Annotated in this window: 56 protein-coding genes, 1 tRNA gene and 1 pseudogene (1 of these 58 only partly in view); 18 read left to right on the top strand and 40 right to left on the bottom strand. The window is 67.2% G+C overall.

From position 1 onward, the window contains the following. Positions 1–34: 34 nt before the first annotated feature. Complete coding sequence (locus Q3A80_RS23970; protein ID WP_446331345.1) at positions 35–205, top strand: hypothetical protein; 171 nt, start codon at positions 35–37, stop codon at positions 203–205. A gap of 213 nt (positions 206–418) precedes the next feature. Here the strand turns inward: Q3A80_RS23970 and Q3A80_RS23965 are convergent, their stop codons facing one another. Both Q3A80_RS23965 and sixA read right to left on the bottom strand, forming a co-directional pair. After that, the gene (locus Q3A80_RS23965) at positions 419–1,225 is read right to left on the bottom strand and encodes a GNAT family N-acetyltransferase (RefSeq protein WP_040143919.1); all 807 of its coding nucleotides are present in this window, start codon (positions 1,223–1,225) and stop codon (positions 419–421) included. A 159-nt stretch (positions 1,226–1,384) separates the two neighbouring features. Then, on the bottom strand, positions 1,385–1,846 hold the full coding sequence (sixA, locus tag Q3A80_RS23960) for a phosphohistidine phosphatase SixA (RefSeq protein WP_446331344.1): 462 nt from the start codon (positions 1,844–1,846) through the stop codon (positions 1,385–1,387). A 163-nt stretch (positions 1,847–2,009) separates the two neighbouring features. On the opposite strand from sixA, the gene Q3A80_RS23955 reads away from it, so the two are divergent. From Q3A80_RS23955 to Q3A80_RS23945, 3 genes are all read left to right on the top strand, one after another. Next, positions 2,010–2,086, top strand: a tRNA-Pro gene (locus Q3A80_RS23955). Positions 2,087–2,856: 770 nt separating this feature from the next. Further along, positions 2,857–3,432, top strand: a complete 576-nt coding sequence (locus Q3A80_RS23950; RefSeq protein WP_446331343.1) for a hypothetical protein — start codon at positions 2,857–2,859, stop codon at positions 3,430–3,432. Continuing rightward, positions 3,429–3,680, top strand: coding sequence for a PAAR domain-containing protein (locus Q3A80_RS23945; protein WP_151062958.1), 252 nt, complete (start codon positions 3,429–3,431; stop codon positions 3,678–3,680). Before Q3A80_RS23950 ends, Q3A80_RS23945 begins: the two co-directional genes overlap by 4 nt. 281 nt (positions 3,681–3,961) lie before the next feature. Here Q3A80_RS23945 and Q3A80_RS23940 read toward each other — a convergent pair. Continuing rightward, positions 3,962–4,198: pseudogene (locus Q3A80_RS23940) on the bottom strand (integrase core domain-containing protein); the annotation flags it as partial. Positions 4,199–4,644: 446 nt separating this feature from the next. Between Q3A80_RS23940 and Q3A80_RS23935 the strand changes: the two are divergent. Next, on the top strand, positions 4,645–5,085 hold the full coding sequence (locus tag Q3A80_RS23935) for a hypothetical protein (protein ID WP_446331342.1): 441 nt from the start codon (positions 4,645–4,647) through the stop codon (positions 5,083–5,085). A gap of 60 nt (positions 5,086–5,145) precedes the next feature. Here the strand turns inward: Q3A80_RS23935 and ppx are convergent, their stop codons facing one another. After that, positions 5,146–6,660, bottom strand: a complete 1,515-nt coding sequence (ppx, locus tag Q3A80_RS23930) for an exopolyphosphatase (RefSeq protein WP_446331341.1) — start codon at positions 6,658–6,660, stop codon at positions 5,146–5,148. A 279-nt stretch (positions 6,661–6,939) separates the two neighbouring features. Between ppx and ppk1 the strand changes: the two genes are divergently transcribed. Further along, positions 6,940–9,003 carry a polyphosphate kinase 1 gene (gene ppk1 / locus Q3A80_RS23925; protein WP_446331340.1) on the top strand — a complete coding sequence of 688 codons (2,064 nt, stop codon included), beginning with the start codon at positions 6,940–6,942 and terminating at the stop codon, positions 9,001–9,003. Between the two features lie 110 nt (positions 9,004–9,113). Here ppk1 and phoR read toward each other — a convergent pair whose 3' ends face one another. From phoR to Q3A80_RS23870, 11 genes are all read right to left on the bottom strand, one after another. Beyond that, entirely contained in the window at positions 9,114–10,433 is a 1,320-nt protein-coding gene (gene phoR / locus Q3A80_RS23920) for a phosphate regulon sensor histidine kinase PhoR (RefSeq protein WP_446331339.1), read from the bottom strand. A 57-nt stretch (positions 10,434–10,490) separates the two neighbouring features. Continuing rightward, positions 10,491–11,192: a phosphate regulon transcriptional regulator PhoB gene (gene phoB, locus Q3A80_RS23915; RefSeq protein ID WP_006750313.1), complete on the bottom strand. Its 702-nt coding sequence runs from the start codon at positions 11,190–11,192 to the stop codon at positions 10,491–10,493. A 31-nt stretch (positions 11,193–11,223) separates the two neighbouring features. Continuing rightward, a complete protein-coding gene (phoU, locus tag Q3A80_RS23910) occupies positions 11,224–11,928 on the bottom strand; it encodes a phosphate signaling complex protein PhoU (protein ID WP_446331338.1) in 705 nt (234 codons plus the stop codon). An 18-nt stretch (positions 11,929–11,946) separates the two neighbouring features. Continuing rightward, positions 11,947–12,795, bottom strand: coding sequence for a phosphate ABC transporter ATP-binding protein PstB (gene pstB, locus Q3A80_RS23905; RefSeq protein ID WP_446331337.1), 849 nt, complete (start codon positions 12,793–12,795; stop codon positions 11,947–11,949). A gap of 15 nt (positions 12,796–12,810) precedes the next feature. Beyond that, positions 12,811–13,704 (bottom strand): phosphate ABC transporter permease PstA, encoded by an 894-nt coding sequence (gene pstA, locus Q3A80_RS23900; RefSeq protein ID WP_446331336.1) that lies wholly within the window; start codon positions 13,702–13,704, stop codon positions 12,811–12,813. After that, positions 13,701–14,687, bottom strand: a complete 987-nt coding sequence (gene pstC, locus Q3A80_RS23895; protein WP_446331335.1) for a phosphate ABC transporter permease PstC — start codon at positions 14,685–14,687, stop codon at positions 13,701–13,703. Before pstC ends, pstA begins: the two co-directional genes overlap by 4 nt. A 94-nt stretch (positions 14,688–14,781) precedes the next feature. Beyond that, the gene (gene pstS, locus Q3A80_RS23890; RefSeq protein ID WP_446331334.1) at positions 14,782–15,816 is read right to left on the bottom strand and encodes a phosphate ABC transporter substrate-binding protein PstS; all 1,035 of its coding nucleotides are present in this window, start codon (positions 15,814–15,816) and stop codon (positions 14,782–14,784) included. Between the two features lie 453 nt (positions 15,817–16,269). After that, positions 16,270–17,625 (bottom strand): phosphoglucosamine mutase, encoded by a 1,356-nt coding sequence (gene glmM / locus Q3A80_RS23885; protein ID WP_446331333.1) that lies wholly within the window; start codon positions 17,623–17,625, stop codon positions 16,270–16,272. Positions 17,626–17,658: 33 nt separating this feature from the next. Next, the gene (folP, locus tag Q3A80_RS23880) at positions 17,659–18,468 is read right to left on the bottom strand and encodes a dihydropteroate synthase (protein WP_446331356.1); all 810 of its coding nucleotides are present in this window, start codon (positions 18,466–18,468) and stop codon (positions 17,659–17,661) included. A 160-nt stretch (positions 18,469–18,628) separates the two neighbouring features. Next, positions 18,629–20,524, bottom strand: a complete 1,896-nt coding sequence (ftsH, locus tag Q3A80_RS23875; RefSeq protein ID WP_446331332.1) for an ATP-dependent zinc metalloprotease FtsH — start codon at positions 20,522–20,524, stop codon at positions 18,629–18,631. Between the two features lie 166 nt (positions 20,525–20,690). Then, positions 20,691–21,353, bottom strand: coding sequence for an RlmE family RNA methyltransferase (locus Q3A80_RS23870; protein WP_446331331.1), 663 nt, complete (start codon positions 21,351–21,353; stop codon positions 20,691–20,693). Positions 21,354–21,547: 194 nt separating this feature from the next. Here Q3A80_RS23870 and Q3A80_RS23865 point away from each other — a divergent pair, with 194 nt between their 5' ends. After that, entirely contained in the window at positions 21,548–22,075 is a 528-nt protein-coding gene (locus Q3A80_RS23865; RefSeq protein ID WP_446331330.1) for a YhbY family RNA-binding protein, read from the top strand. 68 nt (positions 22,076–22,143) lie between these two features. Here the strand turns inward: Q3A80_RS23865 and Q3A80_RS23860 are convergent, their stop codons facing one another. From Q3A80_RS23860 to gloB, 8 genes are all read right to left on the bottom strand, one after another. After that, positions 22,144–22,602: a DUF4149 domain-containing protein gene (locus tag Q3A80_RS23860; protein WP_446331355.1), complete on the bottom strand. Its 459-nt coding sequence runs from the start codon at positions 22,600–22,602 to the stop codon at positions 22,144–22,146. Between the two features lie 14 nt (positions 22,603–22,616). Beyond that, the gene (gene greA, locus Q3A80_RS23855) at positions 22,617–23,093 is read right to left on the bottom strand and encodes a transcription elongation factor GreA (protein ID WP_006476345.1); all 477 of its coding nucleotides are present in this window, start codon (positions 23,091–23,093) and stop codon (positions 22,617–22,619) included. 118 nt (positions 23,094–23,211) lie between these two features. Beyond that, positions 23,212–26,466 (bottom strand): carbamoyl-phosphate synthase large subunit, encoded by a 3,255-nt coding sequence (gene carB / locus Q3A80_RS23850; RefSeq protein WP_446331329.1) that lies wholly within the window; start codon positions 26,464–26,466, stop codon positions 23,212–23,214. A gap of 60 nt (positions 26,467–26,526) precedes the next feature. Next, entirely contained in the window at positions 26,527–27,198 is a 672-nt protein-coding gene (leuE, locus tag Q3A80_RS23845; protein WP_446331328.1) for a leucine efflux protein LeuE, read from the bottom strand. Positions 27,199–27,235: 37 nt separating this feature from the next. Beyond that, on the bottom strand, positions 27,236–28,381 hold the full coding sequence (gene carA, locus Q3A80_RS23840) for a glutamine-hydrolyzing carbamoyl-phosphate synthase small subunit (RefSeq protein WP_446331327.1): 1,146 nt from the start codon (positions 28,379–28,381) through the stop codon (positions 27,236–27,238). Positions 28,382–28,743: 362 nt separating this feature from the next. Continuing rightward, on the bottom strand, positions 28,744–29,976 hold the full coding sequence (locus Q3A80_RS23835; protein ID WP_446331326.1) for an MFS transporter: 1,233 nt from the start codon (positions 29,974–29,976) through the stop codon (positions 28,744–28,746). A 166-nt stretch (positions 29,977–30,142) separates the two neighbouring features. Next, entirely contained in the window at positions 30,143–31,729 is a 1,587-nt protein-coding gene (locus Q3A80_RS23830; protein WP_446331325.1) for a transglycosylase SLT domain-containing protein, read from the bottom strand. Positions 31,730–31,880: 151 nt separating this feature from the next. Then, the gene (gene gloB, locus Q3A80_RS23825; protein WP_446331324.1) at positions 31,881–32,702 is read right to left on the bottom strand and encodes a hydroxyacylglutathione hydrolase; all 822 of its coding nucleotides are present in this window, start codon (positions 32,700–32,702) and stop codon (positions 31,881–31,883) included. An 18-nt stretch (positions 32,703–32,720) separates the two neighbouring features. On the opposite strand from gloB, the gene Q3A80_RS23820 reads away from it, so the two are divergent. From Q3A80_RS23820 to dnaQ, 3 genes are read left to right on the top strand one after another with little or no spacing between them, the layout of a single operon-like run. Beyond that, entirely contained in the window at positions 32,721–33,533 is an 813-nt protein-coding gene (locus tag Q3A80_RS23820) for a class I SAM-dependent methyltransferase (protein WP_446331323.1), read from the top strand. Beyond that, entirely contained in the window at positions 33,530–33,973 is a 444-nt protein-coding gene (gene rnhA / locus Q3A80_RS23815; RefSeq protein ID WP_446331322.1) for a ribonuclease HI, read from the top strand. Before Q3A80_RS23820 ends, rnhA begins: the two co-directional genes overlap by 4 nt. Before the next feature lie 50 nt (positions 33,974–34,023). Beyond that, a complete protein-coding gene (gene dnaQ / locus Q3A80_RS23810; protein WP_446331321.1) occupies positions 34,024–34,758 on the top strand; it encodes a DNA polymerase III subunit epsilon in 735 nt (244 codons plus the stop codon). Between the two features lie 34 nt (positions 34,759–34,792). Here dnaQ and Q3A80_RS23805 read toward each other — a convergent pair whose 3' ends face one another. Beyond that, a complete protein-coding gene (locus tag Q3A80_RS23805) occupies positions 34,793–35,125 on the bottom strand; it encodes a YnfA family protein (RefSeq protein ID WP_446331320.1) in 333 nt (110 codons plus the stop codon). A 540-nt stretch (positions 35,126–35,665) separates the two neighbouring features. Between Q3A80_RS23805 and proP the strand changes: the two genes are divergently transcribed. Continuing rightward, positions 35,666–37,150 (top strand): glycine betaine/L-proline transporter ProP, encoded by a 1,485-nt coding sequence (gene proP / locus Q3A80_RS23800; RefSeq protein ID WP_446331319.1) that lies wholly within the window; start codon positions 35,666–35,668, stop codon positions 37,148–37,150. A gap of 117 nt (positions 37,151–37,267) precedes the next feature. Here the strand turns inward: proP and Q3A80_RS23795 are convergent, their stop codons facing one another. After that, positions 37,268–37,465, bottom strand: a complete 198-nt coding sequence (locus Q3A80_RS23795) for a hypothetical protein (RefSeq protein WP_446331318.1) — start codon at positions 37,463–37,465, stop codon at positions 37,268–37,270. Between the two features lie 358 nt (positions 37,466–37,823). Continuing rightward, entirely contained in the window at positions 37,824–38,453 is a 630-nt protein-coding gene (locus tag Q3A80_RS23790; RefSeq protein ID WP_446331317.1) for a glutathione S-transferase family protein, read from the bottom strand. 181 nt (positions 38,454–38,634) lie between these two features. Between Q3A80_RS23790 and phaZ the strand changes: the two genes are divergently transcribed. Next, positions 38,635–39,858: a polyhydroxyalkanoate depolymerase gene (gene phaZ, locus Q3A80_RS23785; protein WP_446331316.1), complete on the top strand. Its 1,224-nt coding sequence runs from the start codon at positions 38,635–38,637 to the stop codon at positions 39,856–39,858. Here phaZ and Q3A80_RS23780 read toward each other — a convergent pair. From Q3A80_RS23780 to madL, 11 genes are all read right to left on the bottom strand, one after another. Then, entirely contained in the window at positions 39,845–40,513 is a 669-nt protein-coding gene (locus tag Q3A80_RS23780) for a phosphoribosyltransferase (protein ID WP_446331354.1), read from the bottom strand. The two genes, phaZ and Q3A80_RS23780, sit on opposite strands and share 14 nt — an antisense overlap. Positions 40,514–40,682: 169 nt before the next feature. Beyond that, positions 40,683–41,204, bottom strand: coding sequence for a phospholipase D-like domain-containing protein (locus Q3A80_RS23775; protein ID WP_446331315.1), 522 nt, complete (start codon positions 41,202–41,204; stop codon positions 40,683–40,685). A gap of 196 nt (positions 41,205–41,400) precedes the next feature. Continuing rightward, positions 41,401–42,330, bottom strand: a complete 930-nt coding sequence (gene mdcH / locus Q3A80_RS23770; protein WP_446331314.1) for a malonate decarboxylase subunit epsilon — start codon at positions 42,328–42,330, stop codon at positions 41,401–41,403. Next, positions 42,327–43,199, bottom strand: a complete 873-nt coding sequence (gene mdcB, locus Q3A80_RS23765; RefSeq protein WP_446331313.1) for a triphosphoribosyl-dephospho-CoA synthase MdcB — start codon at positions 43,197–43,199, stop codon at positions 42,327–42,329. The genes mdcH and mdcB overlap by 4 nt, the downstream gene beginning before the upstream one ends. Next, the gene (gene mdcG / locus Q3A80_RS23760) at positions 43,196–43,864 is read right to left on the bottom strand and encodes a malonate decarboxylase holo-[acyl-carrier-protein] synthase (RefSeq protein ID WP_446331312.1); all 669 of its coding nucleotides are present in this window, start codon (positions 43,862–43,864) and stop codon (positions 43,196–43,198) included. The genes mdcB and mdcG overlap by 4 nt, the downstream gene beginning before the upstream one ends. Continuing rightward, positions 43,851–44,558 carry a biotin-independent malonate decarboxylase subunit gamma gene (gene mdcE / locus Q3A80_RS23755; RefSeq protein WP_446331311.1) on the bottom strand — a complete coding sequence of 236 codons (708 nt, stop codon included), beginning with the start codon at positions 44,556–44,558 and terminating at the stop codon, positions 43,851–43,853. The genes mdcG and mdcE overlap by 14 nt, the downstream gene beginning before the upstream one ends. Beyond that, entirely contained in the window at positions 44,545–45,480 is a 936-nt protein-coding gene (locus Q3A80_RS23750) for a biotin-independent malonate decarboxylase subunit beta (RefSeq protein ID WP_446331310.1), read from the bottom strand. Before Q3A80_RS23750 ends, mdcE begins: the two co-directional genes overlap by 14 nt. After that, the gene (gene mdcC, locus Q3A80_RS23745; protein WP_446331309.1) at positions 45,477–45,791 is read right to left on the bottom strand and encodes a malonate decarboxylase acyl carrier protein; all 315 of its coding nucleotides are present in this window, start codon (positions 45,789–45,791) and stop codon (positions 45,477–45,479) included. The genes Q3A80_RS23750 and mdcC overlap by 4 nt, the downstream gene beginning before the upstream one ends. Before the next feature lie 10 nt (positions 45,792–45,801). Then, complete coding sequence (mdcA, locus tag Q3A80_RS23740) at positions 45,802–47,448, bottom strand: malonate decarboxylase subunit alpha (RefSeq protein ID WP_446331308.1); 1,647 nt, start codon at positions 47,446–47,448, stop codon at positions 45,802–45,804. Between the two features lie 164 nt (positions 47,449–47,612). Then, positions 47,613–48,380: a malonate transporter subunit MadM gene (gene madM, locus Q3A80_RS23735; RefSeq protein ID WP_446331307.1), complete on the bottom strand. Its 768-nt coding sequence runs from the start codon at positions 48,378–48,380 to the stop codon at positions 47,613–47,615. Positions 48,381–48,391: 11 nt separating this feature from the next. Then, positions 48,392–48,787 (bottom strand): malonate transporter subunit MadL, encoded by a 396-nt coding sequence (gene madL, locus Q3A80_RS23730; protein ID WP_175929511.1) that lies wholly within the window; start codon positions 48,785–48,787, stop codon positions 48,392–48,394. Between the two features lie 329 nt (positions 48,788–49,116). On the opposite strand from madL, the gene Q3A80_RS23725 reads away from it, so the two are divergent. After that, the gene (locus Q3A80_RS23725) at positions 49,117–49,965 is read left to right on the top strand and encodes a LysR substrate-binding domain-containing protein (protein WP_039322076.1); all 849 of its coding nucleotides are present in this window, start codon (positions 49,117–49,119) and stop codon (positions 49,963–49,965) included. Positions 49,966–50,145: 180 nt separating this feature from the next. After that, a complete protein-coding gene (locus Q3A80_RS23720; RefSeq protein WP_446331353.1) occupies positions 50,146–50,427 on the top strand; it encodes a DUF4148 domain-containing protein in 282 nt (93 codons plus the stop codon). A 64-nt stretch (positions 50,428–50,491) separates the two neighbouring features. On the opposite strand, the gene Q3A80_RS23715 is transcribed toward Q3A80_RS23720, so the two are convergent. Then, positions 50,492–51,409, bottom strand: coding sequence for a 3-hydroxyacyl-CoA dehydrogenase NAD-binding domain-containing protein (locus Q3A80_RS23715; RefSeq protein ID WP_446331306.1), 918 nt, complete (start codon positions 51,407–51,409; stop codon positions 50,492–50,494). A 244-nt stretch (positions 51,410–51,653) separates the two neighbouring features. On the opposite strand from Q3A80_RS23715, the gene Q3A80_RS23710 reads away from it, so the two are divergent. Together Q3A80_RS23710 and Q3A80_RS23705 are read left to right on the top strand one after the other, a co-directional pair. Continuing rightward, positions 51,654–52,094 (top strand): Hsp20/alpha crystallin family protein, encoded by a 441-nt coding sequence (locus tag Q3A80_RS23710; RefSeq protein WP_446331305.1) that lies wholly within the window; start codon positions 51,654–51,656, stop codon positions 52,092–52,094. Positions 52,095–52,110: 16 nt separating this feature from the next. After that, positions 52,111–52,524 carry an Hsp20/alpha crystallin family protein gene (locus tag Q3A80_RS23705; RefSeq protein ID WP_446331304.1) on the top strand — a complete coding sequence of 138 codons (414 nt, stop codon included), beginning with the start codon at positions 52,111–52,113 and terminating at the stop codon, positions 52,522–52,524. 132 nt (positions 52,525–52,656) lie between these two features. Here Q3A80_RS23705 and Q3A80_RS23700 read toward each other — a convergent pair whose 3' ends face one another. Both Q3A80_RS23700 and Q3A80_RS23695 read right to left on the bottom strand, forming a co-directional pair. Next, positions 52,657–52,959 carry a TFIIB-type zinc ribbon-containing protein gene (locus Q3A80_RS23700; protein WP_446331303.1) on the bottom strand — a complete coding sequence of 101 codons (303 nt, stop codon included), beginning with the start codon at positions 52,957–52,959 and terminating at the stop codon, positions 52,657–52,659. A gap of 58 nt (positions 52,960–53,017) precedes the next feature. After that, entirely contained in the window at positions 53,018–53,773 is a 756-nt protein-coding gene (locus Q3A80_RS23695; RefSeq protein WP_446331302.1) for a TerC family protein, read from the bottom strand. 109 nt (positions 53,774–53,882) lie between these two features. Here Q3A80_RS23695 and Q3A80_RS23690 point away from each other — a divergent pair, with 109 nt between their 5' ends. Next, the gene (locus tag Q3A80_RS23690) at positions 53,883–54,776 is read left to right on the top strand and encodes a LysR family transcriptional regulator (RefSeq protein WP_446331301.1); all 894 of its coding nucleotides are present in this window, start codon (positions 53,883–53,885) and stop codon (positions 54,774–54,776) included. A gap of 147 nt (positions 54,777–54,923) precedes the next feature. Continuing rightward, positions 54,924–55,697, top strand: partial view of a DUF2242 domain-containing protein gene (locus tag Q3A80_RS23685; RefSeq protein ID WP_446331300.1) — the 5' portion only. 384 nt of this gene lie beyond the right edge of the window; only the first 774 of its 1,158 coding nucleotides appear in the window; the start codon lies at positions 54,924–54,926; its stop codon lies off the right edge, out of view.

The raw sequence follows: 55,697 nt of genomic DNA, 5'->3' as shown, positions 1-55,697 counted from the left end.
AGCCATGGCGCTGTGCCGTTGAAAGGAGGCTGCCATGACGTCTGAAGAAATCGCTGGCCTGATCGGCCTGTTCGTGGGCCTGATGGTGCTGGTCGCCCTGTCGTACTTCGAGTCGCGCGAATACAAGCGCAGCCACGGCGGCGAAGGGATGATCCATCACTGGATGGCGGAACACCACCTGCTCGACTGGCGCCGCAAGCACTAGGCGAGCGCCCCGCTGTTGCGGGCCGCGCTGCCCGCGCGGCCGGTTCCCCAACGTGCGCGCACACGCACGGTGGCGGCTGCGCATCGTTCAAATTAACGGGGCCGGATAACCCGCGATTCATCCGAATGACCGAACGCCGTCGCGCGGCGTATTTCCGCGCGACGGCGTTCGTTCGCGTGCGCGCCGTGGCAGGCGCGCCACGCCGCGGTTCGTTCAGCCGAGGAAATGCCGCGCGTAGCGCGCGTTGATGTCCGACAGGCGGAACAAGGTCAGGAAATCCGCGCAGTTGAAGTCGGGATCCCACGCCGGCGCACCGCAGATCTTCGCCCCGAGGCGCAGATAGCCCTTGATCAGCGGCGGCGGCGCGACGACGGTGCCCGTCTGCAGTTCGTCGACCGGCAGTGCCGTGTGCGGGAACGCGCGGTATTCGGGCGCCGTCAGCGAGCTGGCGGGCAACGACTGGTACAGGTTCGCCGCGTAGTGGCCGCCATCGGCCATCGACACGCTCGCGCAGCCGAGCATCGTCTCGTAGCCGTTCTGCATCATGTACGCGCCGAGACCGCCCCACAGCGCCATGATCACGGCACCGCTGCGATAGTCGCTGTGCACGCACGAGCGGCCGACTTCGACCATCTTGCCGCGCAGGTGCGTCAGACGCGACAGGTCGAATTCGCCTTCCGCGTACAGGCGGCCGACCCGCGCGGCCTGGTGCGGCGGCAGCACGCGGTACGTGCCGACCACCTTCAGCGTGTCGAGATCGCGCACCAGCAGGTGGTCGCAATACGCATCGAACGGATCGACGTCGAGACCGGACGGACCGCTGACCTGCGCGCCCATCTCTTCGGCGAACACGGTGTAACGCAGGCGCTGGGCCTCGCGCAGTTCGTCTTCCGTGCGTGCCCAGGCGGCGCGCAGACGGTACTCGGATGTGACGGTTTCAGCAGCGCGCGGCAGGTGACGCCGCGTGGTGTCGAGGGGAAGCGAGGCAAAGGGGAGCGTAGGCGTCGGCAGTTCTCGCATTAGGCTTTCCTGGTCGTAAGGAATAGGACGACATGCCAGCCAATGTAGTAACCGGTCGTTACCGTTCTGTGGCACGACCGTGTCCTTTCAATGACGTGTCGCCAAATTGACTTTAGCAGAAAGCTTGCGAAACCGTATGACCAATGCCCTCGAGCCCCTTCAGACAAGGTCCGGCGTCAATACCGCGCGCAGCACGGCCTGCCGGCTGCCGTCGCGCATGCGGCTCGCGACCCATACGATGCCGCCCTTCTTGATGCTCCAGCTGTCGCCGTTGCCGACGATCAGGTGCGCGGCGACGCTGCCGAGCGTCGGCTGGTGCCCGACGATCACGACCGTCGGCGCGATCCCGTCGGGCCAACCGGCGGCCGTCAGCACGGCGTCGACGCTGGCATCGGGTGCGAGCGCGTCGACCGTCCGGTACTGGTCGGTCAGCGCTTCGACGGTCTGTACGGTGCGGGCCGCCGGGCTCGCGAGGATCACGCTGCTCGATTCGAGCCGGCCGCGCAGCCATTTGGCCATCGCCTGCGCCTCCTTGCGGCCGCGGGCCGTCAACTGGCGTGCGAGGTCGTTTGCCGCGTAGTCTTCGGCTTCGGCGTGGCGCCACAGGATCAGGTTCATCATGATGTCTCTCCATGCGTCGGGGCGAACGATCCGGCTGCGCACACTGCGTGCCGGACGTCATCCTCCGAATTGTCGCCAATCGTGAGCAATTCGTGATGACGCGCGGCCTATGAATAACGTGATTGACCCGGGCCCCGATTAGGCGATAGAATCTTTGGCTCGTCGGAGCGTAGCGCAGCCTGGTAGCGCATCTGATTTGGGATCAGAGGGTCGAAGGTTCGAATCCTTTCGCTCCGACCAAAGGAATCAAGGGGTTACGGTTAAACACCGTAACCCTTTTTTCTTTTTTCGCTCGCCGTTACCGTCGCGTTACTGACCTTACCCGCACATCACTTACTTGGGGCACAAGCGCAGCAACTGCATTGGCAACACGTGCGGGTCATCGTATCTACGAGGCGTTGCTCGACACCGATGAAGGATCAAGGCACTCCAACGTCCCGCGCGAATACTTTCCCCTCTTGATAAAGGCACTCTTGGTCCACGGGGCGTCGTGGGGCGATAAAAGCGGTTTGCTCACCGCACTTGGACCGCATGGGCAAGGCAAACATCATGAACGCACTGATATGGAAGTACATGGTCCAGCGCCATACTACGGATGGACTCCCGATTTTTACAGCGAACCTCCGATTGGGACATGGGCAGCCTTTGAAGGTGCCGGCCTCAGCGGCGTAGGTGGAAATGCGCAAGTTACGAATCGAAAGAAAGTGTTCGTCGTAGTTTCGTCGGTGCGCGTAGGCATGGAGCTCAAGGCCAAGTCTATAGTGCACTATAACGGAAATTACGCACGATGGTTTTCAACCGACGCAAATGCACAAGCGGTTTACAGAAAAACACTCGAATCCATAACGCCACGAATCGTGAATTCATTTCAGTGATCCGACATGAGAATCGTTGATAAAATCGTAACACTCACCCTCCTTCTGTTGATTTCATGCGGCGTCCACGCCTCAGCTGATATCTGCAAAAGCGAATTAAGAGAGTTGGTCGTACCTCCGCTTGAGCACGTTGCAATGAACAAGAAGGACATCCACGCTGATATTGAGGATGTGTCTGATGGGATCTATAGCGTCAGACTGTATGTTGCTGCGGATAGCCCCGACAATCTTGACAAGCAAGTTTCCATCGGCTGGGTGAATTTGGATACAAATTCGATGAAGGCGTTGGATGTGACACGAGACCCTGAACATCCAGACGTACTGAAGGTGAATGAGTCAAAATACCGAAAGTTCATTTCGGATTGTATTCATAAGCCATCGAAAGCAGCTTCGAACTGCGACGAACTCAATAAACAGGCCTCGAAGCTTGCTATTGACATACCTCAATCGCAAAGCGGGATGGCAGTCATTGGAAGCGGTCGCCTTCAGTTCTATTCAGCACCAGATTACACGTGTAAAACCCCAGGAGTTTTTATTTTGACTGGAGAATCCGTCGATGCGTACACTAGCTATCATGGATTCACGTTTGTGGCTTACCAAAATCCGAAGAAAACCAGCCCAGTTCGCGGCTGGGTAAGAAGTAACCGACTGCGATCCAACAGCCTTGGCACTGCCCCGCGGCAACCGGCTGTTAGCGAGACCACCAAATGATGAATCTCATCCGCATCGGTGACGACACCGATCACGGCGGCAAGGTTGAAACCGGCTCAAATACGATGCGTTTCGACGGCCGCTATGTTGCACGGAAGGGTGATCGCGTGTCGTGCCCGCAGCATCCTGACGTGTCGCCTAACCTCATCGAGGAAGGCGACACGTCGATGACGGACGGTGGCGTCCCGATCGCACGGCACGGCCATCGCGCTACGTGTGGCTGCCACCTGATCTCAAGTCTCCTGTGAGCCTGAGATCGAACCGTTGGCACTGTGTCGACAACCGTAATCGGACGTGTATCGAAATCTGCGCATCGCTGATGTGTAGCACCTAATACCCGGCACACTTTTTCCAGGCAAGGTTGTCGGGTAACACATGGTTTGTTATTGGTAACAAGAGCAGTCTTTATGGTACCCGGCAGCGATCGCCTCTCGAAAATTCGTGACTACCTCGCCACGGCGGGATTCACGCTGATGGCCCACTGACCTGCCCCCTTCAATAGGGCCAATGGGCTTCTAGTAAAGTCCTTTTAAACCAGCTCCTGGAAAGCGGCAGGAGCATCCGCGGTCGACCGATGTTTCGCCGCAAACTCTGACGGCGCAAGGTAGTTCAGTGCGCTGTGCGGCCTTTGCTCATTGTAGTCCTGACGCCATGCCGCGATGACAGCCCGAGCGTGCGCGAGCGTCGTGAACCAGTGCTCGTTAAGGCATTCGTCGCGGAACTTGCCGTTGAACGATTCGATGTACGCATTCTGCGTTGGCTGACCTGCTCGCGAGCATCTTTCTCGAGCCAGCCCTCTTCGTTGTGAGTCTTCTCGAGGAAGGCCAATGCCGATGAGAACTCGACCTGGTACGTCGAAAGACCGCCGTTTCCGCCCAAATAGGCGACCCGATGCACGAAGCCGCGGTCCGGCGAACGCTCCTGATATAGGGTCGAATACAACTGTGAGAAACAGTCACGCCGAATCAGCGATTTCCCATTTCGTTGCCGGTCAATGACGTCGAGAACGGGACGGATTTGGGATCAGAGGGTCGAAGGTTCGAATCCTTTCGCTCCGACCACGAGATATACGGCAAGGGTTGCAGGCCATCGCGCTTGCAGCCCTTTTTCGTTTTACGCGCCGCCCACGCCATCATGGGCTGCCCGCACCGCCCCCGCGCACGAAACTTGCGAGAACACGCGATAATGTCCGTGACCAACCCGCAACCGCGCATGAAAAACCACGTTTTCAAGACTGTCCTGCTCGGCGCGCTGTTCACCTTCGGCGCAGCTGGCGTATCCGGCACCGCGTCCGCCAAGTCGCTCGATGCAGCGCTCGACTGCCACTCGAACGGCCACAAGTTCGTCGCGCCGCTGCTCGCGGCCGGCGACATCCAGTCCGAGCCGATGCACGTCGAAGCGAATTCGGTGAACGCATTCCGCACGAACCGTCCGCTGACCGCGTACGGCTTCGGCGTGTACGTCGTGCTCGGCTATCAGGCGAACGACCCGATCTTCCAGCCGGGCGATGGCACGCCGATCGGCGACTGGGCCTACGGCGTCGTCGTGCGCGGCACGAAGAGCGCAGTCGAGCAGGCCGTGCGCAAGGCCGGCAGCGATGCCACCGTCAAGCAGGCATTCCCGTTCCTGACCGCGATCGTGTGCTCGGACTGAGCGTGTCGTAAAGCGGCCGCGGCGTGAGCGTGTCGCGCCGCGGGCGATCGTGCCGCCCGGTTATGCGCCGGTATAAACGACGCGATACGGAATGCCGACCTTCTCCCACTCGGCCGCTTCCTGGCTGAGGCTGTAGTCGGTCAGCGGGTTCTGCTCGACCCACGCGCTCGGCAGGCGCACCTCATACCCGCCCTTCTTCATCTGCGATACGGAAATGTCCGGCAGACCCGCATCGGTCCGGCGCCGGCACAGCAGCGCCGCGAGCCGCAGGCAGAACAGCAGCGGCCATTCGACGTCGCGCGCCTGCGACAACTTGCCGAGCTTGCCCGCATGACCGAGCACGAGCGCGGCGAGGCGCGCCTGGTCGGTGCGCGAGAAGCCCGGCATGTCGGCATTGCTCGCGATGTACGCGGAATGCTTGTGATACGAGCTGTGCGAGATCGACAGGCCGATCTCGTGCAACGCGGCCGCCCAGCCGAGGAACATCCGGCCTTCCTCGCCCTCCTCGCCGTCAGCTTCCTCGAGCTCGTCGTAGAACCGCACCGCGAGCGCACCGATACGCTCGGCCTGTGCGCGATCGACGCCGTAGCGGCGCGTGAAGCCTTCGACGGTCACCGCGCGCATGTCCTCGTGCTGGGTCCGGCCGAGCAGGTCGTACAGCACGCCGAGACGCAGCGCGCCGTCGGTGGTGTCGACATAGTCGACGCCGAGCTCCTCGAACACGGCCAGCATGATCGCGAGCCCGCCGGCGAGCACCGGCACGCGATCGGGCTTCAGCGCGATCAGCTTCAGCCGGTTCACGTTCTCGGCCTTGATCAGCGCGCGCTTCAGGCGTTCGAGACCGCCGCGCGAAATGCCGTGCGTGACGCCGGCATCGTTGAAACCGTTCGCCTCGACGAGCTCCGCGAGCGCACGCGCGGTGCCGGACGAACCGATCGCCTGGTCCCATCCGGCCTTCTTGTACTCGCTGGAAATGATCTGGATCTCGCGCTTGGCCGCGAGTTCGGCCTGCCGCATCGTGTATTCGTCGACGTTGCCGGCCGGAAAGAACGCACGGCTATGGCTGACGCAGCCGATGTAGAGGCTCTCCATCACGATCGGCGTGTAGTGCGAACCGATGATGAATTCGGTCGAGCCGCCGCCGATGTCGACGACGAGCCGCTTGCCGGCGCTCGCCGGCACCGAATGCGCGGCGCCCGCATAGATCAGGCGCGCTTCTTCGCGGCCCGCGATCACTTCGATCGGGAAACCGAGCGCAGCTTCCGCCTCGCCGAGAAATTCGCCCGCATTCTTCGCGACGCGCAGCGTGTTGGTCGCGACTGCGCGCACATGATCGGGATGGAAATCGCGCAGGCGCTCGCCGAACCGCTTGAGCGCCTCCCAGCCACGCTCCTGCGACGCGCGGTCGAGCATCTTGTCGCTCGACAGGCCGGCGGCCAGTCGAACGGGCTCGCGCAGCGCATCGACGGGATAGATCTGGCTGCCCGCCGGCGTTTCCTCGACGCGCCCGACGATCAGCCGGAAGCTGTTCGAGCCGAGATCGACGGCAGCCAGCAAGTGGGGGGATGTAACCATCAGAAGGAGGCTCCGTGCGCGTTCGCCCGCGGCAACCGGTCCGGCGCCGCTGGGCGATCTATCAAAGGCGACATTTTAAGCGTGGAACGCTTGCCGTTGCCACGCTTCACGGGCATGTGCACCGGTAGATTGTATATGGCCGAAACATTTATGAGACGAATCGGTTCAGGCGTAGAATTTCCCGATACAAATACATCACTGTCATCAGCACGTCATCGTACCGTGAGAGTTTCCGAGCGTCCTTTCGAATCATCCCCCGAATCACCGCCTACTCTGCCGATGTCCGTCCGTTATCCGCTTCTCAATCGTGAACTCGGCATCCTCGGCTTCAACGAGCGCGTGCTGGCCCAGGCGGCTGACCCGCAAATCCCGTTGCTCGAGCGGTTGCGCTTCATCTGCATCACGAGCAGCAACCTCGACGAATTCTTCGAAGTCCGGATGGCCGGCCTTCAGGAACAGATGCGCGACAATCCCGGCGCACTGACCCCCGACGGCATGTCGCTGCAGCACGCGTACGATCTCGTCGTCGAGCGCGCGCAGCGGCTCGTGCACCGCCAGTACACGATGCTGCACGAAACCGTGCTGCCGGCGCTCGAGCAGGAAGGCATCTACTTCCATGCGAGCGATTCGTGGAACGACGACCAGCTCGAATGGGCGCGCCGCTACTTCCTCGACGAACTGCTGCCGGTGCTGACGCCGATCGGCCTCGATCCCGCGCACCCGTTCCCGCGCGTGCTGAACAAGAGCCTGAACTTCGTCGTCGAGCTCGAAGGCCGCGACGCGTTCGGCCGCCAGGCGGTGATGGGCATCGTGCAGGCGCCGCGTGCGCTGCCGCGCGTCGTGCGCATGCCGCAGTCGCTGTCGGGCTTCGAGCACGGCTTCGTGCTGCTCAGTTCGTTCATGCAGCGCTTCGTCGGCGAACTGTTCCCGCAACTCGTCGTGAAGAGCTGCAACCAGTTCCGCATCACGCGCAACAGCGAGCTGTTCGTCGACGAAGACGAAATCACCAACCTGCGCGTCGCGCTGCAGGGCGAACTGCCCGCGCGCCACCTCGGCAACGCGGTGCGCCTCGAAGTATCGGCCGACACGCCGCAGCACATCGTGCGGCGCCTGCTCGACGAAAGCCTGCTCGACGACAAGGACTGCTATCGCGTGGCAGGCTCCGTGAACCTCGTGCGGCTGATGCAGATTCCCGATCTCGTCGATCGCCCGGATCTGAAGTTCGCGCCGTTCGTCGCGTCGACTCCGCCGGCGATCGCGAACGCGCCGACGATGTTCGACGCGATCGACGGCGGCGACATCCTGCTGCACCACCCGTACGAAAGCTTCCAGCCGGTGCTCGAACTGCTGCAGCAGGCCGCGAAGGACCCGAGCGTCGTCGCGATCAAGCAGACGATCTACCGCACCGGCACCGATTCGCCGCTGATGGACGCGCTGATGGAAGCCGCGCGCAACGGCAAGGAAGTGACGGTCGTCGTCGAGCTGCTCGCACGCTTCGACGAGGAAACCAACATCAACTGGGCGTCGCAGCTCGAAGCGGTCGGCGCGCATGTCGTGTACGGCGTGGTCGGCCACAAGTGCCACGCGAAGATGATGCTGATCGTGCGGCGCGTCGTGCAGGACGGCAAGGCGATGCTGCGCCGCTACGTGCACCTCGGCACCGGCAACTATCATCCGCGCACCGCGCGCCTCTATACCGACTTCGGGCTGATGACGGCCGACCAGAAGATCTGCGAGGACGTCCACCACGTGTTCCAGCAACTGACCGGGATCGGCGGCGAGCTCACGCTGCACGAGCTGTGGCAGTCGCCGTTCACGCTGCATCCGCGCATCATCGAAGCGATCCAGGCGGAAATCGACAATGCGCGCGCCGGCAAGCGCGCGCGCGTGGTCGCGAAGATGAACGCGCTGCTCGAGCCGTCCGTGATCGCCGCGTTGTACGAAGCGTCGCAGGCCGGCGTGAAGGTCGACCTGATCGTGCGCGGCGTGTGCGCGCTGAAGCCGGGCGTGCCGGGGCTGTCGGAGAACATCACGGTGCGCTCGATCGTCGGCCGCTTCCTCGAACACCACCGCATTTACTATTTCCACGCGGGCGGCGCCGAGGACGTCTATCTGTCGAGCGCCGACTGGATGGACCGCAACCTGTTCCGCCGCGTCGAAGTCGCGTTCCCGATCCGCGAGCGCAAGCTGAAGCGCCGTGTGATCGCCGAAGGGCTGTCGGTGTGCCTCGGCGACAACCAGTCCGCGTGGCAGATGCACAGCGACGGCCACTACCGCCGGCGCCGCGCGGGCAAGACGATCCGCAACGCGCAGCTCGGGCTGCTCGCGAAGTTCTGTTCGTAGGAAACGGGGCGCGTGTCGCGCGCCGTGCGGAAAACAAAAAGCACAGCCCGCGGGCTGTGCTTTTTTCGTTTCAGGCCGGGCGCCGCAGCGCTGCGCTCATGTTGCGACGCTCACGCTTCGAACGTGGCCGGCCGGATCGCGATGATCCGCGATGCCGGGAAGCGCGCGGTGAACGTACTGCCGCGCCCCTCCTCGCTCTGCACGTACAAGTGCGAGTCGTGCCGCTGCAGCACGTGCTTGACGATCGCGAGGCCGAGCCCCGTGCCGCCCGTATCGCGCGAGCGGCTGCGGTCGACGCGGTAGAAGCGCTCGGTCAGCCGCGGCAGGTCGGCGGCCGGAATGCCGAAGCCGCTGTCGGTGACGGAAAACACGCCCTGCGCGCCCTCGCGCCGCCACGACACGACGATCTTGCCGCCGTCCGGCGTATAGCGGATCGCGTTGGTGACGAGATTCGCGAACGCGCTGAACACTTCGGTCTGCGCACCGGTGACGCCGAGCGTCTCGTCGATCGCGAACGCGATCTCGTGATGCCCGTTCGACAGCGTGTGCGCATCTTCCTTCAGATGGTCGAACACGGCACGCATGTCGATCGCATGATCCGTCGGCGGCCGGCTTTCGCCCTCGAGCTTCGCGAGCACCAGCAGATCGGTGACGATGTGCCGCATCCGCGACGCCTGCTGCTCCATCATGTCGAGATAGCGCGCGCGGTCTTCCTCGTTCAGCGGCAGCTCGCGCATCGTCTCGAGAAAGCCCGACAGCACGGTGAGCGGCGTCTTCAGTTCGTGCGACACGTTCGCGACGAAGTCGCGCCGCATCGCGTCGGTCCGTTCGAGCTCGGTGATGTCCTGCGTGAGCAGCAGCTTGCGGTTCTCGCCGTACGGAAACACCTGCACGGCCAGCACGTTCTGCCGCGAGTCGCCCATCCCGCGCATCACGAGCGTTTCGTCGTAATGCTGCGCATTCAGATAGCGGACGAAATCCGGATGCCGCACGAGGTTCGTGATGTGCTGGCGCAGGTCGCGCTTCGCATCGAGGCCGAAGTGCACTTCGGCGATCGCATTGCACCACTCGATCTGGTCGTGATCGTCGAGCATCGCGACGCCGTTCGGCGACGCCTGGATCGCCTGGATGAAACGCGAGTGCTGCTGCTCGACCTGCCGCACCTGCGCGTGCCACTGCTTCGCGAGCTTGTGCAGCCGGTAGTAGATCTCGCCCCAGATGCCCGGCGCGCTCGGCACCTCGCCGTAGACGGGCGCATCGAGCAGACGCCACAGACGTTGCGTATGGAAGGTGCTGAAGAAGCCCTGCGCGACCAGCATCGCGACCGCGAACCCGAGGGCCGCGGCCGGGCCGACGAACACGCCGACCAATACGCTGATCAGCACGAGCAGCACGAGCGACACGAGAAAGCGCGCCCAGATGATGTTCATGATTCAGCGCCCGAGAGAATGAACGGCATGCCGTGGCACACGGCACGTCCGGATACGTTACGCGTGCTTCGCGAGCCGGTAGCCGCTGCCGCGCACGGTTTCGATCATCGCATCGCAGCCGGCCGGTTTCAAGGCCGCGCGCAATCGTTTGATGTGAACGTCGACGGTGCGCTCCTCGACGAACACGTGATCGCCCCACACCTGGTCGAGCAGCTGCGTGCGGCTGTGCACGCGCTCCGGATGCGTCATGAAGAAGTGCAGCAGGCGGAACTCGGTCGGGCCGAGATCGAGCTTGATCTCGCTGCCGTCGCCGTGCGCGGCGACCCGGTGCGTGGCCGGATCGAGGCGCAGCCCGTTGATCGACACGACGTCCTCGGTCAGCTGCGGCGCGCGGCGGCGCAGCACCGCCTTGATGCGCGCCATCAGCTCCTTCGGCGAGAACGGCTTCGTCACGTAGTCGTCCGCGCCGATTTCGAGGCCGAGCACCTTGTCCTGCTCGTCGCCGCGTGCGGTCAACATGATGATCGGGATGTGCTTGGTCCGTTCGTTGTTGCGCAGGTCGCGCGCGAACGCGATACCGGACTTGCCCGGCAGCATCCAGTCGAGCAGCACGAGATCGGGCAGCACATCGCTGATCAGGTTCTGCGCCTGCTCCGCGTTGTACGCGCGGATCGGGCAGTGGCCGGCATGCTGGAGATTCACCGAGATCAGTTCGGAAATCGCGGGCTCATCTTCAACGACGAGAATGTTGCTGGGCATCGGCACCTCTATTCTTCCTGTACGGAGTCGATTAACTGTTGGCTTCGCGATCGAGCGTGTCGCGCGGCTGGTGCCGCACGTCGGTGCCCTTCACGATGTAGATGATGAATTCGGCGATGTTCTTCGCGTGGTCGCCGATCCGCTCGATCGCCTTCGCGATGAACAGGTACTCGAGGCCGACCGAGATCGTGCGCGGATCTTCCTGCATGTACGACACGAGCTTGCGCACGAACGCGCGGAATTCCTGGTCGATTTCCTTGTCGTCCTTGACGATCTGCGCGGCCGCCACCGTATCCAGGCGCGCGAACGCGTCGAGCGCGCGGCGCAGGATCGTCACGGCCATCTCGCCCGACACCTTGATCTCGGCGATGTTGACCGTGCGTGCGGCCGGCTCGTCGATCAGGCGGCGCACGCGCTTCGCGATCTTCTCGGCTTCGTCGCCGGCGCGCTCGAGGTTCGTAATCGTTTTCGAAATCGACATCAGAAGACGCAGGTCGCGCGCGGCCGGCTGTCTCCGCGCGATGATGTTGCCGCATTCCTGGTCGATCTCGACTTCCATCGCGTTCAGCGTTTCCTCGGCCGCGATCACCTTCTCGGCCGTCTCGCGGTCGAATTCGTTCAGCGCATGCATCGCGCCGACGATCTGCGACTCGACGAGCCCGCCCATTTCCAGCACTTTCGACGACACGGCGTTCAGGTCCGCATCGAACTGGCTCGACAGATGTTTATCCGACATGGTTGTTGTTCTCCGTCATCAGCCGAAACGGCCGGTGATGTAGTCTTCCGTTTCCTTGCGCACCGGCTTGATGAAGATCTTTTCGGTTTCGCCGAATTCGATCAGCTCGCCCAGGTACATGTAGGCCGTGAAGTCCGAGCAGCGCGCGGCCTGCTGCATGTTGTGCGTGACGATCACGACCGTGTAGTCGCTCTTCAGCTCCGCGATCAGCTCCTCGATGCGGCCCGTCGAGATCGGGTCGAGCGCCGAGCACGGCTCGTCGAGCAGCAGCACTTCCGGACGGATCGCGATGCCGCGCGCGATGCACAGACGCTGCTGCTGGCCGCCGGACAGCCCGTAGCCGCTCTGGCTCAGCTTGTCCTTCACTTCGTTCCACAGCGCGGCCTTCGTCAGCGCCCATTCGACGCGGTCGTCCATTTCCGAGCGCGTGAGCTTCTCGAACATCTTCACGCCGAACGCGATGTTGTCGTAGATCGACATCGGGAACGGCGTCGGCTTCTGGAACACCATGCCGATCCGCGCGCGCAGCAGCGAGATGTCGCGCTTGGTGGTCAGCAGGTTCTCGCCGTCCATCAGGATTTCGCCTTCGGCGCGCTGCTCCGGATAGAGCGCGAACATCTTGTTGAACGTGCGCAGCAGCGTCGACTTGCCGCAGCCCGACGGGCCGATGAACGCCGTCACCTTCCCTTCCGGAATGCGCAGGTTGATGTTCTTCAGCGCGTGGAACTTGTTGTAGAAGAAATTGAGGTTGTTGACCTCGATCTTCGCGTTCAGCGGCGCCAGCGGACGGCCATGCGCCGCGTCTTGCGTGCCGGCGGGCGCAGCGGTGCGCTCGACGGGATTCAGGTGGCTTTCTGCCATATTCATCGGATTGCTCCGCCGTTACTTTTTCGAGAAGATCGAGCGCGCCAGGATGTTGAGTCCGAGCACCCCGAGCGTGATCAGGAACACGCCCGCCCATGCGAGCGACTGCCATTCGGCGAACGGGCTCATCGCGAACTTGTAGATCGTCACGGGCAGGTTCGCCATCGGCTGGCTCATGTCGACCGAGAAGAACTGGTTCGACAGCGCCGTGAACAGCAGCGGCGCCGTTTCGCCGGCGATCCGCGCGACCGCGAGCAGCACGCCGGTCACGATCCCGCCGACCGACGCGCGCAGCGTGATCTTCAGCACCATGCGCCACTTCGGCGTGCCGAGCGCGACGGCTGCTTCGCGCAATGCGTTCGGCACGAGCTTCAGCATGTTCTCGGTCGTGCGGATCACGATCGGAATCTGCAGCAGCGCGAGCGCGATCACGCCGGCCCAGCCGGAGAAGCGGCCCGACTTCGCGACGACGATCGCGTACACGAACAGGCCGATCACGATCGAAGGCGCAGACAGCAGGATGTCGTTGATGAAGCGGATCGTGCTCGCCAGCAGGTTCTTCTGCCCGTATTCGGCGAGATAGACGCCCGCGAGGATGCCGATCGGCGTGCCGACCAGCGTGCCGAAGCCGCACAGCAGCAGGCTGCCGACGATCGCGTTCGCGAGACCGCCGCCTTCGGTGTTCGGCGCCGGCGTCGATTCGGTGAACAGCTGCAGCGACAGGCCGCCGACACCGAGATGCACGGTCGTGTACAGGATCCACACGAGCCACAGCAGGCCGAATGCCATTGCCGCGAGCGACGCGGTCAGCGCGATCGCGTTGGTCACCTTGCGCTGGCGCTGCAGGCGATTGCGCATCGCGTCGAGCGCGGCGCCGTTCGGCCCCGGGAAATTCATGACGGGCTCGCTCATTTCTTGCCCTCTCCCTTCTCGAGTCGAAGCAGCAGCAGTTTGGAGATCGACAGCACGACGAACGTGATCACGAACAGGATCAGGCCCAGTTCCATCAGCGCGGACGTATGCAGGCCCGGCTGCGCTTCCGCGAATTCGTTCGCGAGCGCCGACGTGATGCTGTTGCCCGGCGCGAACAGCGACACGCTGTCGAGCAGGTTCGTGTTGCCGATCACGAAGGTCACCGCCATCGTTTCGCCGAGCGCGCGGCCGAGGCCGAGCATCACGCCGCCGATCACGCCGGTCTTCGTATAGGGCAGCACGACCTTCCACATCACTTCCCACGTCGTGCAGCCGATCCCGTACGCCGATTCCTTCAGCAGCACCGGCGTGACTTCGAACACGTCGCGCATCACCGAGGCGATGTACGGGATGATCATGATCGCGAGGATCACGCCGGCGGCGAGGATGCCGATGCCGATCGGCGGGCCGGACGTCAGCGGACCGATGATCCACACGTCCTTGAACAGGCGGCCGATCGGTTTCTGGAAGTATTCGGCGAAGATCGGCGCGAACACGAGCAGGCCCCACATGCCGTACACGATCGACGGAATCGCGGCGAGCAGCTCGATCGCGATGCCGAGCGGACGGCGCAGCCACACGGGCGACAGCTCGGTGAGGAACAGCGCGATGCCGAAGCTGACCGGCACCGCGATGACGAGCGCGATCAGCGACGTGACGAGCGTGCCGTAGATCGGCACGACGGCGCCATAGATGTCCGAGTTCGGATCCCACTCGGATTGCCACAGAAAGCCGAGGCCGAACTTCTGGATGGTCGGCATCGACGCAATGATCAGGGAAACGATGATCCCGCCCAGCAGCAGCAGGGTCACGATCGCGGCGAGCCGTGCGAGGCCGCCGAACAGAACGTCGCCGAGACGGCCCGGCGCGCGTTGCGACGCGGCGTCGGCGGACCGGGAAGACGTGTAGGAAATTTCAGACATGGGTGCCTGTCTTGGATCGCCGGGCGCCGTGACGCCCGGCCTTACCGCACACACTGCCCGGCCGGCACGGCCGGGCAGCGAACCGCACTACTGCTTACTCGGCGGCCACCGGCTTGCCCGATGCGTCCGTCACCTTCGTCTTCCACTGCTTGCGGATTTCCGTCTCGACCGACGCCGGCAGCGAGATGTAGTCGAGGCTGTCCGCTGCCTTCTCGCCGTTCTTGAACGCCCAGCTGAAGAACTTCAGCGTTTCGGCGCCCTGCTCCGGCTTGTCCTGCTTCGCGTGCAGCAGCACGAACGTCGCGCCGACGACCGGCCATGCTTCCTTGCCCGGCTGGTTCGTCAGGATCTGGTAGAACGACTTCGTCCAGTTCGCGCCCGCGGCAGCGGCCTTGAACGTTTCGGTCTTCGGCTCGACCACCGTGCCCGTCGAGTTCTTCAGCGCCGTGTAGACCATGTTGTTCTTCTTCGCGTACGCCCATTCGACGTAGCCGATCGCGCCCGGCAGGCGCTGCACGAACGCCGCGACGCCGTCGTTGCCCTTGCCGCCCGTGCCCGTCGGCCAGTTGACCGTCGTGCCTTCGCCGATCTTCGACTTCCACTCGTCGTTGACCTTCGACAGGTAGTTCGTCCAGATGAAGCTCGTGCCCGAGCCGTCGGCGCGGCGAACGACCGCGATGTCCGTATCCGGCAGCTTGACCTTCGGGTTCAGCGCGGCGATCGCCGGGTCGTTCCACTTCTTGATCTTGCCGAGGTAGATGTCGCCGAGCACCGGGCCCGACAGCGTCAGTTCGCCGGCCTTCACGCCCGGCACGTTGACGACCGGCACCACGCCGCCGACCACCGTCGGGAACTGGAACAGGCCTTCCTTCGCGAGTTCGTCGTCCTTCAGCGGAGCGTCCGAACCGGCAAAATCGACCGTCTTCGCGTTGATCTGCTTCAGGCCGCCCGACGAACCGATACCCTGGTAGTTCACCTTCGCGCCGCCGGCCTGCTGGTAGTCAGCAGCCCATTTCGTATAGATCGGCATGGCGAACGTGCTGCCTGCGCCCGTGATGTCGGCAGCTTGAGCGGCGACGGCGAAAAGCGCGCCAGCCAGGCCGGCAATCGCGGTTTGCATCAATTTCATGAGACCTCCAGTGTGTGAGCGGATGACTACGGCACCGCGAAGGTTAGGGGCTGCTCATGACGATAATGTGACAATCGATGAAACTGGCGTGACAGTAACATGACTGGTTGAAAGGGTGTATCGGGCCCCGCGCGGGCCGCCGCGCCGGCATGGCGCGGCGCGGATGACGGCAAGAATTGCCGGTCGGGGCACGAATTCGCCGCTGGCCGCGGATGCCGGACGAAGCGTAGCGAAGGCGCCGGTGCCGGCGAGCCCGGCGCCGGACATCGCGGTTCCGGGGTCGGACGGGCTTTCTCCTTCATACGAATATCTGCGCGGAAACCACCCTCTGATTAATAGCGCAAACCTTTGCGTATGAAGAATGACGGCGCCCGCAGGCGCCGCTATCGCGATTCGACGAAGAACGGCGCGCACGCGATCGAACCGTCGCGGGCGCGCCGTCCATCGGGTCGGTCAGGCCGTCGCGACGCGCACCGCTTCGGCGATCGCTTCCGCATGGCGGGTCGCGTCGGCCGCATGCTGCGCCTCGACCATCACGCGCAGCACCGGCTCGGTGCCCGACGCGCGGATCAGCACGCGGCCGCGGTCGGCGAGCGCGCTTTCGGCCGCGTCGATCGCCGCGCGAATGGAGGCGCTGCCCTTCCAGTCGGCGCCCGGCTTCATCCGCACGTTGATCAGCTTCTGCGGGAACAGCGCGACGCCGTCGAGCATCTGCGCGAGCGTGCGGCCGCTGCGCTTGAGCGCGGCGAGCACGAGCAGCGCCGACACGATGCCGTCGCCGGTCGAATGGCGGTCGAGCGACAGGATATGGCCCGAACCTTCCGCGCCGAGCTGCCAGCCGCGCTCGCGCAACTGTTCGAGCACGTAGCGATCGCCGACCGCCGCGCGCACGAATTCCACGCCCTCGCGCTGCAGCGCGACCTCGACCGCGAGGTTCGTCATCAGCGTGCCGACCGCGCCGTCGACCTTGCCGTCCGTCGCGATCCGGTCCTTCACGAGCACGTACAGCAGCTCGTCGCCGTTGAACAGCCGCCCCGTCGAATCGACGACCTGCAGACGGTCCGCATCGCCGTCGAGCGCGATGCCGAGATCCGCGTGGTTCGCACGCACCGCGCGCATCAGCGCGTCCGGCGCCGTCGCGCCGACGCCGTCGTTGATGTTGAAGCCGTTCGGCGCGACGCCGATCGGGATCACGTCCGCGCCGAGCTCGTGGAACACGTGCGGCGCGATCTGGTATGCAGCGCCGTGCGCGCAGTCGATCACGAGCTTCAGCCCGCGCAGGTCGTACGCGGCCGGGAACGTGCTCTTGCAGAACTCGATGTAGCGGCCGGCCGCGTCGTCGAGGCGGCGCGCCTTGCCGAGCCGGTCCGACGACGCGCATTCGAGCGGCTTGTCGAGCCACGCTTCGATCGCGGCTTCGGTATCGTCGGGCAGCTTGTTGCCGTCGGCGGAGAAGAACTTGATCCCGTTGTCCTGATACGGATTGTGCGACGCGCTGATCACGACGCCGGCCGACAGGCGCAGCGCGCGCGTCAGGTACGCGACGCCCGGCGTCGGCATCGGGCCGGCGAGCATCACGTCGACGCCTGCCGCCGAGAAGCCGGCTTCGAGCGCGGCCTCGAGCATGTAGCCGGACACGCGCGTGTCCTTGCCGATCAGCACCGTCGGACGCGCACCCGCCGCGACGTCGGCCGTGCCGGCCAGTACCTTGCCGGCTGCATAGCCGAGACGCAACACGAAATCAGGCGTGATGGGGCCCTCGCCCACCGTGCCGCGAATGCCGTCCGTGCCGAAATATCGACGTCCCATGGCGAACTTTCCTCCTTCGTCTTTCTGACTTGCTTATCGTTGCCGCGCGGCTTCGCGCACGGCATTCCATACTTTCAGCGCATCGACCGTCGCCGCGACGTCGTGCACGCGCACGATCGCGGCGCCGCGCGCGACCGCGCACAACGCGGCCGCCACGCTCGCCGCGACGCGTTCCATCGGCGGCTTGCCGCCGATCACCGCGCCGAGCATCGACTTGCGCGACATGCCCGCGAGAATCGGATACGCACGCCCGTCGGGGCGCGCGGGTGCCGTGTCCGGCAACGCGGCCAGCAGCGCGTAATTGTCGTCGACCACCGCCTTGCCGAAGCCGAAGCCCGGATCGACGCAGATCCGCTCCGGGGCGACGCCCGCGTCGCGCAGTGCCTGCGCACGCTCCGCGAGAAAATCGCGCACGTCGGTCACGACGTCGCCGTAGTCGGGCTCGCCGACCTGCATCGTCTGCGGCTCGCCGAGCATGTGCATCGCGCACAGCCCGCTGTTGCCGTCGCGCACGGCGTCGATCGCACCCGGCTGGCGGAACCCCCAGATGTCGTTGATCAGGTCCGCGCCGGCGGCGAGCGCCGCGCGCATCACGGCCGGCTTGTACGTGTCGATCGACAGCGGCACGTCCAGCGGCCGTAGTGCTTCCACGAGCGGGATCACGCGCGCGAGCTCCTCGTCGAGCGGCACGGGCGGCGCACCGGGGCGCGTCGACTCGCCGCCGATGTCGATCAGGTCGACGCCTTCGGTAATCATCCGCTCGGCCTGGCGCAGCGCATCGTCGCGCGCGAGGAAGCGGCCGCCGTCGGAAAACGAATCGGGCGTCGCGTTGAGAATGCCCATCACGAGCGGGCGTTCGAACGTCAGCGAGAAGCGGCCGCACTGGAGCGGCGCGGGGGTGTACGCGGAAACAGCGGAATCGGACACGGGCGGGAGGCGGTGATGAATGCAAAACGGGCCGGTGTGAAGCCACACCAGCCCGTGAACGGTGCTACAGCGGAGGTCAGGCCGGCGAAGCGGGCGCCGGCGCGTTGCCGGGCTTCACTTCGGCGGCCGTGCCGCCGCCGGACGAATCGCCGCCGACGGCCGGCGAGCTCTTCGGCGAGCGCGGCGGACGCCCTTCCATGATGTCGTTGATCTGATCGGCGTCGATCGTCTCCCACTCCATCAGTGCGGCCGTCATCGCTTCGACCTTGTCGCGGTTCTCTTCGAGCAGGCGGCGCGCAAGGCCGTACTGTTCGTCGAGCACGCGGCGGATTTCGCCGTCGACCTTCTGCTGCGTCGCTTCCGAGATCGTGCGCGTGAAGCCGCGGCCGAACGGACCGTTGTCGCTCTCGTCGTCGACGTAGACCATCGGCCCGAGCGCGTCGGTCATGCCGAAGCGGGCCACCATCGCGCGCGCCGTCTGCGTCGCCTTGTTGAAGTCGTCCGACGCGCCGGTGCTGATCAGGTTCAGGAACAGCTCCTCGGCCACGCGGCCGCCGAACAGGATCGCCAGGCGGTCGAGCAGGTAGTCCTTCGAGTACGTCTCGTTGTCATGCTCCGGCAGCTGCCACGTGACGCCCAGCGCGCGACCGCGCGGGATGATCGTGACCTTGTGCACCGGGTCGGCCTTCGGCAGCAGCTTCGCGATCACCGCGTGGCCCGACTCGTGGTAAGCCGTCGCGCGCTTCGCTTCCTCGCGGATCACCGCCGACTTGCGCTCCGGACCCATGAAGATCTTGTCCTTCGCGTCCTCGAAATCCTGCATCTCGACGATGCGCTTGCCGCGGCGGGCGGCGAACAGCGCCGCCTCGTTCACGAGGTTCGCGAGATCGGCGCCCGAGAAGCCCGGCGTGCCGCGCGCGATGACCGCCGCGTCGACGTCGTTCGCGATCGGCACCTTGCGCAGGTGCACGCGCATGATCTGCTCGCGGCCGCGGATGTCCGGCAGGCCGACGTAGACCTGGCGGTCGAAACGGCCCGGACGCAGCAGCGCCTTGTCGAGCACGTCGGAACGGTTGGTCGCGGCGATCACGATCACGCCCGAGTTCGCTTCGAAGCCGTCCATTTCGACGAGCATCTGGTTCAGCGTCTGCTCGCGCTCGTCGTTGCCGCCGCCCATGCCGGCGCCGCGATGGCGGCCGACCGCGTCGATTTCGTCGATGAACACGATGCACGGTGCGTGCTTCTTCGCCTGCTCGAACATGTCGCGCACGCGGGCCGCACCGACGCCGACGAACATTTCGACGAAGTCCGAACCCGAGATGCTGAAGAACGGCACCTTCGCTTCGCCGGCGATCGCGCGCGCGAGCAGCGTCTTGCCGGTACCCGGAGGGCCGACGAGCAGCACGCCGCGCGGAATGCGACCGCCCAGCTTCTGGAATTTCTGCGGGTCGCGCAGGAAGTCGACGAGCTCGGACACTTCTTCCTTCGCTTCGTCGCAGCCCGCGACGTCGGAGAAGTTGACCGCGTTGTTGTTCTCGTCGATCAGCCGCGCGCGCGATTTCCCGAACGAGAATGCGCCGCCTTTGCCGCCTCCCTGCATCTGCCTCATCATGTAGAACCAGAACACGATGATCAGGATCGTCGGCCCGAGGTAGTACAGCGCGGACATCAGCGCGTTCGGCTCGTCGTCGGCCTTGCCGCTGACCTGCACGCCGTACTTCATCAGATCGCCGACCATCCAGATGTCGCCGGGCGACACGATCTGGTATTTCTGGCCATCAGCCGGAGTGACGGTGAGGTTGCGCCCCTGCACGACGACGTTCTTGACCTTGCCGTTCTTGGCGTCGTCCATGAACTGCGAATAGGACACACCTTCCTGGACGCGGGGCTTGTCGAACTGCTTGAACACCGTAAACAGCACCAGTGCGATCACCAGCCACACTGCTGCCTTCGAAAACATATTGTTGTTCAAAGCACCACTCCTTCACTCGTAGACGAGCGCCTACATTTTCCTTGCGGCGCTCCTCGGTCATTCTAATCCAGTCCGACCACCCCCGCCATAAGCATTGACAACCGCCGCGATAGCGCTTCGCTTGTCTGGCAAGGGCCGGAGCCCGTTTGCGGCATCGCGCTCCGCGTCACCGCGGATGCTTCAGCTGCCGACCCAAAATGAACGTTTCGGACGATTTGTCGCGGGACGCCTTGGGTTTGCGTGGTGCGACGACCTTAAACTGCTGTTTGAACTTTTCGACGATCTGGCTGTAGCCGCTGCCATGGAAACACTTCACCAGCAGCGCGCCGTCCGGTTTCAGGTGATTCTGCGAGAACTCGAGCGCCAGATCGCAGATGTGCTCGATGCGCGCGGCGTCTGCCGACGCCACCCCGGACAGGTTGGGGGCCATGTCGGAAATAACAAGATCCACCGGACGGCCTTCGAGCACGTCCTCGAGCTGGTGCAGCACGTCGTCCTCGCGGAAGTCGCCCTGCAGGAAATGGACGTCGGCGATCGGCTCCATCGGCAGGATGTCGAGCGCAATGATCGTTCCGTCGATGCCGCCTTCGCGCTGCGTGTCGCGCTTCTTGCCCTGCGCGAGCTTGTTGCGGGCATACTGGCTCCAGCTGCCGGGGGCCGCGCCGAGGTCGACGATCACCTGGCCCGGACGGATCAGCTTGTCCTGCTCGTCGATTTCCTTCAGCTTGTACGCGGCACGCGCGCGATAGCCCTCCCGCTGCGCCATTTTGACGTACGGGTCGTTGATGTGGTCGTGCAGCCAGTGCTGGTTAAAGCGGTTTTTTGCCATTCGAGAGAGAGATTGCTGCTATTTGCTTCGTGAAGCCGTGCTTTTGGCGGATAATACGCGTCTTCTTCGCGCGGCTGCGGCCCCTTTTGAGGCCCAAGCCGCGATTTTACGTGGTTTCGGCGCGCGGCTGACGCGGTAACTTCCCGCGATTCGCTTCTGACGCAGCGCGCCCCTATTTAGATTTCGACATTTCCATGCCCGCCCTTTCGCTTTCCCCCGCCGAGCGCTCCGCGCTGCGTTCCCAGGCCCATGCGCTCAAGCCCGTCGTGCTGATCGGCGCCGAAGGGCTCACCGACGCCGTGCTGAAGGAAATCAAGGTGCACCTCGCCGCGCACCAGCTGATCAAGATCCGCGTGTTCGGCGACGAACGCGACGAGCGCGTCGCGATTTACGACGAGATCTGCGACCGCCTGAACGCGGCGCCGATCCAGCACATCGGCAAGCTGCTGGTGATCTGGAAGCCAGAGGCGCCCGCGGCGGCCCCGGCCCGCGGCCGCCGTGCAGGCGCGCTGCCGAGTGCGGCCGAAGCCGCCGACGACCGCAAAGGCCGTGCACCGCGCACGGTGAAGGTCATCAAGGTATCGCCGAACGCGAGCCCCGTGCGCCGCCCGAAGCCCGTCAAGGTCACCGTGCGCGGCAACGAGCGCGTGACCGCGGGCGGGACCGTGAAGCGCGCGAAAAAGCGTCAGGCCAGCACGAAGCGGCCGCACCAGGACAAGTAAGCCTGCGCGCGCGGTACGGGGCAGCCCGTGCCGCGCGGCCCGTGCGACGCTCAGGCCGCGCAGGCCATTCAGGCGTCGCGTGCCGGCAGACGCCAGATCAGCATCAGCCCCAGCACGCTCTCGACGAGGTAGAACAGGCTCGAGACGCCGTGCAGCATCCCGAAGCGGCTCGCATACGGCGAGTTCGCGATATCGGTGCCCGCTTCCATCGCGGCCACCCGCAGCGCGTTCATGAACGGCTGCAGCGCAAAATATCCGACCAGCACGCACGCGACCATCGCGGCAACGATCCAGCGCACGCGCCGGTAATCGCCGCCGCCGCGCCGCACCTGCTGGTTCGACAGCGCGAGCAGCAGCACGCCGCACACGACACCGAGGATCGCCTCGATGCGAAACAGCTGGGCGGCGACCGAACCGGCCGTCATCCGCTCCAGCGTCTTGAACAGCACGGGCGCGACCGCATACCCGATCGTCAGCAGGCTGCCGACCCACACGGCCGACAGCAGACGGAACACGCGATGCGGCATCACGTCGCCCCGCTTCAGATGTAGCTGACCGAGATGATTTCGTATTCGCGCACGCCGCTCGGCGCCTGCACGGCCGCGACGTCGCCTTCGGACTTGCCGATCAGCGCACGCGCGATCGGCGAGCTGACCGAGATCAGGCCGTGATCGATGTCGGCTTCGTCGTCGCCGACGATCTGGTACTTGACGGTGTCGCCCGACTCGAGATCCTCGAGTTCGACCGTCGCGGCGAACACCACGCGGCCATCGGCATCGAGCACGGTCGGATCGATGATCTGCGCGGCGGACAGCTTCGATTCGAGTTCCGCGATGCGGCCCTCGATAAAGCCCTGCTTTTCCTTCGCTGCGTCGTATTCGGCGTTTTCGGACAGATCGCCCTGTGCGCGGGCCTCCGCGATCGCGTTGATCACGGCCGGCCGCTCGACGGACTTGAGGCGCTGCAATTCATCGCGCAGTTGTTCTGCGCCACGCTTTGTCAACGGAATGGTGCTCATAAACGGCTCAATCGCTAAAAACGGCTTTAAAAAAAATCACCGCGATTAAGCGCGTTTCCGGCGGACCGGAAACACCGCTTAACCGCGGCACGTGTTGCTTCGACAGGTAACTGACTGCTTAGTTTAGGCGAGCGTGAAGACCTTGTAAATCATAGACTTCCAGATCCTTCAGATAGCGCAAGCCCTCGACGGCCGCGCGCGCGCCCGACATCGTCGTGTAGTACGTGACCTTGTGCGCCTGCGCGCTCATGCGGATCGAACGCGAGTCGGCGATCGCCTGGCGCGTCTCGTCGACCGTCGTGAATACGAGTGCGATCTCGCCGTTCTTGATCATGTCGACGATGTGCGGACGGCCGTCCTTCACCTTGTTCACGACCTTCACCGGCACGCCGGCCGCTTCGATCGCGGCAGCGGTGCCCTTGGTCGCGACGATCGGGTAGCCGAGGTCGTGCAGCATGCGCGCGACTTCGACCGCCTTCGGCTTGTCGGCATCCATCACGGTCAGCAGCACCGTGCCCGACTCCGGCAGGCGCGAACCGGCCGCGAGCTGCGACTTGAACAGCGCTTCGCCGAACGTGCGGCCGACGCCCATCACCTCGCCGGTCGAACGCATTTCAGGCCCGAGGACCGGATCGACCGTCGGGAACTTGACGAACGGGAACACCGCTTCCTTCACGCTGAAGTACGGCGGCTCGACTTCCTTCGTCACGCCCTGCTGCGCGAGCTTCTGGCCGACCATCGCGCGCGCCGCGATCTTCGCGAGCGGCAAGCTGGTCGCCTTCGACACGTACGGCACCGTGCGCGACGCGCGCGGGTTCACTTCGAGCACGTAGATGATGTCCTGCTTCGAACCGTCCGCCTGCGGCACCTGCTGGATCGCGAACTGCACGTTCATCAGGCCGACCACGTTCAGCGCCTTGGCCATCGCGCCCGTCTGGCGCTTCAGCTCGGCCACGGTTTCCTTCGACAGCGAGTACGGCGGCAGCGAGCATGCCGAGTCGCCCGAGTGGACGCCCGCCTGCTCGATGTGCTCCATCACGCCGCCGATGAACACCGCGTCGCCGTCGCAGATGCAGTCGACGTCGCATTCGATCGCGTCGTTCAGGAAGCGGTCGAGCAGCACCGGCGAATCGTTCGACACCTTCACGGCCTCGCGCATGTAGCGCTCGAGGTCGCGCGGCTCGTGGACGATTTCCATCGCGCGGCCGCCCAGCACGTACGACGGGCGCACGACGAGCGGATAGCCGATTTCGGCCGCCAGCGCGAGCGCTTCTTCTTCGGCGCGTGCGGTACGGTTCGGCGGCTGGCGCAGGCCGAGGTCCTGCAGCAGCTTCTGGAAGCGTTCGCGGTCTTCGGCCGCGTCGATCATGTCCGGCGACGTGCCGACGATCGGCACGCCGTGCGCCTCGAGGTCGAGTGCGAGCTTCAGCGGCGTCTGGCCGCCGTACTGGACGATCACGCCGGCCGGCTTTTCCTTGTCGACGATCTCGAGCACGTCTTCGAGCGTCAGCGGCTCGAAGTACAGGCGGTCGGACGTGTCGTAGTCGGTCGACACCGTTTCCGGGTTGCAGTTGACCATGATCGTTTCATAGCCGTCCTCGCGCATCGCGAGTGCGGCATGCACGCAGCAATAGTCGAACTCGATGCCCTGGCCGATCCGGTTCGGGCCGCCGCCCAGCACCATGATCTTCTTGTTGGTGGTCGGTTGCGCCTCGCACTCTTCCTCGTAGGTCGAGTACATGTACGCCGTCTTGGTCGCGAATTCGGCCGCGCACGTGTCGACGCGCTTGTAGACCGGACGCACGTTCAGTTCGACGCGGCGCTTGCGGACGTCTTCCGGCGTCGCGCCGAGCAGCTTCGCGAGGCGGCGGTCGGAGAAGCCGCTCTGCTTCAGGAAGCGCAGCTCGTCGAACGTCAGCGACGCGAGCGTGCGGCCCGACAGCGCCTTCTCCTTCAGGATGATCTGCTCGATCTGCGCGAGGAACCACGGATCGATCGCGGTTTCCGCGAAGATCTCTTCGGCCGTCATGCCGATGCGGAACGCATCGCCGACGTACCAGATGCGGTCCGGGCCCGGCTCGTGGATCTCGATCGCGATCTCGTCGCGGTCGGTCGACTTCTCGTCGAGACCGTCGACGCCGACTTCGAGGCCGCGCAGCGCCTTCTGGAACGATTCCTGGAACGTGCGGCCGATCGCCATCACTTCGCCGACCGACTTCATCTGCGTGGTCAGGCGCGAATCGGCTTCGCGGAACTTCTCGAATGCGAAACGCGGGATCTTCGTGACGACGTAGTCGATCGTCGGCTCGAACGACGCCGGCGTCTGGCCGCCGGTGATTTCGTTCTTCAGCTCGTCGAGCGTGTAGCCGACCGCCAGCTTCGCCGCGACCTTCGCGATCGGGAAGCCGGTCGCCTTCGACGCGAGCGCCGACGAACGCGACACGCGCGGGTTCATTTCGATGACGACCATGCGGCCGTCCTTCGGGTTGATCGAGAACTGCACGTTCGAGCCGCCGGTGTCGACGCCGATCTCGCGCAGCACCGCGAGCGATGCGTTACGCAGAATCTGGTATTCCTTGTCGGTCAGCGTCTGCGCCGGTGCGACCGTGATCGAGTCGCCGGTGTGCACGCCCATCGGGTCGAGGTTTTCGATCGAGCACACGATGATGCAGTTGTCGGCGCGGTCGCGCACGACTTCCATCTCGTATTCCTTCCAGCCGAGCAGCGATTCCTCGATCAGCAGTTCGCGCGTCGGCGACAGGTCGAGGCCGCGCTTGCAGATCTCTTCGAACTCTTCGCGGTTGTACGCGATGCCGCCGCCCGAGCCGCCGAGCGTGAACGACGGACGGATCACGACCGGGTAGCCGCTGCCGCCGGTGGCCGCCATGATCTCGGCGTGCACCTTGGTCGCTTCTTCCATCGAGTGCGCGATGCCCGACTTCGCGGAGCCGAGACCGATCTTGGTCATCGCGTCCTTGAACTTCTGGCGGTCTTCCGCCTTGTCGATCGCTTCCGGCGACGCGCCGATCAGCTCGACGCCGAACTTCTCGAGCACGCCGTGGTGGTGCAGGTCGAGCGCGCAGTTCAGCGCGGTCTGGCCGCCCATCGTCGGCAGGATCGCGTCCGGGCGCTCCTTCTCGATGATGCGCGCGACGACTTCCCACGTGATCGGCTCGATGTACGTGACGTCGGCCGTGTTCGGGTCGGTCATGATCGTTGCCGGGTTGCTGTTCACGAGGACGACCTTGTAGCCCTCTTCACGCAGCGCCTTGCAAGCCTGCGCGCCCGAATAGTCGAACTCGCAAGCCTGGCCGATGATGATCGGGCCGGCGCCGATGATGAGGATGCTTTTGATGTCTGTGCGTTTTGGCATGGCTTGTGAATTCAGTAAGTAATCTTTGTCGTGGCGTTGTCGTGGGTCGGCCGGCCGCGCTCAGCTCATGGTGGCGAGCGCGAGCTTCACCGAGAAACCGATGAACAGGCCGCCCACGCTGCTCGCCGCGCCCGCCGCGAGCTTGCGCCGGCGGCGGAAATGCTCGGCGAGCCGCGCGCCCGCGAAGATCAGCGTGCTCAGGTACAGGAAGCTCGCGCCTTGCGCGATCGCCCCGAGCACGGCGAACGACAGCGCGGGATGCGGAAATGCCGGGTCGACGAACTGGATGAAGAACGAGATGAAGAACAGGATCGCCTTCGGATTCAGGAGGCTCACGATCAGCGCTTTCCGGAACGGCTTGTCGAAAGACCGTTCGCCGTCGACCGCCTGCGGCGCATCGACCGGCGCGTTGCCGCGCGCGCGCAGCTTGCGCCACGCGCTGCGCAGCATCCCGGTGCCGATGTACAGCAGGTACGCGGCGCCGCCGTACTTGACGACGGAGAACAGCAGCGGGTTCGCCTTCAGCAGCGACGCGACGCCCGCGGCGGACAGCACCATCAGCACCGTGTCGCCGACGAACACGCCGCAGGCCGCACGATAGCCGGCCTTCACGCCGCGCTGCGCGGCGAGCGACAGCACGTACATCGAGTTCGGCCCCGGCAGCAGGATGATGAAGATCACGCCGAACACGTAGGTCCAGATATCCGTGATGCCGAGTGCGTGGCCGAACATGATGCGAATCTCCCGTTCTTCGATGGCGTCGGTTGCGTCAGGCGGTGCGCTGCTTCGCCGCGTCCATCAGTGCGGTGAAACGGTCGAACAGATAGCCGATGTCGTGCGGGCCGGGCGACGCTTCCGGGTGGCCCTGGAAGCAGAATGCCGGCTTGTCGGTCAACTCGAAACCCTGCAGCGTGCCGTCGAACAGCGACACGTGCGTCACGCGCGCGTTGGCCGGCAGCGAGTCCGCATCGACCGCGAAGCCGTGGTTCTGCGACGTGATCACCACGCGGCCGTCGCCGAGATCCTTCACCGGATGGTTCGCGCCGTGGTGGCCCGTCTTCATCTTCAGCGTCTTCGCGCCGACCGCGAGGCCCATGATCTGGTGGCCGAGGCAGATGCCGAAGGTCGGCACGCCGCGCTCGATGAATTCCCTCGTCGCCGCGATCGCGTAGTCGCACGGCTCCGGGTCGCCGGGGCCGTTCGACAGGAAGATGCCGTCCGGATTCAGCGCGAGCGCGTCGGCCGCGCTCGCCTCGGCCGGCAGCACCGTCACGTGGCAGCCGCGCTCCGCGAGCATGCGCAGGATGTTGTACTTGACACCGAAGTCATACGCGACGACGCGGTACTTCGGCGCTTCCTGCATCCCGTAGCCGCCTTCGAGGCGCCATTCGGTCTGCTTCCACTCGAACGGCTTCGTGGTCGACACGACCTTCGCGAGGTCCATGCCCGCGAGGCCCGGGAACGAGCGCGCGAGTTCGATCGCCTTCTCCGCGTCGTCCGAACCGGCCAGGATGCAGCCGTTCTGCGCGCCCTTGTCGCGCAGGATACGGGTCAGCTTGCGGGTGTCGATGCCGGCGATCGCGACGACGCCTTCGTCGCGCAGGTAATCGCCGAGCGTGCGGTCCATGCGGAAGTTCGATGCGAGCGTGGGCAGATCACGGATGATCAGGCCGGCGGCATGGACTTTCGTGGCTTCGACATCTTCGGCGTTCACGCCGTAGTTGCCGATATGCGGGTAGGTGAGCGTGACGATCTGACGCGCGTAGCTCGGATCAGTCAGGATTTCCTGATAGCCGGTAATCGCGGTGTTGAACACGACTTCACCGATCGTATGGCCTTCGGCCCCGATCGAATAACCACGAAAGACCGTGCCGTCGGCGAGTGCAAGCAAGGCGGGAGAAAAAGACGGCAACACGGGAGGCTCCTTGGGGAACACCCTGCTGCCGACCTGTTTACCCTGCCGCGCGAGCGCCGCGCTGCGTAGGCGCGCGGAGTCGCTAGCTGGACGCGACCTGCGGTGTCGGCGCGCGAACCCGGCGCGTGGCGCACGAGGCTTCGCGGCATCGCCCGACAGGCGGCGTGCGGCGGATGAACGGGATGAGTAAGGTAGGCGCTAGGGTGCGAGGTTGATCAGCACAAACTTTCAAATTATAGCCCGAAAATGGCCTTATCTTCAATCGATATGGCCGTCCGCTCGCGCATGCGGTGCGCGCGGCGCGCTGACAACCTTGCGCGGCATGCGTGGCTGCGGCCCCGTTTCCGCAGCCGCCCTGTCCGTCAGCGTACCGCCGGATCGGCGTGCTTGCCAGCACCGCGCGCGGGCCACACGTACCAGACCGCGCTCGCGAACTGCAGCGCGAGCAGCACGCGCCACGCGGTGACGTGCGCGGCGACCGGGTAACGACCGTCGACGGCCGGCCAGTGCGACAGCACCGCGCCGATACCGATCTGGAACGCAAAGATCAGCACGAAGATCACGAGCGTGAGCGTCGTATTCGCGCGGCCGATCAGTTGGACCGGAAAGTGGCCGGCCAGCACCGCGTAGGTGAGGATCCCGACGCCGCCGAACATCCCGTAGGCGGCCCACAGCACCGCCGGCGGCAGCGGCACGCGCATGACGATCGCCGCTTGCGTGAGAACGAACAGCGCCATGCCGACGCCGCAGAATGCCTGTACGGACACGCCGCGCCGCTCGAGCACGCGCGCCGCCGCGCCGAAGCCGACGCAGCCGGCCATCATCGCGAAGCCGAGCACCGACACGAGCCGCGCGGCGTGCTGCGCATCGAAGCCCGCGACGTCGCGCAGGTACGGCCCGACCCACAGCGACTGCATCGCGTAGAACACGCCCTGCGTGACGACCGAGAACGACGAGATCTTCCAGAATGCGCGGCTGCCCAGGATGTGCCACGTGCCCTTGAACTGGCTGACGAGCCCGCCCTGGTGGCGCGGCTGCTCGGCTTCCGGTGCGCCGAAGGCGATCGCGGCCGCGACGACGATCGTCAGCACCGCGAGGCCGCCGCAGATCGCGCGCCAGCTCGTCACGCCGAGCAGCCAGGTCAGCGGCGAGCCGACCGCGACGCCGCCGAGGCCGCCGACGGCCATCACGAGACCGTTGACGAGCGGCAGCCGGCCGACCGGGAAATGCTGCGCGAGCGCCTTGAACGCGGCGCCGAGGCACACCGACACGCCGACGCCGATCAGCAGCCGGCCGACCATCATCGTGCCGAGATCGTGCGCGACGCCGAACACCGCGGCGCCGGCCGCCGCGAACAGCAGCATCCCGCCCGTCACGCGGCGCGGACCGAAATGGTCGAGCAGCACGCCGGCCGGAATCTGCGCGCCGGCGAAGCCGAGGAAATACAGACTCGTGAGCAGCCCGAGATCGGCGGCCGACAGCCCGAGTTCGTGCGTGACGAACGGCGCGAAACCGAGATTGACGCCGCGGAACACGTACGACACGAAATATCCGATCGCAAACAGCGCTAGCACCCTCACCTGCACCGACGACATCGCCTCTCCTCGTTATCCCGGGCTGCGGGAAGCCGCGGCCCGCTGCCGCGCAGAAACGAAAACGCCGTCACCTCGGTGACGGCGTTGCTGCGCGTTTCGTCGGATGATAACGCAATCGCGCGGCCTGCACTGGCCGCCGCGCCGCGATCGCGACCGCGCCGGTTCGTTACTTCTTCTTGCCCTTGTGCGTAGCGGCCTTCGGCGCAGCCTTCGCCGGCGCCGCCTTCGCGGGAGCCGCCTTTGTCGAGCGCGCCGCCGGCTTCGCGACAGCGTGCTTCCCGCCGCGCGACTTGCCGCCGACGGACAGGCTCGCACGCTCGATGTGCGCGCCGCCGGTCGACGTCGCGATCCGCTCCGGGCCGGGCTCGGCCGGCACCGCACGGCCGACCGGCACGTGCAGCACGAGCGCCTGGCCCGGCATCACCATATCGCGATGCGTGCGGTTCCACGCCTTCAGCTGGCCTACGGACACGCCATAGCGGCCGGCAAGTGCCGCCATCGACTGCTTGCGGCGCACGCGGATCAGCATCTTGCGCGTGTCGGGCACGTCGGGCTCCATCGCGAGCACGCCGTTTTCCGCGACGTCCGCGCTGATGTCCTCGTCGTCGTCGTCGCCGCGCGGCACGACGATCGTCGAGCCCGGCTTCAGGCGCATGCCGGCCGGAATCTTGTTGACCGACATCAGCGTATCGGCATCGACGCCGATCTTCTCGGCGATCGCCGCCGGACGCGCACGCTCGCTGACCGTGTAGGTGGTCCACGACGACAGCTGGCCGTTGTACGCCTTCAGGTTCTTCTCGAACGCCGCCGCGTTGTCGAACGGCAGCAGGATCTGCGGCTCGGTCGCGCCGAGGATCACCGGCTTAGAGAACGACGGGTTCAGCGAACGGAATTCGTCGAGCGACAGGTTCGCGAGCTTCGCGGCCACCGCCACGTCGATGTCGCGCGACGTCGTGACCGTCACGAAATACGGGTGGTTCGGGATGTCCGGCAGCACGAGGCCGAACTGCTGCGGATTCGCGATGATGTTCTTCACCGCCTGCAGCTTCGGCACGTAGTTGCGCGTCTCGTTCGGCATCCGCAGGTTCTGGTAGTCGGTCGGCAGGCCGGCCGCCTGGTTGCGCGCGATCGCGCGCTGCACGTTGCCCTCGCCCCAGTTGTACGCGGCGAGCGCCAGATACCAGTCGCCGAACATGTCATGCAGGCGCGACAGGTAGTCGAGCGCGGCGCTCGTCGACGCGAGCACGTCGCGGCGCTCGTCCTGCCACATGTTGCGCTTCAGGTTGTACGTGCGGCCCGTGCCCGGCATGAACTGCCACATGCCGGCGGCCTTCGCGACCGACAGCGCCTGCGGGTTGTATGCGGATTCGATGAACGGCAGCAGCGCGAGCTCGGTCGGCATGTGGCGCGCCTCGAGTTCCTCGACGATGTGATACAGGTACTTCTGCGAGCGCTCGGTCATGCGCTGCACGTAATCGGGCCGCTGCGTGTACCAGGTCGTCTGCATGTCGACGAGGTCGCTCTGCAGGTCGGGCATCTGGAAGCCGCGACGAATGCGCGCCCACAGATCGGAGTCGGCACTCGTCAGGTCGCCGACGGATTGCTTGTCGACGTCGACGGTTTCTTTGGCGGTGGCTGATTTACGGAGGTAGGTGGACGTCGCCTGCGAATCGGCGGCGTTGTTGGCGACAGGAGCCTGGCTCGCACAAGCGGCGAGCAGCAGGACCACCATCGCACTCAATATAAGTCGCATGAAAATCTCGGCTTCCGACGGCTGGAAATTGCAGGCGATACTACGGAAGTGCGTGCTTCACGTCAATAAAAACACCGAAAACTCAGCGAAATCCTACATTTGCAGCAATTTTTACAGACGCCACCTGAGGTTTGGAGTCCTCCGGAAAGCGTCATCGGAAACGGTTTTTCCACTCGCGCATCAGCGTGAAGGCCGCAAGCCGGTCCGGCACCGGTTCGTGCAATTCGGCCTCGAGCGTCGCGTGAATCGCCGCGCTGTCCGAGCGCATGAACGGGTTCACGGCCCGCTCGTGCGCGATCGTGGTGGGCAGCGTCGGCACGCCGCGCGCGCGCAGCGCCTGCGCGTCGTCGCGCCACGCGGCGAGCGCCGCGTTGCCGGGCTCGCACGCGAGCGCGAAGCGGATGTTCGACAGCGTGTATTCGTGTGCGCAATGCACGCGGGTGTCGCCGGGCAGCGCCGCGAGCGCGTCGAGCGATGCGAGCATCTGCGCGGGCGTGCCTTCGAACAGCCGGCCGCAGCCGCACGAGAACAGCGTGTCGCCGCAGAACACGTGAGGCGTCGCGGTGCCGTGCCCGGCCGCGCCTGGACCGGCCGTCAGAAAATACGCGATGTGGCCGCGCGTATGACCGGGCACGTCGAGCACGTCGAACGCGAGCGCCGGCGCGTCGAGCGTCACGCGATCGCCGCCCGCAAGCGGCCGCGTGACCACGCCGATCGCCTCCGCCGCCGGCCCGTAAACCACGAGCGGCACATCGTCCGGTTGGCTATCGCGCAGTGCCGCGACACCGCCGACATGGTCGGCGTGGTGGTGCGTGAGTAAAATAGCGGTCAACCGCCAGCCGCGCTCCGCAAGAACACGGCGTACCGGAGCGGCTTCACCCGGGTCGACGGCGATCGCATCGCGGCCGTCGGAGACGAGCCAGATGTAGTTGTCTTCGAATGCCGGCACCGGCACGTATTCCAGCTCGTTCATGGGCGCGCAATCATCGTTATGTCCGATCGTCAAATTATAGACTGGCCCGCCTGGACCGACTCGCCGCCCGGCCGCTACGTGCTGGGCTGGGAGCAGGCCCAGCTCGACCGGATCGTGTCCGACGTGTTCGGCTTTCACGCGCTGCAGCTCGGCCTGCCGCAGCTCGATGCGCTGCGCGAGAACCGCATGCCGTATCGCGGCCTCGTGCTCGACCCGGCGAGCGGCGCAAGCGCGCCCTATCAGTATCCGTGGGCGCGCGACGCGCACGCGGGCCACCATGCGCCGGCCGAGCGCAGCACGACGTGGTGCGACCTGCTCGACCTGCCGTTCGAGTCGCAGAGCGTCGACCTGATCGTGATGCCGCATACGCTCGAATTCACGTCCGACCCTCACCGGCTGTTGCGCGAGGCCGAGCGCGTGCTGATGCCGGAAGGCCAGCTCGTGATCACCGGCTTCAATTCGCTGAGTCTCTGGGGGATGCGGCAATCGTTCGGGCGCATGGCGAACCGCCCGTTCGTGCCGGCCGCGCGCGACCAGATCGCGTTCATCCGGCTGAAGGACTGGATCAAGCTGCTCGGCTTCGATCTCGAGCGCGGCCGCTTCGGCTGCTACCGGCCGCCGCTCGTCACCGACAAATGGCTTGCCCGCTACGGCTTCATGGAAGCCGCAGGCGACCGCTGGTGGCCGATCTTCGGCGCCGTCTACATGGTGACGGCCGTCAAGCGCGTGCGCGGCATGCGCCTCGTCGGCCCGATCAAGGTGAAGAAGCCCGTGCTCGCGCCGGGCCTCACGCCGGCCGCCACCCCGACCACCCATCAAGAACGTTCATGACCACCGACACCATCGACATCTATACCGACGGCGCCTGCAAGGGCAACCCGGGCCCCGGCGGCTGGGGCGCACTGCTGCGCTACGGCGACCGCGAAAAGGAGCTGTTCGGCGGCGAGCCCAACACGACCAACAACCGCATGGAACTGATGGGCGTGATTGCCGCGCTCGAGGCGCTGAAGCGGCCGTGCCGCGTGATCGTCCACACCGACTCGCAATACGTGCAGAAAGGCATCAGCGAGTGGATCCACGGCTGGAAGAAAAAAGGCTGGGTCACCGCGGCGAAAACGCCGGTGAAGAATGCCGACCTGTGGAAGCGGCTCGATGCGCTCGTCGCGCAGCACGACGTCGAATGGCGCTGGGTGAAGGGCCACGCGGGCCACCCCGAAAACGAACGCGCCGACGCGCTCGCGAATCGCGGCGTCGCATCGCTCGCGGCCTGAATCCGGGCCGCCCTCCTGTCTCTTCCGATTTATCCGCCGATTTATCCGACATGCGCCAGATCATTCTCGATACCGAAACCACCGGCCTGAATCCTCGCACGGGCGACCGCCTGATCGAAATCGGCTGCGTCGAGCTGCTGAACCGGCGGCTCACCGGCAACAACCTGCACCTCTACGTGAACCCGGAGCGCGACAGCGATCCAGGCGCGCTGGCCGTGCACGGCCTCACGACCGAGTTCCTGAGCGACAAGCCGAAGTTCGCGGAAGTCGTCGACCAGATCCGCGATTTCGTGAAGGACGCCGAGCTGATCATCCACAACGCGCCGTTCGACCTCGGGTTCCTGGATGCCGAATTCGCGCGGCTCGGCCTGCCGCCCTTTACCGAGCATTGCGGCGGCGTGATCGACACGCTCGTGCAGGCCAAGCAGATGTTCCCCGGCAAGCGCAACTCGCTCGACGCGCTGTGCGACCGCTTCGGCATCAGCAACGCGCATCGGACGCTGCACGGCGCACTGCTCGACTCGGAACTGCTCGCCGAGGTCTATCTCGCGATGACGCGCGGCCAGGACAGCCTCGTGATCGACATGCTCGACGACGCCGGCGCCGACGGCGGTGCGGCGAACGGCCAGCGCGTGTCGCTCGCGGCGCTCGACCTGCCCGTCATCGCGGCGAGCGACGACGAACTCGCCGCGCACCGGACGCAGCTCGACGAACTCGACAAGTCGGTCAAGGGCACCTGCGTGTGGCGCCAGCCCGCCGACGCGGACACCGCGCAGGCCGCCTGACGCGGCACCCGCCGCGCCGCGCGTGCGGCCGCGCCTACGCGCGCGGCTGCAGCGCGATCACGGCCATCCCGCCGAGCGCGAGCAGCGCGCCGGCCACATCCCAGCGGGTCAGCGCGACGCCGTCTACCGCCCGCAGCCAGAGCAGCGCCACCGCGATATACACGCCGCCGTACGCCGCGTACGTGCGCCCGGCCGCGCTCGGGTGCAGCGTCAGCAACCACGCGAACAGCGCGAGCGACAGCGCGGCCGGCACCAGCAGCCATCCGGGCCGGCCGCCCTTCAGCACGAGCCACGGCAGGTAGCAGCCGACGATTTCGGCCAGCGCGGTGACGGCGAACAGCGCCGCGATCCTGATCAGTTCGGTCATCCGGTTCCTCGCAGATTCGGCCCGCCCGCGGCGAGCCGCGCGGCCCCGCCGCGCGCCGCCGATCATACCGGAGCGCGCCGCGCCGGAACCTCCGCCTGACGGGGGTTTCCGGGCAATTTGCACGATCGTCTGTCATCGTGCTATCATGTCGCCTGTTTCAACATTCAATCTCTGTCTATTCGATTTCGCAAGAAATCCGTCCGCGCCTCGCGGGCCGGTGCTTCGAGCGGAATCGCTATCCACAGGAAAGCCCGCCCGACAGGCCCGCTTTTCTCGTTTCGTTGCCCCTCCGGGGCGCTTGCCGGCACGCAGGGCTTCGTCCGCACCGGCATTCCGCCGCTCGCATCACGCGGCCCATTCTTCATGAGCGCACCGTCGCGCCGGCCCATCGGGCCCGCGTCGAAGCAGTCCCTTGCGGCTTCTTTCCGCCCCCGCGCAGTAAGCGCTTAAAGGCCTGCCCCGACGCGCCGCACACGACCGGGCGCTCACCGGCAAACCGTGTCGGACGGCTCGCCCGTTCCGGCGCAGTCAAAGGAGTGCATGACCTTGACCGCAACACACGTCAGCCCGACCGCTGCTTCTTCCACCTCGTCGTCCGGCGCAACCACGCTCGCCGCGGACGACATCACCGTCGTCGACCAGAGCCTGCTCAAGCGCGCGGTCAGTGCGATGGCCATCGGCAATGCGATGGAATGGTTCGACTTCGGCGTGTACAGCTATATCGCCGTCACGCTCGGCAAGGTGTTCTTCCCGTCGAGCAGCCCGTCCGCGCAGCTGCTCGCCACTTTCGGCACGTTCGCGGCCGCGTTCCTCGTGCGCCCGCTCGGCGGCATGGTGTTCGGCCCGCTCGGCGACCGCATCGGCCGCCAGCGCGTGCTCGCCGCGACGATGATCATGATGGCCGTCGGCACGTTCGCGATCGGCCTGATTCCGAGCTACGCGTCGATCGGCATCATGGCGCCGGTCCTGCTGCTCGTCGCCCGCCTCGTGCAGGGCTTCTCGACCGGCGGCGAATACGGCGGCGCCGCGACCTTCATCGCCGAATTCTCGACCGACAAGCGCCGCGGCTTCATGGGCAGCTTCCTCGAGTTCGGCACGCTGATCGGCTACGTGATGGGCGCAGGCGTCGTCGCGCTGCTCACCGCGTCGCTGTCGCAGGAAGCGCTGCTGTCGTGGGGCTGGCGCGTGCCGTTCCTGATCGCGGGCCCGCTCGGCCTGATCGGCCTGTACATCCGGATGAAGCTCGAGGAGACGCCGGCGTTCAAGCGCCAGGCCGAGGAGCGCGAAGCGCAGGACAAGGCCGTGCCGAAGGCGCGCTTCCGCGAAACGCTGATGCGCAACTGGCGCGCGCTGCTGCTCTGCGTCGGCCTCGTGCTGATCTTCAACGTGACCGACTACATGGTGCTGTCGTATCTGCCGAGCTTCATGTCGTCGACGCTGCACTTCGACGAATCGCACAGCCTCGTGCTGGTGCTGATCGTGATGGTGCTGATGATGCCGCTGACGCTCGCCGCCGGCCGCCTGTCCGACCGGATCGGCCGCAAGCCGGTGATGCTGGCCGGCTGCGTGGGCCTGCTCGCGCTGTCGATCCCGTCGCTGCTGCTGATCCATGCGGGCACCACCGCGTCGGTGTTCGGCGGCCTGTTGATCCTCGGCGTGCTGCTGTCGTGCTTCACCGGCGTGATGCCGTCGGCGCTGCCGGCGCTGTTCCCGACCGAAATCCGCTACGGCGCGCTCGCGATCGGCTTCAACGTGTCGGTGTCGCTGTTCGGCGGCACGACGCCGCTGGTGACCGCATGGCTCGTCGACGTCACGCATAACCTGATGATGCCCGCGTATTACATGATGGGCGCCGCCGTGATCGGCATCGTGTCGGTCGTCGCGCTCGCCGAAACCGCGCGCCAGCCGCTCAAGGGTTCGCCGCCGGCCGTCGCGACGCACCGCGAAGCCCACCAGCTGGTACGCCAGCTGCGCGACGAAGAAGACACGGAGGTCTACGGCGTGGTGTCGACCGCTCGCGCGTAAGCGCCATCCGGTCTTCCATGAAAAAGCCCCGGCCGAAGCCGGGGCCCGATCGAAACCGATCCGCCCGACCGGCTTGCGCCGGCCGGGCTTTTTTTCATCTGTTCGACGAAGGCGCGCTCATGCGTGCGCTTCGCAGTGGCGGCAGAAAATCAGTGCGCGCGAACGCGACACCGCGACCTGCGCGCCACGCGCGGCGACGATCAGGCCGACCTGGCCGAGATTGAAGTCGCGCTCGACCATCAGCTGCGTCAGCGCGGCAAGCGGCAACACGACGGACGGGTGGTACAGGCTCGATTCGATCAGCGCTCTCATCATCGGCTCCATCAGGCAATGCGTATTCGATGGAGTGGATTCTAGGGACCGGCCTCATCGGGATAAACAGCGCGAATGCGAAGTCACTTGTCAGCGCGCGAGAACAATCGGTTTGCCCTTGCCGGACGGGGCCGAGCGGGCGCCGGCGAGCGGCGCGCACGCGCGGACCGGCGGTTACCGCGGGGCTTGCCGGCCGCCGCGCCGGACCGAAACGCGCGGCCGGCGGCCCCGACGAAGGGCGGTCATGCCGGTTCATGCGGGCGCGATGGTCGGGTTCGGGCGACGTCGCGTGCCGGCCCCCACCGCTCCGCCGGTCCCGCCGCCCCGCCCTCGCCGGCACGCCGGCGCAAAGCGCCCGGTTTCAGGCCAGCGGCGTCTCGACGAATGCCGGCAGCGCCTCCGCACGCTTCGAATGCGCGGCGAGCGCCGGATAACGGGCCGGATCGATGCGCGCGAGCGCCGGGTAATCGGCGGCCATGAACTGCGTGAAGCGCCACGCAACGGCGACGGTCACGTCGGACTGCAGCAGCCGCGCACCGCCGAGCCAGCCGTTCGCGGCCGCGACGAGCGGCTCGAGCTCGCCATAGGCGGCCTCGAGCTGGCTCAGCACGCGCTCGAGCCACGGCGCATGCTGCTTGTCGGCCGGGCGCAGCGCGTGCTCGTACACGACCTGCACCGTCTTCTCGGCCGCCGCCAGCGCGAAGCCGACCGGCACGAGCGCGCGCAGCCGCGCCTCGGCCGCGTCGGGCAGCAGTCGCCGCTCCGGCGCGACGCAATGGTCGAGGTAATCGACGATCAGCGACGAATCGATCAGCGTCGCGCCGTCGTCGGTCACGAGCGTCGGCGCCTTCACGACCGGGTTGAACGTCTGGAACCGCTCGAACTGGCGGAACACCGACACCGACTCGTGCTCGAACGGCAGGTCGAGCAGCTTCGCCGAAATGGCGACACGGCGCACGAACGGGGAATCCAGCATGCCGATCAGTTTCATCGCAAACGCTCCGCTTCAGTGAATGTGAGGGAATGGGACCGACGACTGTAGCAGCGCCGTGCGTCGCCGCCTAGCGCATCGCACGTTCGCCATGCACGCGCCAGTCAGGTTTCCGATAACACGGTACGCGGCCGGAGTGACCATAATGCAGATTCACGCCTCTTCCGCCCCGAGGTTTGCCATGTGGTACGCCGTCGTCGAGCAACAGCGGGAATGGATGCGCGCGTGGCGCGCGGCGACGCGTCACGCGTTCGACGCATGGCCCGCCGCGACGCTGCCGCACGCCGCGTCGACGTGCTATGACGACCTGTTCGAGCCGCTGCTCGGGCCGGCCGTCGGTCCGCCGCGCTTCGAGATCCGGCGGCCGTCCGTCGACGAGCGCGTGGTCGCGCGCACGCCGTTCTGCCAGTTGCGGCGTTTCGCGCGCGACGACGCGCAGCGCACGGTGCTGCTGTGCGCGCCGCTCGCCGGGCATGCGGCCGTGATGATGCGGGAGACGGTCGAGGCGCTGCTCGCCGACGGCGACGTCTGCGTGACCGACTGGGTCAACGCGCGCGACGTGCCGCTCGCGGCCGGACGCTTCGGGCTCGACGAGTACGTGGCGACGCTCGACGGCTTCGTCGACGCGCTCGTACACGCCGAGCGGCCGCTGCACGTCGTCGCGGTGTGCCAGGCCACCGTTCCCGCGCTGGGGGCGCTCGCGCTGCGCGCGGCGCGCGGCCTGCCGCCGCCCGCGAGCATCACGCTGATCGGCGGCCCGCTGGATGCGCGCATCAATCCGACGGCGCTCGGCACCACCGCCGCAGCGCACTCGCTCGCGTGGTGCCGCCGCCATCTGATCGACATCGTGCCGCCCGGCTTCCCCGGCCATGGCCGGCACGTGTTCCCGACCTATCTTCAGCAGGGCGAGATCGCGCTGCTGTACCCGCAGCGCTTCCTCGCGCTGATCGAGGACTACGCGCGCGCCGCGTCGCACTTCGACCTGCTGGCGCTGACGGACGCGCGGCGCGCGCTGCGCGAATACACGGCGCTGCTCGACATGCCGGCCGAGTATTTCCTGGATACCGTCGATATCGTGTTCCAGCGGATGTGCGTCGCGAACGGCACGTGGGACGTGGGCGGACAGCGCGTGGAGCCCGCCGCGCTGCGCGGCGTCGCGCTGCTGACCGTCGAAGGCGGCTGCGATGCGGTGACCGGGGCCGGCCAGACCCACGCGGCGCTCGACATGTGCCGCGGGCTCACGGCCGGCGAACGCCACCGGATCGATATCGACGAATGCGACCACTACGGGCTGTTCACCGGCGAGCGCTGGCACGCGCACGTCCATCCGGCGCTGCAGCGCGCGTTCGCGCAGGCGGAAGCCGAGCGGCCGCGCACGCGCCGGCGGCGGGTCAGGCGGACGTGAGGCCGTCGTCCCGTGCGCGGGCCGCCTCGAGCAGCGCGCGCACCTCGTCGTCGCCGGTCTGGTCGAAACGCGCGTAGAACTGGCTGATCCCGAAGAACGGCATCGGCTGCGCGACGGTCACGAACGCGTCGGCCAGATCGTCGAACGCGTGCCGCACACCGGCCGGCGCGACGGGCGCGGCGGCCACGATCCGCGCGGGACGGCGCTCGCGCAACGCCTGCAGCGCGACGCGCATCGACGCGCCGGTCGCGACGCCGTCGTCGACGACGATCGCGATCCGGCCGTCGACCGGCAGCGGCGGCCGCGTGCCGCGATAGAGCGCGTCGCGGCGCTGCAGTTCGGCGGTTTCGCGCGCGATCAGGTCGGCGAGCTGCGCATCGGTGACGCCCATCGCGCGAATCGCCGCGTGCTGCAGATGGATCGCCCCGCCGCTCGCGATCGCGCCGATCGCGAATTCGGGATCGGACGGCATCCCGAGCTTGCGTACGACCAGCACGTCGAGCGGCGCCGGCAGCCCGATCGCGATCGGATAGGCAACCGGCACGCCGCCGCGCGGCAACGCGAGCACGACGACGTCGCGCCGCCCCGCATAGTCCTGCAGTTCGGCGGCCAGCCGCCTGCCTGCGTCGGTGCGATCGGCAAAATACTCCATCACGATCGGCTCCCTGCGTTGCGCCGGATGCGCGACATGCGCGCCGGCGCCTGTCCAACGAGCATGGTTCATCGGCCGAGCCGATGCAAGCGGGGTCATACCGGCATGAACGACACGCGGATGGCAGGCACGAAATGAACGGAAGCGTTCGCCCGCACGAGCGAGCGGTCGGTCAAAGGCCGGCGGCCTGCCGGTACAGTCGCCAGAACGATTGCGCGTACGACTGCGCGAGCTCCGGCGCACGCTGGAACACGTTCACCGTCTCGGCGTGCGCGGCCGCGCCGTCGGACAGCGTGGGCAGCGCGACGCTGTCGTCGACGATCACGAAGCGCGGGGCCGGATCGCCATGCCGCGAATCGATCGCGACGTCGATGCCGGCCGATTTCAGATAACCGGCGCCGCTGTACCTGCCGGCACGGGCCGAACGAACCAGCACGACCCGCACGTCGACGCCGCGCGAACGTGCGGCGCGCAGCGCCGCCGCGACCGCGGGCGGCACGTACGCGTAACCGGCCAGCAGCACGCGACGCTGCGCGCCGCCGATCAAGTCGACGGTCGCATCGGCCGCCGCATTGTCATACGAAAAGTACGTACCGACCGAGGCGGCATCGGACGGAATCGGGCTCGCGTGGGCGGTCGCCGCGCAGCCGAGCGCGGCGAGAAGGAAGGCGGCTGGTCTCATGGCGGGCGCCATTGTAGCGATGCCAATTCGCGTGGCAAGCGGCGGCTGAAACGGTGCTGCGCCGGCGCAACACCCGACGCGGAACGAGCGGTCGGGCGCGCCGTTCGCGGGTCGGTTTCGAGTCGCTTTCGAGCCGGTCGGGCAGCGATTTGCGAGCGTTTCAGGGCTCCGTTCCGGGCGCGTTTTCCGGCCGTTTCCGCGCCGCGGATCAGGCCGCGATGCGCGCGAGCCAGCTCGCGATACCGTCGACTGAGCGGAAATCCGCGACGCTGCGCGCCGGCAGTGCCGGATACGCGCCGGCCGCCATCTCGGCGAGTGCGCGGCCCGGGCCGAGTTCGAGGAACGCGGTCGCGCCCGCCTCGACGCATGCGGCAAGACAGGCTGCCCACTCGACCGGCTCCGCGATCTGCCGTGCCAGCTTGTCGAGCCCCGCGTCGACATCGAGCACCGAGGCACCGTCGATCCCCGAAAACAGTCGCGTCCCGGGCAGCGGGCGGCGCACGTTCACGGCGGCGAGCGACGCGCGAAACGCGGGTACGGCCGATGCAAGCCGGCGCGTGTGCGATGCGATCCGCACGCACACGGGTGCGACGCGCAGCGCGCCGTCGCGTGCCGCGGCGTCGGCCACCGCGGCGACGTCGGCCTGCCGCCCGGCCACCACGAACGCGTCGCCGGGGTTCGCGATCGCGATCGCCGCGTCGCGGCCGTCGCACAGTTGCGCGAGCTGCGCGCGCGGCAATCCGCGCACGAACGCCATTCGTTCGTCGCCGCCGCTTGCGGCGTCCATCGCCCGCGCCCGCGCATCGGCGAGGTCGAGCGCGTCGTGCGGATCGAGCATCCCCGCGACGCTCCACGACGCGACTTCGCCGACGCTGTATCCCGCGACACAGCGACGCCGCGGCAGCACGGCATCGAGCAGCGCAGCAGCCGCAAGCGCTTGCACCGTGCAGAGAAGCTGCGCGGCCCGGTTCTCGCGCAGCGCATCCGGTTCCGCGTTGCGCACCCAGTTGCGCGGATCGTCGCCGAGGAGCCGGCCCGCATGCGCGAACAGCGCATCGGCCTGCGGCGCCGCGCCGGTCAGCTCGAACATGTCCGCGCGCTGCGCGCCTTGCCCGGAACACAGGATCGCGAGCGTCATCGTCCGTCCTCGTCCGCTTCGAGCGCATCGACGAACACGCTCATCGCGAGCAGGTCGGCCGCACCGCCCGGGCTCAACCGGCGCGCGACGAACGCACGGTGGGCGGCGGCCGCGCGCAAGCGCCAGTCGCGTACGCGTATGCCGCCACGGGCGACGAATGCGCGAGCGGTGGTCCGCGCAAAATCGAGGCCGGCCTGGCCGCCCCGGTGCAGCAGGTTCGTATCGTCGAGCGCGGCGATCAGCGCGAAGCACGCGTCGACGCGCGCGGCGTGCGCATCGTCCGGCACGTAGCGCCGCGCGCGGCGCAGCGCCGGCAATCCGACGCCGTACACGGTCATGAACCCGTCGGCCGCCTCGCGGCGCGCGCCGCCGACACCGTAGCGGCGGCTCGCACGCTCGCCGTGGCTGTCGGGCAGCCGCGGACCGCCCAGGATCTCGGTGCCCCAGCGCCGCGCGACGAGTGCACCGAGCGTCATCGTGCGGACCGGGTCCGTCGTGCCCGGTGTCGCGCGGCGGCCCGCGGCCGCGCACAGCAATCCGAGCCCGAAGATCGCGCCGCGATGCGTGTTGACGCCGCCGGTCGCGGCGAGCATCGCGTGTTCCGCGCGCAGGCCGATCTTGCGCAGCACGGCCATGTCGGCGTCGCGGGCGCCGGCGTCGGCGAGTTCCGCGAAGTACGGCCGCAACACGGCCGCGCTGCGCGTGAACGTCGCGGCGTCCATGTCGGTATGGCTGCCGGCGTCGACGTGACTCACGAGCCCAGGTTTCGGATACGTGTCGATTTCGAGCACGAGGCTGCGCTCGGCCAGTTCGGCGATGCGCTCGGCGTCGGACGGCGCCGCGGCGCGGCAGGCGGCCCCTGCGCTCATCGGGCGCCTCCGGTGAAGGCGTCGGCGGACATCAGTTCGACGGCGATCGCCGTCTTGACCGCGACTGCAGGCAGCCGCGCATGCAGCTCGCGCCAGTTCACGCCCGCGCCGTCGTCGCGCAGCAGTTCGCCGTCGATGCGCATCGGCGCGCGCGCGTCGAGCGCGGCCAACCCGTCAAGCAGCGCGGCGAGCGACGCGGCGTCCGGCAGCGGGAATACGATGTCGAGGTCGGACGCATCGCTCAGGTAGCGCTCGCCCGTCAGCGCCTGCCAAGCGAGGCTGCCGAACACGCGGCCCTGCACGCCGCAGCGCGCACCGAGCGCGTCCAGTTCGCGCAGCGTCGGATGCCATGCGTGCGGCGCAGCGGCGAGCACGTCGGCCAGCGCGGGCAGCGGCGCGATCGACGCGAGCGCATCGGCGGCGACGTTCAGTGCGATGCGCCGTTTGCCGGCCGAAGGCGGCAGCGGCAGGCCGAGCGGGATGCGGCGCGCATCGGCTTCGTCGGGCGACGCGCGGCGCACGATCAACGGCCAGCCGTGCGCGGCCCACGCGTGCACGAGCGGATCGGCCGCCAGCGCGGGATCGCGCGTGCGAGCCGCGCCCCACCCCGCCGCCGTCAGCGTGACGAGCGTGTGGCGGCGCAGCGGTGGGTCAGCGCGCGGCACGCGCGAGGGCCTCGACGCGCTGCGCGACGTCGGCCGCGACCGGCCGGCCGCGCGCGGCACGGACATCGTTGCGGTCGGCCGGCTTGCCGAGCCATTCGGCGACCTGCGCGTCGAGCGCGCGCGCCGGATCGAGCACCGCGTCGACCGCGCCCATCTTCACGAGATTGTCGAGCCCCGGCGCGAACACCGGCGTCGAGCGCGCCATCTCCTTCAGCACGTCGATCGGCAGCTTCGTCACGCGCGACATCGACGGCAGGTCCATCACCTCGGGCTGCGCGCCCGGCACCGCAAGCAGCGTGCGGGTCGCGAGCGCGGTCGCGATGAACGCACCGGCGGCCGTATGGCCGTACAGCACACCGATCGTCCGGTGCCCGGCGAGCTCTGCGTGCATCAGGCATTTCGCGAGATGCGACAGGCCTTCGTTCAGGCCGAGCAGTTCGTCGCGCTTGCTCATCCGCTGGCTGTCGCTGTCGACGAGCACGAGCACCGGCGTGCCGCCGCCGCGCTCGATCGTGTCGAGCACGCGCGCCGCGAGCGTCACGGCTTCGTCGATGCCGAACGGCAAACGGTCGGCGACGCCGATCACGTCGACGCGCGTGCCGGCCAGTTGCGCGTGGCCGGTCAGCAGCCCGCCGGTTCGCGCGATCGAATGGCCTTGGGGGAACAGCGAGGTCAGTAGTTCATCGAGCGTCATGCTGCGGCTCCTGTAGCTGATCGGCGAGCTTCGCGAATTCGTCGTCGGGCATCCCGGGAATCGCTTCGGGCTGGTTCGCGCCGAGCGCGCGCCACACGTCGAGTGCATCGTTGCATCCGCCGAACCGTTCGATCCGCGCCTCCAGACGCGCCTGCTCCGCACGCAGCATCGCTGCATCGAATGTCGGCGCCCGGTCGATCAGCGCCAGCGCTGCCGCGCGGAACGCAGCCGGCGTGTCGGCCACGTAGCGATCCGCACCGCCGATCAGCCGGCGATGCTTGCCGCCCATCGTGCGCCAGATCAGCGCGCGGTCCTTCGCATCGAATTCCTCGACGCCGCGATTGGTCTCGATCACCTCGGGGCCCGACACGCTGATGCGCCCCTGCTCGGACACCGCGAGCGCCGAGCAGCACGCGGCGAGCAGCCCGCCGCCGCCGTAGCAGCCGGCACGCCCGCCGATCAGCCCGATCACCGGCACGCCGGCCGCACGTGCCTCGACGAGCGCCCGCATGATCTCGGCGATCGCGAGCTCGCCCGCGTTCGCTTCCTGCAGCCGCACGCCGCCCGTATCGAACAGGATCAGCACCGGCGTGCCGAGATCGCGCGCCGCACGCAACAGCCCGGCGAGCTTCGCGCCGTGCACCTCGCCGAACGCGCCGCCCATGAAGCGGCCTTCCTGCGCGGCGACGAACACCGGCTTGCCGTCGAGCCGACCGTGGCCGACCACCATCCCGTCGTCGAACTGCTGCGGCAGGTCGAACAGCGGCAGGTGCGGGCTCGTCACGCGTTCGCCCGGCCCGAGAAATTCCGTGAAGCTGCCCGCGTCGAGCAGCCCGTCGACGCGCTGGCGCGCAGACGCTTCGTACCAGCTCGCGCCGTTCGCGACGAACGCGGGCGCGTCATGAATGACTCCGTTCGTCATGCGTCCCCCTCGATCGCGCGTACCGCCTGTGCGAGCCGCAGCGACACCATGTCGGGCCGCGCGCCGCCGTCGTTGATCGACAGCTTCAGGCCGCCCGGCGTGCGCCGCTCGACGAAGTCCGACACGACGGCCTGCCACACCGCACCGAAGCCGACCGCCGCGGTGCGGATGTCGATCTCGCATTCATTGCCCGGCAGCACGCGCTCGACGAGCACCTCGAGATTGCCGGACGCGACCACGCCGACGAGCGCCGTGGCCAGTTCGCCCTTCGCGCGTCCACGCGCGGTGAAGCGATAGTTCAACTGTTCCATGCCCTCTTCCTCACCAGTTGCGGAACCGCGCCGGCGGCGCATAGAGGCCGCCCGACCAGTGCACGAGATCCTTGATCGAGCGCGCGGCGAGCCAGCGGCGGTCGGCGTCGAGCGGATCGATGCCGAGATCCTCGGGGCGGCGGATCACGCCGCGCTCGCGCAGCCGCTCGACCATCCTGCGGTCGCGGCCGCGGCCGATCTCGGTATAGCCGGCCACGCCGCGGATCGCGTGCTCGCGCTCGTCCTTGTCGCGGCACATCAGCAGGTTCGCAATGCCTTCCTCGGTGACGATGTGCGTGACGTCGTCGCCGTAGACCATGATCGGTGCGAGATCGAGCTGCAGCTTGTCGGCGAGCTTCAGCGCGTCGAGCTTCTCGACGAACATCGGCACGTTCTTGTCGCCGAACGTCTCGCCGATCTGCACGACGAGCTTGCGGCCGCGCCGCAGCGCCGCCGGCGTGTCGGGGTCGGCTTCAGCGCCGGCCTTCAGCCACGGCTCGCTCGGGTGACGCCGGCCGCGCGCGTCGCTGCCCATGTTCGGCGCGCCGCCGAAGCCGGCGATCCGCTCGGCGGTGACCGTCGACGAATGGCCGGCCAGGTCGATCTGCAGCGTCGAGCCGATGAACATGTCGCACGCATAGAGGCCGGCGGTCTGGCAGAACGCGCGGTTCGAACGCAGCGATCCGTCGGGGCCGGTGAACCACACGTCGGAGCGCGCGCGGATGTAGTCGTCCATCCCGACTTCGGAGCCGAAGCAGTGGATCTGCTCGACCCAGCCCGATTCGATTGCCGGAATCAGCGTCGGGTGCGGATTGAGCGCCCAGTGCGTGCACACCTTGCCCTTCAGCCCGAGCTTCGCGCCGTAGGTCGGCAGCAGCAGCTCGATCGCGGCCGTGTTGAAGCCGATCCCGTGGTTCAGCCGCTTGATTCCGTACGGCTCGTAGATGCCCTTGATCGCGAGCATCGCGGTCAGGATCTGCGTCTCGGTGATCGCGGCCGGATCGCGCGTGAACAGCGGCTCCACGTAGAACGGCCGGCCGGCCTCGACGACGAAATGCACGCGGTCGCCCGGAATGTCGACGCGCGGCACCTTGTCGACGATGCGGTCGACCTGCGCGATCACGATGCCGTCCTTGAACGCGGTGGCCTCGACGACGGTCGGCGTGTCCTCGGTGTTCGGGCCGGTGTACAGGTTGCCGTCGGCGTCCGCGCTGACCGCGGCGATCAGCGCGACCTGCGGCGTGAGGTCGATGAAGTAGCGTGCGAACAGCTCGAGATACGTGTGCACCGCGCCGAGCGCGATCTTGCCGCCGAACAGCAGCTTCGCGATCCGCTGCGACTGCGGGCCCGAATATGCGAAGTCGAGCCGCTTCGCGATCCCGCGCTCGAACACGTCGAGATGCTCGGGCAGCACGACGCCGGACTGCACCATGTGCAGGTCGTGGATCTTCGCGCTGTCGACGTCGGCGAGCGCGGTGGCGAGCAGATCCGCCTGCTTCTGGTTGTCGCCTTCGAGGCACACGCGATCGCCGGGCCGCAGCACCGCCTCGAGCAACGCGACGGTGTCGCGCGCATCGACCCGCTTGCCGCGCGCGAAGGCCGCGCCCGCCGCTAGGCGTGCATCGCGCGCGTGCCGCGCGTGATTCCATCCCGTCATGAACAGTTCTCCCGCTTCGATGGTTCAGCGGCATTCTAAGCCTGGCGCCGCCGCCGATTGATGATGTTGCCGAATGCGACTCAGAGGACGCCGCGATGGATGCGGCCGGCCGTGGCCGGCACGCGCAGGCCCTGCGCGCAGGCCGCCCGGATCGCACGCGCCGGCTATGCGCCGACCAGCGCGCGCGTCGTGAAGAACAGCAGCGACGGCCCCAGCAGGCAGCCGACGCCGGTATGGAACGTCGCGACCAGCGCGCCGTACGGCACGAGCCGGCGGTCGGTCGCCGCGAGCCCCGCGCTCACGCCGCTCACGGTGCCGGCGAGCCCGCCGAAGATCATCGCGGAGCGCGGCGTCTTCAGGCCCATGAAGTTGGCCGCAACCGGCGTGCCCACCATCACGATGATCGCCTTCACGAGCCCCGTCGCGATGCTGAGCGCGATCACGTCGGAGCTCGCGCCGATCGCCGCGCCCGTGACCGGCCCGACGATATAGGTGACGGCGCCCGCGCCGATGGTCGTCATGCTGACCGCATCGGTATAGCCGAACGCGCGCGCGACGCATGCGCCGACGATGAACGGCAGCACGGTGCCGAGCAGCAGCGACACGACGCCGACGAGGCCGGCCTTGCGCGCCTCGGCCGGCTGCACTTCGAACGCGGTCGCGACGATCGCGAAATCGCGCAGCATCGCGCCGCCCATCAGGCCGATGCCGGCGAACAGCTTGACGTCGGCCAGCCCCTTCTCGCCACCGGTGAACGCGCCGCCGACGTATGCGAGCGCCAGACCGATCACGATCGCGATCGCGGAGCCGTGCACGCGGCCGAACGTGAGCTTGCGCGACGCGATCGACGACAGCCACATGATCAGGCCGACCAGCGCGAACGACGCGACGAGCCCGTTGTGGGCGACGGTTTTTTCGAGCATCTGCAGCATGGCGGCCTCCGTTACTGTTCTTCGAATTGCGGCACGCCCGCGAAGGCCGTGTCGTCGCGCCCCGTGCGCGCGAGTACCGCGATGCAGCACGCGCAGATCGCGACGGCGCCGACCGCGGCAAGCAGCGCGACCGGGCCGCCCTTCAGCGCGGCGACGACGTTCTGGTTCGCGGCCATCGCGACGACGACCGGGATGTACATCGCGCCCCAGAAACCGACGCCCGCCTCGGTCTCCTTCGGCAGCCAGCCGCGGCGATGCAGCCACAGGCGCAGGCAGATCAGCAGCAGCATCGCGATGCCGACGCCGCCGACGTTCGTCTTCACGCCGATCGCGGCGCCCAGCAGGTCGCCGAGGAACAGTCCGGCCAGATGGCAGAAGGCCAGCAGCGCGGTTCCGTAGATGATCATGAGTCGTCTCCAGTCTCTTCGTGACGGGCGCCTGACGCGTGCGGGAGCCAGGCCCGCACGCCGATCCCGCGCGGACTGTCTGTCTCCTGCGGCGGTGCGCCGCGGCCCGGCGGCTCGTCGTGCGAGCGCGTTCTCGGGGGTCGATGGGATGATGCGGTTTCGGGCCGGACGCCGGATGGCTTAGACTGATCGATGCAGCCGGCGGCACGACACGGGCGACGCGTCCGGTGCGCCCCGTTCGCGGGGCCGCACCGGCGCGTGATCCGATACTAGCGCTGCAAAATCCGGCCATTTATGAAGTTGTCGAAACCGATTCAGTGGATTTAGCAATGCGTCCGTTACCGCCCGAGCTGCTGCGCAGCTTCGTCGCCGTCGCCCAGTCCGGCAGTTTCACCGCCGCGTCCGAGCGCGTGAGCCTGTCGCAGTCGACCGTCAGCCAGCACATCCGCCGTCTCGAGGAACTGCTGGACCGGCCGCTGTTCGAGCGTGACACGCGCAACGTGCACCTGTCGCAGCACGGCGACGCGCTGTTCCGCTACGCGGTGCGCATCCTCGAGCTGATGGACGAAGCCGTCACGTCGGTGTGCGGGCCGCCGCTGTCCGGCAAGGTGCGGCTCGCGATGTCGGAGGATTTCGCGTCGGCGCACCTGACGGCGGCGCTCGCGAGCTTCGTGCAGCGCAATCCGGAGGTCGAGCTCGCGATCTCGACCGGGCTGTCGGGCGACCTGTTCGATGCGCTCGACGAAGGCCGGCACGACCTGGTGTTCGCGAAGCGCGTGGCCGGCAGCCGGCGCGGGCGCGTGATCCGCAGCGAACCGCTGTACTGGTGCACCGGCCCCGATTCGCGGATCACCGGCCACGAGGCCGTGCTGCCGCTCGCGATGCACCCGGAGCCGAGCGTGTCGCGCCGCCGCGTGCTCGAATCGCTCGAGGCGGTCGGCCGGCCCTATCGGATCGCCGTCGTGAGCAGCAGCATCGCGGTGCTGCGCGCGGCCGCGAGCGCGGGCCTCGGCGTCAGCGCGTTCGCCGGCTACGTGATTCCGGCCGGTCTCGCGCGGCTCGATGCGGGGCTGCCCGAACTCGGCGAGCTCGAATACGTGATCGACCGGCCGGCGGCCGCGTCGCGCTCGACGCTGGCACTCGAGGCGACGCTGATCGCGGCAGCGGCCGAGCTGTAACGTCACCCGTTCATCGCCGTTCGCGCCGACGCCGCTTCGCCCATGCGTTTGCGCGCAACTGACGGCATTGCCCGGAACGCGTCAGCGTCCGCGCAGTACGCGCTCGCGACAATGGGACTCCTCGGAATGCATGGCCGTGTGCCGCGCGTCCGTTGCCATGTCCCTTCGATCGGAGCCCTCATCATGAACGTCCTGCGATTCGCCGTCGCGACCGCCGCAGCCGCGCTGCTGTCCCCCGCCTTTGCACAAACCGATGCCGCCGCGCCCGCGCAAGGGCTGACGCGCGCGGAAGTCGTCGCCCAGTTGAAGCAGGCCTATCTCGACGGCGAACTGCCGACCAACGACGGCAACTATCCGCCGGAAGCCGCGACGCGTGCCCGCAATCGTCAGCTGGTGCAGGCCGTGCAGCCTGCGTGGCTCGCACAAACACGGCCGGCACCGCAAACGACCATGCAGCAATAGCGTTACGCGGCGGCCCGGCCGCGATCCGGCGCGCTCCGGCGCGATAACGGCGTCCGGCGCACGCTCAGGGCAGGAAGCTGCGGCGCCGCGCGTCGATCAGCTCGACGAGCAGCCGGTCGCGCTCGGCCGCCAGTTCCTGCATCGAACGCTCGCCCTGGATCGCACGCAGTTCGTCGGCGAGCTTGCGATCGACGGCCGGATCGAACGACGGCGTGCCGAGGTCGTCCCACCAGGTCGTGATCGGCCCCGACAGGTGTTCGAGGAAATGCGCGATCCCGCCCGCGCCGCCGCCGAGGTGATAGGTCAGGCACTGCCCCATCAGCCCCCAGCGCAGGCCCGGGCCCCACGCGACCGCCTTGTCCGCATCGGCGACACTCACCACGCCTTCGCCGACGAGGTGATACACCTCGCGAAACAGCGCGGCCGCGAGCCGGTTCGCGACGTGGCCGGTCATTTCCTTGTTGAGCACGATGGTCTGCTTGCCGAGCGCGTCGTAGAAATCCTTCACGCGCGCGATCACGGCCGGGTCGGTCGCGTCGCCGCCGACCAGCTCGACGAGCGGAATCAGATGCGGCGGGTTGAACGGATGCGCAATCACGCAGCGCTCCGGATGCCTGTCGCACGCGGTCTGGATCTCGGACATCATCAGCCCCGACGAACTCGACGCGATCGGCACGCGTGCGGGCAGCACGGCGTCCATCTGCCGGTACAGCGCGCGTTTCAGATCGAGCCGCTCCGGGCCGTTTTCCTGCACGAAATCGACGGCGTCGAGCGCACGCGCGAGATCCGCATCGAACGACAATCGCGCGGACAGTTCGGCGGCCCGTTCGCCGAGGAACGCGGCGAGCGCGTCGCGCAGCCGCGCGTCGGCCTGCGGCGCGGGATCGGTCGCGACGACGTCGAAGCCCTTCGACAGATAGAAAGCCGCCCAGCTCGCGCCGATCACGCCGGCCCCGACGATCGCGATGCGTTGAATGTCCATGTCCGTTCCGTCTCCGTGGTCTGTGGATGGCGCGACGATTGTCGCATCGAATCGCCGCGGCATGCGTGCACGCCCGTTGCACATCCGCTCTTGAAAACCGCCGCGGCGGCCTCTAATTACCCGTTGCCAGGCAGTGCCCGTCATACGCACCGCCCCCTTTTCGACTCAGCGGAGAATCGCGCGCCGCGCCCGCCACGGGCATCGCGTCGTCGCGTCTGCGCGCTTCATGTTCCGGAGAAACTTCATGAGCGGTATCCATTTCGGCCAGGACCTGTTCGACGAATTCGCCCGCGTGCAGCGGCAGATGGCGAGCCTGTTCGGCGAGCTGCCGCCCGGCATCCGCGCGGTGCGGCCGAGCGCGTTCCCTGCATTGAACGTCGGCGCGACCGACGACGCGATCGAGATCGTCGCCTTCGCTCCCGGCATGGCCGCGGCCGACTTCGACGTGTCGATCGACAAGGACCTGCTGACGATCAGCGGCGAGCGCAAGCCGGTGCCGCACGATGCCGGCGACGACGTGCGCACCTATGCGCAGGAGCGCTTTCACGGCGCGTTCCGCCGCGTGGTCGAGCTGCCGCAGAACGCGGACGCCGACAACGTCACCGCACGTTACGAAAACGGCTGCCTGCTGATTCGCGTCGACCGGCGCGAGGCATCGAAGCCGCGCGCGATCACCGTTCAGTAATCTTCAGGAGAACGACATGAATACGCCCCATACCCTGACCGAACGCCAGAACGGTGCCGCCTTCCCGGCCGCGGCTGCGGACCCTGCACGCCGGCACACGATCGCGCCGGCCGTCGACATCGTCGAGGACAGGCAGCGCGTGACGCTGCGCGCCGACCTGCCCGGCGTGCCGCGCGAGAACCTCGACGTGAAGGTGCACGACAACACGCTGACGATCGAAGCCGACACGCGCATCGACACGCCGGCCGATCTGCGCGTGCGCCACGCGGAAGTGCGCGCGCCGCGCTACGTTCGCACGTTCGTGCTGAGTCCCGATCTCGACACGTCGCGCATCGATGCGAGCCTGCGCGACGGCGTGCTCACGCTGACGATTCCGCGCCGCGCGGAGACGCGCGCGCGCCGCATCGACGTGACGGCCGGCAACGCGTAAGCGCCCGCGCGTGTTCGTCGCGCGCCGCGCATGACGAAAGCTCCGCGAGGCAGCGTGCCTCGCGGGGCTTTTTTCGACTTGCGGTGCGCTGCATGTGCGCCGGCGCGCCGTTGCGTTCGCCGTGTTCGCCGTTCAATCGAAATCGAACAGGTCGAACGCCGACTTCTTGCGACGCTGGCCGTCGCGCCGGTAACGATCGTCGTGCGACCGGCCATCGCGCCCCCAGCCGTCGTCGCGCCCGCGCGGCGCGTGCGTATCGTGGCGCACCGGCGGTTCGTCGCGGCGCGCCGGCATCTCGCCGGTTTCGCGCGCGATCAGCTTGTCGAGTTCGCCGCGATCGAGCCATACGCCGCGGCACGTCGGACAGTAGTCGATCTCGATCGACTGGCGCTCGGCCATCAGCAGGTCGGGCGTCTTGCACACGGGACATTTCATCGCGCTTCTCCTTTCGTTGAGAATCCGGATCGAGGGCGGGCCTTCCCCGCCCGCCTGGTCAGCGGCCTTCGGCCCGCGCCGCGCGCTTCGCCTTCGCGCGCCGCGCCAGCATGTTCATGCCCTCGACGAACGCCGAGAACGCCATCGCCGCGTAGATATAGCCCTTCGGCACGTGCGAACCGAAACCTTCGGCGATCAGCGTCATGCCGATCACGACGAGGAACGACAGCGCGAGCATCACGACGGTCGGGTTGCGGTCGATGAAGCGTGCGAGCGGCTGCGCGGCGAACAGCATCACGCTGACCGCGACGATCACCGCGACGAACATGATCGGGATGTGCTCGGTCATGCCGATCGCCGTCACGATGCTGTCGATCGAGAACACGATGTCGAGCATCACGATCTGGCCGATCGCGGCCCACACCGTCAGGCCGGCCGCACCGCCGGCCGCACCCGCGCCGTCGCCGTCGTGCGACACGTGGTGATGGATCTCGGTGGTCGCCTTCCACACGAGGAACAGGCCGCCCGACAGCAGGATCATGTCGCGCCACGAGAATGCGCGATCGAACAGCGTGAACACCGGTTCGGTCAGGCTTGCGATCCACGCGACGCTGCCGAGCAGCGCGAGGCGCATCACGAGCGCGAGCCCGATGCCCAGGCGCTGCGTGCGGGCGCGCTGCGCGTCGGGCAGCTTGTTGCTGAGGATCGAAATGAAGATCAGGTTGTCGATGCCGAGCACGACTTCCATCACGACGAGCGTGAGCAGCGCGGCCCAGACGGCGGGGTCGGCGGCAAGCGTCAGCAGGTAGTCCATTGAAAAGGGCCGATTCGAATGTGGAAAGCCCGATGATAGGCGCCCCATGACTTCGCAAAAATCAGAGACAATCTGATCTTTGGTTCGGTTTTTACGAAGTATCGATCCGATGCTTAATTTCCGACATCTGTACTATTTCTGGGTCGTCGTGAAGGAAGGCGGCTTCGCGCGCGCGGCCGAGCGGCTCGACATGGCCGTGCAGACGATCAGCGCGCAGGTGCGCGAGCTGGAGAAGTCGCTGGGCCACCAGCTGCTGCGCCCGGCCGGGCGCGGCGTCGCGATGACCGATGCCGGGCAGGCCGCGTATGCGCGCGCGGAGGCCATCTTCGAGATGGGTCGGCTGATTCCGGACGAAGTACGCGCGGCGGCGAGCCAGCCGACGGTGCGCGTCGCCGTCGGCCTCGCGGACGGGATCTCGAAGCTCGCCGCGCATGCGATCCTCGCGCCGGTGCTCGACACGCCCACGCTGCGGTTGTTGTGCCACGAGGGCGAACACGATGCGCTGCTCGCCGAACTGGCCCTGCATCACCTCGACCTCGTGCTGGCCGGCCAGGGCGCGCCGTCGGGGTCGAACCTGCGCGTGACGAGCGAGCGGCTCGTCGCGTCGCCGGTCGACTGGTATGGCCCCGCATCGCTCGTCACGCCGGCCGCGCGGCAGCGCTTTCCGCATTGCCTCGCCGAATTGCCGGTGCTGCTGCCGACCGCCCATTCGGCATTGCGCGCCCGGCTGGATCGATGGCTGGAACGCGAGCGGATCGTGCCGCGCGTGGCCGGCGAATTCGAGGACAGCGCGCTGATGGCCGTGTTCGCGGCGCGCGGCCTCGGCGTGTTTCCGCTCAGCGAACTCGGCGCGAACGACGCGTCGCTGCTGCGCGGGCTGCGCCGGCTCGGCCGGGCCGGCGACGTGACCGAGGAGATCCATGCGATCCGGTCGCGGCGCGGCGAACACCATCCGCTCGTGTCGCGCTTGCTGGCCGCCGCGCACCCGGCGCCGGGCGGCTGAAGCGAGCGCGACATCAAACGAAACTATAATGACGCCCCGGCCATACGAGATTGCCGCGCGGATCGCACAGGCACCGCCGTTGCGCGGCCGCCCTGCGTTGCCCCCGCCCCGCCGCGCGGTATCTCGCCGAGCCTTCTGAAAGACGCCATGCACAACCGATTTCGCCTGTTTTCCGTTTCGTGCGCGCTCGCGGCCGCGACCGTGCTGGCGGCGTGCTCGTCGCCGCCCAAGCCGATCTACCAGCAGGAACAGTTCGACGCGACGAGCAGCCCGTATGCGCACACGTTCCACTCGAAATCCGACGCGGCCTGCGAGGCCGCGCGCCGCGCGCTGCTGAGCCAGGGCTATGTGGTGTCGTCGTCGCGCAACGATGCGGTCGACGGCAGCAAGAATTTCCAGCCGAGCAACGACATGCACGTCGTGATCGAGTTTCACGTCGTGTGCGCGGATGCGACCGCCGACGGCGCGTCGAGCATCGCGTACGTGAACGCGGTGCAGGACCGCTACACGCTGAAGAAGTCGAACACGTCGGCGAGCGTCGGGCTCAGCGTGTTCGGCTCGCTGTCGCTGCCGATCGGGTCGAGCGACGACGCGCTGGTGAAGACCGCGAGCGAGACGATTCCCGCCGGCGTGTTCTACGAGCGCTTCTTCAATCTCGTCGAGCATTTCCTGAAGATCGATCCGGCCCGCCGCGATCGCGCGACCGTGAAGGCCGCGGAGAAGGAGCACGTCGCGCCGCTGCCCGAACCGGCGCCGACGCCGCAGGGCGAGCCGATGAAGATGACGACGCCGGTCGTGCCGACGCCGCCCGCCGCGCCGGTGCCGCTTGCGGTGCCGAGCGTCGCGCCGGCTGCAGGCACGCCGGTCGTGCCGGCCGCGCCGGCCCCGGCGTCCGCCGTGGTCGCGCCGGGGACGATGCGC

It is taken from the genome of Burkholderia sp. SR8, from assembly GCF_052851275.1.
Note: the sequence above shows the minus strand (reverse complement) of the source record. Positions and strands in the feature narration are given on the sequence as shown.

Coding starts and splice junctions, on each gene's coding strand:
- Q3A80_RS23970 (WP_446331345.1), top strand. CDS start 35: ATGACGTCTGAAGAAATCGCTGGCCTGATCGGCCTGTTCGTGGGCCTG.
- Q3A80_RS23965 (WP_040143919.1), bottom strand. CDS start 1,225: ATGCGAGAACTGCCGACGCCTACGCTCCCCTTTGCCTCGCTTCCCCTC.
- sixA (WP_446331344.1), bottom strand. CDS start 1,846: ATGATGAACCTGATCCTGTGGCGCCACGCCGAAGCCGAAGACTACGCG.
- Q3A80_RS23950 (WP_446331343.1), top strand. CDS start 2,857: ATGAACAAGAAGGACATCCACGCTGATATTGAGGATGTGTCTGATGGG.
- Q3A80_RS23945 (WP_151062958.1), top strand. CDS start 3,429: ATGATGAATCTCATCCGCATCGGTGACGACACCGATCACGGCGGCAAG.
- Q3A80_RS23935 (WP_446331342.1), top strand. CDS start 4,645: ATGAAAAACCACGTTTTCAAGACTGTCCTGCTCGGCGCGCTGTTCACC.
- ppx (WP_446331341.1), bottom strand. CDS start 6,660: ATGGTTACATCCCCCCACTTGCTGGCTGCCGTCGATCTCGGCTCGAAC.
- ppk1 (WP_446331340.1), top strand. CDS start 6,940: ATGTCCGTCCGTTATCCGCTTCTCAATCGTGAACTCGGCATCCTCGGC.
- phoR (WP_446331339.1), bottom strand. CDS start 10,433: ATGAACATCATCTGGGCGCGCTTTCTCGTGTCGCTCGTGCTGCTCGTG.
- phoB (WP_006750313.1), bottom strand. CDS start 11,192: ATGCCCAGCAACATTCTCGTCGTTGAAGATGAGCCCGCGATTTCCGAA.
- phoU (WP_446331338.1), bottom strand. CDS start 11,928: ATGTCGGATAAACATCTGTCGAGCCAGTTCGATGCGGACCTGAACGCC.
- pstB (WP_446331337.1), bottom strand. CDS start 12,795: ATGAATATGGCAGAAAGCCACCTGAATCCCGTCGAGCGCACCGCTGCG.
- pstA (WP_446331336.1), bottom strand. CDS start 13,704: ATGAGCGAGCCCGTCATGAATTTCCCGGGGCCGAACGGCGCCGCGCTC.
- pstC (WP_446331335.1), bottom strand. CDS start 14,687: ATGTCTGAAATTTCCTACACGTCTTCCCGGTCCGCCGACGCCGCGTCG.
- pstS (WP_446331334.1), bottom strand. CDS start 15,816: ATGAAATTGATGCAAACCGCGATTGCCGGCCTGGCTGGCGCGCTTTTC.
- glmM (WP_446331333.1), bottom strand. CDS start 17,625: ATGGGACGTCGATATTTCGGCACGGACGGCATTCGCGGCACGGTGGGC.
- folP (WP_446331356.1), bottom strand. CDS start 18,468: ATGGGCATTCTCAACGCGACGCCCGATTCGTTTTCCGACGGCGGCCGC.
- Q3A80_RS23870 (WP_446331331.1), bottom strand. CDS start 21,353: ATGGCAAAAAACCGCTTTAACCAGCACTGGCTGCACGACCACATCAAC.
- Q3A80_RS23865 (WP_446331330.1), top strand. CDS start 21,548: ATGCCCGCCCTTTCGCTTTCCCCCGCCGAGCGCTCCGCGCTGCGTTCC.
- Q3A80_RS23860 (WP_446331355.1), bottom strand. CDS start 22,602: ATGCCGCATCGCGTGTTCCGTCTGCTGTCGGCCGTGTGGGTCGGCAGC.
- greA (WP_006476345.1), bottom strand. CDS start 23,093: ATGAGCACCATTCCGTTGACAAAGCGTGGCGCAGAACAACTGCGCGAT.
- carB (WP_446331329.1), bottom strand. CDS start 26,466: ATGCCAAAACGCACAGACATCAAAAGCATCCTCATCATCGGCGCCGGC.
- leuE (WP_446331328.1), bottom strand. CDS start 27,198: ATGTTCGGCCACGCACTCGGCATCACGGATATCTGGACCTACGTGTTC.
- Q3A80_RS23835 (WP_446331326.1), bottom strand. CDS start 29,976: ATGTCGTCGGTGCAGGTGAGGGTGCTAGCGCTGTTTGCGATCGGATAT.
- Q3A80_RS23830 (WP_446331325.1), bottom strand. CDS start 31,729: ATGCGACTTATATTGAGTGCGATGGTGGTCCTGCTGCTCGCCGCTTGT.
- gloB (WP_446331324.1), bottom strand. CDS start 32,702: ATGAACGAGCTGGAATACGTGCCGGTGCCGGCATTCGAAGACAACTAC.
- Q3A80_RS23820 (WP_446331323.1), top strand. CDS start 32,721: ATGTCCGATCGTCAAATTATAGACTGGCCCGCCTGGACCGACTCGCCG.
- rnhA (WP_446331322.1), top strand. CDS start 33,530: ATGACCACCGACACCATCGACATCTATACCGACGGCGCCTGCAAGGGC.
- dnaQ (WP_446331321.1), top strand. CDS start 34,024: ATGCGCCAGATCATTCTCGATACCGAAACCACCGGCCTGAATCCTCGC.
- Q3A80_RS23805 (WP_446331320.1), bottom strand. CDS start 35,125: ATGACCGAACTGATCAGGATCGCGGCGCTGTTCGCCGTCACCGCGCTG.
- proP (WP_446331319.1), top strand. CDS start 35,666: ATGACCTTGACCGCAACACACGTCAGCCCGACCGCTGCTTCTTCCACC.
- Q3A80_RS23795 (WP_446331318.1), bottom strand. CDS start 37,465: ATGATGAGAGCGCTGATCGAATCGAGCCTGTACCACCCGTCCGTCGTG.
- Q3A80_RS23790 (WP_446331317.1), bottom strand. CDS start 38,453: ATGAAACTGATCGGCATGCTGGATTCCCCGTTCGTGCGCCGTGTCGCC.
- phaZ (WP_446331316.1), top strand. CDS start 38,635: ATGTGGTACGCCGTCGTCGAGCAACAGCGGGAATGGATGCGCGCGTGG.
- Q3A80_RS23775 (WP_446331315.1), bottom strand. CDS start 41,204: ATGGCGCCCGCCATGAGACCAGCCGCCTTCCTTCTCGCCGCGCTCGGC.
- mdcH (WP_446331314.1), bottom strand. CDS start 42,330: ATGACGCTCGCGATCCTGTGTTCCGGGCAAGGCGCGCAGCGCGCGGAC.
- mdcB (WP_446331313.1), bottom strand. CDS start 43,199: ATGAGCGCAGGGGCCGCCTGCCGCGCCGCGGCGCCGTCCGACGCCGAG.
- mdcE (WP_446331311.1), bottom strand. CDS start 44,558: ATGACGCTCGATGAACTACTGACCTCGCTGTTCCCCCAAGGCCATTCG.
- Q3A80_RS23750 (WP_446331310.1), bottom strand. CDS start 45,480: ATGACGAACGGAGTCATTCATGACGCGCCCGCGTTCGTCGCGAACGGC.
- mdcC (WP_446331309.1), bottom strand. CDS start 45,791: ATGGAACAGTTGAACTATCGCTTCACCGCGCGTGGACGCGCGAAGGGC.
- mdcA (WP_446331308.1), bottom strand. CDS start 47,448: ATGACGGGATGGAATCACGCGCGGCACGCGCGCGATGCACGCCTAGCG.
- madM (WP_446331307.1), bottom strand. CDS start 48,380: ATGCTGCAGATGCTCGAAAAAACCGTCGCCCACAACGGGCTCGTCGCG.
- madL (WP_175929511.1), bottom strand. CDS start 48,787: ATGATCATCTACGGAACCGCGCTGCTGGCCTTCTGCCATCTGGCCGGA.
- Q3A80_RS23725 (WP_039322076.1), top strand. CDS start 49,117: ATGCGTCCGTTACCGCCCGAGCTGCTGCGCAGCTTCGTCGCCGTCGCC.
- Q3A80_RS23715 (WP_446331306.1), bottom strand. CDS start 51,409: ATGGACATTCAACGCATCGCGATCGTCGGGGCCGGCGTGATCGGCGCG.
- Q3A80_RS23710 (WP_446331305.1), top strand. CDS start 51,654: ATGAGCGGTATCCATTTCGGCCAGGACCTGTTCGACGAATTCGCCCGC.
- Q3A80_RS23705 (WP_446331304.1), top strand. CDS start 52,111: ATGAATACGCCCCATACCCTGACCGAACGCCAGAACGGTGCCGCCTTC.
- Q3A80_RS23700 (WP_446331303.1), bottom strand. CDS start 52,959: ATGAAATGTCCCGTGTGCAAGACGCCCGACCTGCTGATGGCCGAGCGC.
- Q3A80_RS23695 (WP_446331302.1), bottom strand. CDS start 53,773: ATGGACTACCTGCTGACGCTTGCCGCCGACCCCGCCGTCTGGGCCGCG.
- Q3A80_RS23690 (WP_446331301.1), top strand. CDS start 53,883: ATGCTTAATTTCCGACATCTGTACTATTTCTGGGTCGTCGTGAAGGAA.